This is a genomic window from Pararhizobium sp. DWP1-1-3 (assembly GCF_049896125.1).
GTDB lineage: Bacteria > Pseudomonadota > Alphaproteobacteria > Rhizobiales > Rhizobiaceae > Pararhizobium.
The window spans coordinates 274990-331268 of the sequence record NZ_JAFCTR010000002.1 but is presented as its reverse complement, the minus strand read 5'-3'; the positions used below and the strand labels follow the sequence as shown (position 1 = coordinate 331268).

Below are 56279 nucleotides of genomic sequence, written 5' to 3'. Positions count from 1 at the left end.
AGGGCGGCAGTCTTGGCGCGGATGACGGACAGATAGTCGTCCTCCGTCGTTTCCATGTTCTTGGCGACGGACAGCTGCAGCACCTCGCCTTCGGCGATGACGGACGCGGCGGTGGACAGCACGTCGAGTGCATCCAGCGAGCCGACATCGACCATCATGCGGAATGCCTGGCCAAGCAGGAAGTCACCGACGAGAACGCTGGCCTGGTTGCCCCAGATCATCCGTGCCGTCGATTTGCCGCGCCGCAGATCGCTTTCGTCGACCACGTCGTCATGCAGAAGGGTGGCCGTGTGCATGAACTCGACTGCGGTCGCGAGCTTGACATGGGCGTCGCCGGTAAAGCCGAACATGGCGGCCGAGGCCAGCGTCAGCATCGGGCGCAGGCGCTTGCCGCCGGAAGAGATCAGGTGGTTGGCCACCTCCGGGATCATCTGGACGTCGGATCCCGCCTTGGACAGGATCAGCTGATTAACGCGCTCCATGTCCGCCTTCGTCAGATCGACGAGCGGCTTGACCGATGCCTGTTTGTTTTTGCTGTCTTCCAGCGGTATCACTACGCCCAACACAAGGGACTCCTGTTCAAATTCCAGTTCGGACAATAGAAAGGGGGGCTTGTGGCGGCAAGAGGCGAATTGTCCCGCTTGCTCAAATAAGGCAGGAAAACGACCCGGAATGAAGGAATTGATCCGTACCAACGACGTCGTCGTGCTCTCGTTTGCCGAAAGTCTGATGAAGGATGCCGGCATCGGCTGCTTCATCGCCGATCAGGGCATGAGCATCCTTGAAGGTTCGCTCGGCCTGTTGCCCCGGCGTTTTCTGGTCGATGAGGACGATGCCGAGGAGGCACGGCAGGTCTTGATCGATGCCGGACTCGAGGCGGAATTGCGAGATTAAGCGCAATCATGTCACTCGCGTCCAGTCACCCCCCTCTGTCAGCTTTGCTGACATCTCCCCCTCAAGGGGGGAGATCATTCTTTTCCCGCAGCAATCTGGAAATCAGGCAGGGTGAGGCGGGCTTGAGGTTTTTTGCGATCTCCCCCTTTGAGGGGGAGATGTCCCGGAGGGACAGAGGGGGGTATTGCTACCAAGAATGCAAACGTCTCCGGATGCTTCCCCTATGACCACCGAAACCATCGACAGCTTTCACCGCGGTCAATTTCAGGTGATCCAGCCGCTGGGGCAGGGACACCGCTCCGGCATGGATGCGATGCTGTTGGCCTCGCTGGTCGCTTCGGCAAGGCCCTGTCGTGTCGCCGATCTCGGTGCCGGTGCCGGTGCAGCCGGCTTTGCCGTTGCCTCGCGGCTGGACAATGCCGAAGTGCTACTGGTCGAGCGGTCGCCGTTGATGGCGGATTTTGCCCGGCGAAGCCTGGCACTTGCGGAAAACGCCCGTTTTGGCAGCCGGATATCCGTTCTCGAAGCCGACGTATCGCTGACCGGCCGGGCAAGGGTTGCAGCCGGTCTTGCCGACAACAGTTTCGATCACGTCATCATGAACCCACCCTTCAACGATGCGTCGGACCGCAAGACGCCGGATGCATTGAAGGCTGAGGCGCATGCGATGACCGATGGCCTGTTCGACACCTGGATCAAGATGGCCTGCTCTATAGCACGGCCCGGCGGACAACTGTCTTTGATCGCGCGGCCGGAATCGATCGCCGAGATCATCTCCGCCTGCGGCCGCCGTTTCGGCGGCATCGAGATCACGCCCGTGCACCCGCGCGCCGGTGAAAATGCCGTTCGCATCCTGGTCACGGCGATCAAGCAGAGCCGCGCGCGGCTGACGCTGCGGGCGCCACTGATCGTGCATGAGGCAGAGACGCACAAGTTTGCCGCCGTTGTCGATGACATGAACAACGGCCGTACCGCCTATCACCGCAATCGATGATTTTCATCATGTGCCATTGTGTTTGCCGCGCCAATGCATACATGCCAACACGCATAATGATTGCCAAATGCGTACAATGAATGCAGGGAGTTCAGATGGCCGGACTGTTCAGGAAACTGTTGCCGAAGCGTTTTCGCAAGGACGGCGTGACGATCCCGGTCGTCCGGCTGCATGGTGCGATCATGGCGGGCGGCAGCCAGTTTCGCCCGGCACTCAATCTGGCGACGATCGCGCCGGTGCTTGAAAAAGCCTTTTCGATGAAGGACGCACCGGCCGTTGCCATCTCGATCAATTCTCCCGGCGGCTCGCCCGTCCAGTCGCGGCTGATCTATCAGCGCATCCGCGATCTGGCGGAGGACAAGAAGAAGCGCGTCATCATCTTCGTCGAGGATGTGGCGGCTTCCGGCGGCTATATGATCGCGCTGGCCGGCGACGAGATCATTGCCGACCCGACCTCGATCGTCGGTTCCATCGGCGTCGTGTCCGGCGGTTTCGGTTTTCCGGAACTGTTGAAGAAGATCGGCGTAGAGCGTCGTGTCTATACCGCCGGCTCCAACAAGGTGATGCTTGATCCGTTCCAGCCGGAAAAGGAGAAGGATATCGAGTTCCTCAAGGGGCTGCAGCTCGAAATCCACGACATCTTCATCGGCATGGTCAAGGCGCGGCGCGGTCATCTTTTGGCCGATACGCCCGACATTTTCTCAGGCCTGTTCTGGACCGGCAAACGTGGACAGGAGCTCGGACTGGTCGATAGCCTTGGCGACATGCGCGGCGAGCTGAAGAAGCGGTTTGGCGCAAAGACCCAGCTGCAACTGGTCTCCGCCTCGCGCGGCCTGTTCGGCCGCCGCCAGCCCGGTGCGGCGCTGGCAAGCGGCATGGCCGAGCGTTTTGCGGTCTCCGCCGTTTCCGGCCTTGCCGAGGTTGCGGAAGAAAAGGCATTATGGGGCCGCTTCGGGCTTTGATAGTCTGACGGAAACGGGGGAGGGCGCATGCCGCAACTGATTATACTGCTGGTGTTTGCAGCCATCGCCTGGGTGGGCTACCGCAAATTCGTGGCCGACGCCGAAAAACTGAGCCGGCGCCAGCAGGAAACCCGCCGCCAGCAGGAAACCGGCACGCAAGGCACGCTGGTCAAGGACCCGGTGACGGGGGAGTATCGGCTGAAGAAGCCGGAGTGATGACGACTGACATTGCTCTTGGAAAAGATTGAAAAATCCCAGCTCAAACTTCCGGCTGGCCGGGTCTTCGATCGTGATGTGGCCAATATCCGAGACACTGGCGCGGTTAAGCCCGTTCCTTCACCCGAGATTCCCAATCTGCCCCGCCATAGCTGACACAAATAACGTAGGCTTCGCGGCGATCGTCAGAGACCGTGAAACACACGACTGCCTTGCCTGCCGCTGGGATGATGCGGAGCCCCGGATAAATTTCGTTGCGGACCGTGCCGACATGCGGGAAGTCACGCAGCGAAAGCAATGTGGCTTCGATATCGTTGATCTTCTTCTCGGCGACATCATATCCCGCGTATTCGCCGATAAAAATGGTCATCGTGGAAAGGTCGTCACGGACAAGCGGGTGGCGAACAACCTTGTAGCGCATTCCGCCGCTCAGCCCCTTTTTGCCCGGATAAGGGCGCGTATGTCATCGAACATGGTGTCGCCCTCCAGTGGTATCCACTGATCTTTCGGCAGTTCCATCCGCCTGCGGATCTCGTCCGCCATTCCCGCCAACGGATCGGCAGCAACGGTATCATTCTGCATCATCTGCTCGATCCCCGCCTGGATGACGCTGGAGACGGACGGATAGAAGCCATCCGCCACCATTTTTTCCGCAAATTCCCGGTGGGTTTCGTCCAGTTCAATCGCGATCTTGACGGTCATGTGCCGATCCCTTGTTTCAAGGCCAGCCTATCATAAACGGCGAATTGTCCGCAACGAGACAAGGGTATGCACGGTGCTCCTTCTGTTTCGCCAGCCGGGCACGCCCCTTGACCCTCCTCGCCCATCATGGCACCAGACAGCCAGATACCTTCAACCTGGACTGATGCCATGACCGCCGCCGCTCTCCCGGACCATATGAACCCCAAGCGCTCCTTTCAGGCGCTGATCCTGACGCTGCACGCCTACTGGGCAGACAAGGGATGCGCGGTTCTGCAGCCCTATGACATGGAAGTCGGCGCCGGTACCTTCCATCCGGCAACGACATTGCGGGCGCTTGGCCCCAAACCCTGGCGGGCAGCTTATGTGCAGCCATCACGCCGCCCGTCCGATGGGCGTTACGGCGAAAACCCCAACCGGTTGCAGCATTACTACCAGTACCAGGTCATCCTGAAGCCCAATCCGCCGAACCTGCAGGAGCTGTATCTCGGTTCGCTGGCGGCCATCGGCCTCGATCCGCTGTTGCACGACATCCGCTTCGTCGAAGACGACTGGGCAAGCCCGACGCTGGGCGCCTGGGGTCTCGGCTGGGAATGCTGGTGTGACGGCATGGAAGTCTCGCAGTTCACCTATTTCCAGCAGGTCTGCGGCATCGAATGCTCGCCTGTCTCGGGCGAACTCACCTATGGTCTCGAACGTCTCGCCATGTATGTCCAGGGTGTCGACAATGTCTACGACCTGAACTTCAACGGCCGCGAGGGAGACGAGAAGATCAGCTATGGCGATGTCTTCCTGCAGGCGGAACAGGAATATTCCCGGCACAATTTCGAATATGCCAACACGGCGATGCTGCAGCAGCATTTCGTCGATGCCGAGAAGGAGTGCATGGCGCTTCTGGCAGCCGGAGCACCCGATACCGGCGCCAATGCGATCCTGCACAAATGTGTCTTCCCTGCCTATGACCAGTGCATCAAGGCCAGCCACCTCTTCAACCTGCTGGATGCCCGCGGCGTGATCTCCGTGACGGAAAGAGCGAGCTATATCCAGCGCGTTCGCACGCTGGCGACGGCCTGCGGCGAGGCCTTCCTGCTGACGGACGCCGGCGGCATCAATCTGGCAAAAGACGCTGCCTAACCGTTGACCACAGCACCAGGCTCACCCGGGCCTCTGCACAAAAGCGCGGGCATGGGGTGCAATCTGTCAGAGCGCAGCGGCCTCCTTGACACCTGTAATCATCGAACTGCAGTAAAAATACAATCATTGGATGATTTTTGCCGGAGCTCTCCTTATGGGGGTGTAATCAATTCCCTCAGTGCATCGTGTTGTTCAGTAAGCGTTTAAGGAGTTTGTTCTAAGCTTTGTCGAGTGATTGAGTTCAGGACGCGCAATGGACGACGAGGATATTCTACCCCCGGAAGTTTTGGCTTCGATGTTGATGCGAATGTTCGAGTTCGCACCGATCGCGATGGCGATTACCACCAGTGATACGAAGACGTCGAGCTACGCCAAGGTCAACGACGCCTATCTCAAGCTGACGGGTTTGAAATGGGAAAATATCCGCGGCAGGAAGCTGACGTCGGATGGCGCCGCGATCGATAACCCGGCCCGCGATCGCCGCCACCGGCTGCTGGCGGAAGTGGGGTCCTACGAGCTTGAAGAGGTCGATCTCGTCTATGCCGACGGCACGATCATCCCGACGCTGATCTCGGCGCAGCGAACCCTTGTCGATGGCGTCTCCTTCGATGTCGAAGTCATCGTCGACGTATCGGCGCGTGTCAGGCAGCAGCGCGAAATCGAGAACGCCTTGCGGGCATCGGCACGCACCGACGCCCTGTCGGGTCTTCCCAACCGGGCCTGTTTCGACGAGGTGATTGTCGAAGCCGTGGCGCGCAGCATGTTGAACGACCGCAAGCTGGCGCTGGCCTTCATCGACCTCAACGGCTTCAAGATGGTCAACGATACGTTGGGGCATGCCGCCGGAGACGAGGTCTTGAGAACCATCGCCAGCCGCCTGCGCGAAAGCTTTCGCGCCACCGATTTCATCGCCAGAATTGGCGGCGACGAATTCGTCGTCCTGCTCGATATCGACCTGAAACTGGCGGCCGACGTGCAGCAAAATGTCCAGGACGCGATGGAGCGGGTTTTCAAGCCGATCGCCATAGAGGGCAAAGTGACCTATACCGGTGCTGCCGTCGGCGTTACCTTCCTGCAGCCGGACGATACCGTCGCATCCTTCGTCCGCCGGGCAGACGAATACATGTATATCGCCAAGACCAGCGAACAGCGCGTCGCCGTCGTCTGTTTCGGGCAGATCCTGGAAGAAGTCCTTTCCCCGGAAGACTCGGTGGAATGGGGAAAATTAGGCCGCTCCTAAAAGGGAAGTACAAAAGCTTTGGCGCTCTTATGCGCGTACATGTCGGCGAATACGGCTAAACGTCTGGCGCAGAAAACAATACTCAAATCAGACCGCGCTCATCAGCGCCAACCTGCCATGCCGGTTTCTCGGTCGCAAACGCACCGGTCGAAAGCTGGCTGGCATAGGTCTGCAATGCACGGCGAACGCCTACTGGTTTTTCAAGAGTACCCACGCTCGTATAGGCAAAAAACAAGGCCGAAAAGGCGATGACGTTGATGAGGGCTGCGAGCGTTTTCATTGGGCGGCACTTTGCGGGTTCGACGTTGATCTGATGCCGCAACTATCGATCAAGCGCCGCCATCGCGCGGTTCCCGGCGGAACAGGCTTGTGCGGAGCAAGCGGGAAAACAGAGAGCGCGGAGCGAGCGGTTGAAATTTGTCTTTCAACGGCGGCGTTCGATCCCTAAGCTGCGGAAAAATCGAGCGCGGAAGGAACCCCGATGATTACTCTGGCCATTGCTGCGGTCGTGATCCTCTACCTGATCTTCGTCTATAACGGCCTGGTCAAGGCGCGGCAGGTGAAGGAGGAAGCCTGGTCGGGTATCGACGTGCAGCTGAAGCGCCGCGCCGATCTCATCCCCAATCTGATAGAAACCGTTAAAGGCTATGCCGCCCACGAAAAGGGCACGCTGGAAGAGGTGGTCGCACTTCGAAACAAGGCGCAGGCGCTGCCGGCAGGCGATGTCGCCGGCCGGGCAGCAGCAGAAGGCATGTTGAGCCAGGCGCTCGGCAAGCTGTTCGCCCTGGCCGAAGCCTATCCCGACCTCAAGGCCAACCAGAACTTTTCCGAGCTGCAGCAGTCGCTGGAAAGCATCGAAAGCGAAGTGCAGATGGCCCGCCGCTACTATAACGGTGCTGCGCGCGACTTGAACGTCAAGGTCGAAAGCTTCCCGTCGAATTTCATCGCAGGCCCCTTTGGTTTCACCAAGGCGGCCTTTTTCGAAATCACCAACGAGGCCGACCGCACTGTCCCGGTGGTGAAGTTTTGATCTAGCCCGGTCGGGCATTCCGTCGTAGACGGCTATCCACAATCGAGAGAGCGCACACAGCCACGGACTGGCGGTGCTGAAGGCATGAAGAGACAAGAGCATGAACGCCGCAGACCAGAAACTGACCATCCTTCCGCCCGGCCATCCGCTTGAAGGCCGCGTCAGTCCGCCCGGTTCGAAATCGATCACCAACCGGGCGCTGCTTCTGGCCGGTCTCGCCAAGGGCACCAGCCGCCTGACAGGTGCGCTGAAGAGCGACGACACTCGCTACATGGCCGATGCCCTGCGCGCCATGGGCGTGGAGATTTCCGAGCCTGACGGCACGACATTCGTCGTCACCGGAACCGGCAAGCTTCTGCCGCCGGAAAAGCCGCTTTTCCTGGGCAATGCCGGCACTGCGACGCGCTTTCTGACGGCCGCTGCGGCTCTTGTCGATGGCACCGTGATCGTTGATGGCGATCAGCATATGCGCAAGCGGCCGATTGCTCCGCTGGTGACCGCGCTGCGCTCGCTCGGCGTGGCGGTGGAAGCCGAAACCGGATGCCCACCGGTAACTGTTTCAGGCACAGGCGATTTCGCCAGGGATCACGTCACCATCGATGCCGGCCTTTCCAGCCAATATGTCTCCGCCCTGCTGATGGCCGCCGCCGGCGCTTCCCGCCCGGTCAATATCGAGCTTGCCGGTGAAGAGATCGGTGCGCGTGGTTATATTGATCTCACTGTTGCGGCGATGCGCGCCTTCGGCGCCGAAGTCACTCAGGTCAGCCCGTCGATCTGGCAGGTGGCCCCGACCGGCTACCACGCCGCCGACTATCTGATCGAGCCCGATGCCTCGGCTGCAACCTATCTTTGGGCGGCGGAAGTCTTGACCGGCGGCCGGATCGATCTGGGGGTTGTTGCAACATCCTTCTCGCAGCCGGATGCGAAAGCCTATGACGTGATCGCCACGTTCCCGCATATGCCGGCGATCATCGATGGTTCGCAGATGCAGGATGCCATTCCGACACTTGCCGTGCTTGCCGCCTTCAACGAGACACCGGTGCGTTTCGTCGGCATCGAAAACCTGCGCGTCAAGGAGTGCGACCGTGTGCGCGCTCTGTCCACCGGCCTGTCCAATATTCGCCCCGGTCTCGCCATCGAGGAGGGCGACGATCTGCTCGTTGCCTCCGATCCGGCCCTTGCCGGCCAGACGCTGCCGGCCGACATCGACACGTTCGCCGATCACCGCATTGCCATGAGCTTTGCGCTGGCCGGCCTGAAGATCAGCGGCATCACCATTCTCGACCCCGGCTGCGTCGCAAAAACCTATCCGCGCTATTGGGATGAACTTGCTTCGCTCGGCGTCGGGCTCGAGGGCGACCGGCCTTAACCGGGCGAGAAAATTACGGCCAACGCGCCGGGGAGGGATCGATCGCATGAAACGTGTTTTCGCGGCGCTGGGATGGATCCCCTTTTTCCTTGCCGTCCTGTTGTCCACGGCAGGACTTGCGCGGGCCGAGGAGATTTTTACCGCCTATCGCTCGGTCATCGACGTCGCCGAGAGCGGCGTGCTCGGTGTCACCGAAACGATCACCGCCAATGTCGAGGGAAACCGCATCAGGCGCGGCATCTACCGTGATTTTCCGCTGACGGTGACCGATGCAAACGGCCGTGTCGTCAAGGTCGATTTCAAGCTGATTTCCGTCGAGCGGGATGGTGCGCAGGAGCCCTATCGCACCGAAAGCATCAGCGGCGGCATCCGCATCTATACCGGCGACAAGGATGTATTCTTGGCCGACGGCGAACATACCTTTCAGTTCACCTACGAGACCGCCCGCCAGATCCGCTTCTTTCCCGATCATGACGAGCTCTATTGGAATGTCACCGGCAACGAATGGGCATTTCCGATCGAGGAGGCGTCCGCGACGGTTACCTTGCCTGCCGGCGTGAAAGCCGAAGCGTTGGATGTCTTTACCGGCAGCCAGGGCGCGACCGGCAAGAACGCCGGCGCGCTTGAGGATGGCGACCGGCTGGTCTTCACCACGACGCGCCGTCTCGAGGCCCACGAAGGGCTGACCATCGCCGTCAAGATGCCGAAGGGCAGCATCGACCCGCCATCGGTAGCACAGGAAAGGACCTGGTGGTTTTACGATCATCTGCCGCCGATTCTGGCCATCGCGGGCTTCGTGATCGCCGCGCTGTATTATTCGCGCATGTGGCTGAAGGTCGGCCGCGATCCGGCCCGCGGCGTCATCGTGCCGCGCTGGGATGCGCCGGACGGGATCTCCCCGGCACTGGTCAACTATATCGACAATAGGGGGTTTTCCGGACAGGGCTGGACGGCGCTCTCCGCCGCAGCCCTCAATCTCGCGGTCGAAGGCTATGTCGTGCTGAAGGACTTCAAGAACTCGCTGGTCATCACCCGCACGGACAAGCCAAAGCCGCCTTCGCTGCCGACCGGCGAGGCGGCCGTGCTCGCGGCGGTGCAGCGCAATGGCGGCGAGCTGACGATCGACAAGGACAATGGCCCGGCAGTGCAGAAGGCCGGGGCAGATTTCCGCACGGCCATGGAAAAGGAACATCGCAACAAATACTACCATGCCAACACGGCCTATGTGGTCGGGGGCATCGCGATCTCGGCGCTGTTTCTGCTCGCCATCTTCATCTTCGGCCTTCTCGACGGTGCGACCGTGGCACTGGTGATCGTGCCGGTGTTTGCCTCTGTGGTCATCTCGGTGTTTTCGGTCGCCATCGGCAAGGCTTTCAATAAGCGCGGCAGCCTGTTTGCGCGCATCGGCTTACTGATCGTCGCCGCCCTTCTGACCTTTTTTGTCGTCGCGTCCGCGCTCAGCGTTTTGGCGGTTGTCATCAGCATGGCGCTGGAGGCGCATCAGGTGCCGCTTTTGATCGGCGTCGGCGGCATCGTGCTGGTCAACATGCTGTTCTTCCATCTGATGGGCGCGCCGACGCCGATCGGCTCGAAGATGATGGATGGCATCGATGGCCTGCGGCAATATCTGACGCTCGCCGAAAAAGAGCGGATGAACATGGCCGGCGCACCGGAGATGTCGCCGCAGCATTTCGAAAAGCTCCTGCCCTATGCGGTGGCGCTGGGCGTCGAAAAACCCTGGTCGGAAACGTTCGACCGCTGGCTCCTGGCCGCAGCCGCAGGGGCTGCCGCCTACCAGCCGGCCTGGTACAGCGGCAATAATTTCGCCGCCGGCTCCTTCGGTGATCGCATGGGCGGGTTCGCAGGCTCGATGGCCAGCACCATGTCCTCTTCGCTACCGCCACCACCCAGCTCCTCATCCTCCGGCTTTTCCACCGGCGGCGGCTTTTCGGGCGGCGGCGGAGGTGGTGGCGGCGGAGGCGGGTGGTAGCTCTTTTATCTCCTCAAACTGTAATGATTGTATCATGTAGTGATACTTGACGGCGTGAGCGCAATGTATCATCATATGATACGGCTCTGGAGATGAGAGGTGATCCGTTCCTTCAAGGGAAAACTGTCTCCGTCCGTTGCAGACGGCAGCGTGAAAAAGGGTTTTCCGGTCGATCTCATTCGCCGGGCGCAGCAATTGCTGGTTCTGTTGAATGCGGCGTCCGACGTGAAGGATTTGCGCTCGCCGCCGGGCAATCGATTGGAGAAATTGTCGGGAGATCGGGAAGGTCAGTATTCGATCCGCATCAACCAACAGTGGCGTATCTGTTTCCGATGGTCAAACGGCGGCGCCGATGACGTGGAAATCGCCGATTACCATTGAGCAAGGACTGATCAGATGAGTGATATCGGCCTGCCGGCCATCCATCCTGGTGAAATTCTGAAAGATCTCTATCTTGACCCGCTGGAAATGAGCGCCGGAACGCTTGCCAAGCAGTTGAATGTTCCAAGAACCCGCATCGAACGCATCGTCACGGGCAAAACCGGGGTAACTTCGGACACCGCCCTGCGCCTTGCGAGATTCTTCGATACCACGCCGGAACTCTGGATGAATCTGCAGGTAAGTTATGATCTCAAGATCGAAGCAGAACGCAAACGCGCCGAGATTGAACGAATCCCGGTTCGCGATGCCGCCTGAGCACTGACTTTTCCGCCATTGAATGGATGACTTTTGCCGCCGGGCTTGCTAAATCCCCCGCAGTCAATCGATCCCTTAGAAAAGCATCCATTCCATGCCCGATCTTCTGCTTGAACTCCGCTCCGAGGAAATCCCGGCCCGTATGCAGCGCAAGGCTGCCGGTGATCTGAAGAAGCTGTTGACCGATGCGCTGGTCGAGGCGGGGCTGACCTATGAGGGGGCGCGGGAATACTGGACGCCGCGCCGGCTGACGCTCGATATTCGCGGCCTCAACACCCGTTCCGCCGATGTGCGTGAAGACCGCAAGGGGCCGCGCACCGATGCCAATGAAAAGGCGATCGAAGGCTTTTTGCGCGGCGCCGGTCTCACCTCGATCGATCAGGCGCATGTGCATAGCGATCCGAAGAAGGGCGACTTCTACGTCGCCCATATCGTCAAGCCCGGCCGTCCTGCAGAAGAGATCATCGCCGAGGTGATGCCCGGCATCATCCGCAATTTCCCTTGGGGCAATCCGATGCGCTCGGGCGCTGCGTCGGCGAAGCCCGGCGCGCTGCGCTGGGTGCGGCCGTTGCAGTCGATCGTCTGCCTGTTCGGCCCGGAACACGAGGAAACCCGCGTCATCCCGTTTACGGTCGGTGATATCACCGCATCGAACATCACCTATGGACACCGCTTCCACGCGCCGGAAGCCATCACCGTGCGCCGCTTTGCCGATTACATCGAGAAGCTCGAAAAGGCCAAGGTCATTCTCGATGCCGAGCGCCGCAAGCAGATCATCGCCGCCGACGCTGCCAATATCGCCTTTGCCAATGGCCTCGAACTGGTCGAGGACGAAGGTCTGCTCGAGGAAGTCTGCGGCCTCGTCGAATGGCCACAGGTGCTGATGGGCTCGTTCGAGGAAGACTATCTGGCCATCCCGTCGGAAATCATCCGGCTGACCATCAAGACCAACCAAAAGTGTTTCGTCACCCGCCGGCCGGGCGAGGAGACCCTGTCGAACAAGTTCATCCTCGTTGCCAATATCGAGGCGAAGGACGGCGGCAAGGAAATCGTCCACGGCAACGGCAAGGTCGTTCGGGCGCGTCTCTCGGATGCGAAGCACTTCTGGACCCGCGATCAGGGCAACCTGCCGGACCTCGAAACGCTCGAAGCCTCTGCTGCAAAATTCGATCTCGACCTGAAAAAGCCGCTCGACCAGCGCATGGCCAAGCTCGACGCGCTGAACGTCACTTTCCATGCCAAGCTCGGCACGCAGGGCGAACGCGTCCAGCGCATCCGCACCCTGGCCACCGAACTGGCCAAGGTCACCGGTGCCGACCCGACGCTGGTTGACCGCGCGGTGGTGCTCGCAAAAGCCGACCTGCGCACCGAAGCCGTCGGCGAATTCCCCGAGCTTCAGGGCATCATGGGCCGCAAATATGCCAGTTTGCAGGGCGAAGACGCCTCCGTCGCCGCCGCGATCGAAGACCACTGGAAGCCGCAGGGACCGTCCGATCGTCTGCCTGCCGATGCTGTTGGCCTTACTTTGGCGCTGGCCGACAAGCTGGATACGCTGGTGGGCTTCTGGGCCATCGATGAGAAGCCAACGGGTTCGAAGGATCCGTACGCGCTGAGGCGCGCCGCTTTGGGTGTTGTACGGATTCTGTTGGAGCGGAAGGTGCGGGTTCCGATTGCCAGTGTAGTTGAGAAGCACATACTAAATTACCTGAAGTTCGACCTTGAGCGCACAGCTGGTACGTCAAAGGAAGAGGCATATGCATTGGAATTTCCGACTGGCAACGCGAGCGGTTCCTTCAGTAAGGAAATACTCTCTATCCCGTTCGGCGATGTGGACGATTTGCCAAAAACTTCTGTGCAAATTCAGGCAGAGAAGATCGCTTACGACCTCCTCTCGTTCTTCCAAGACCGTCTCAAAGTCTACCTCCGCGATCTCGGCGCCCGCCACGACCTGATCGATGCGGTTCTGGTTGCGCCCCCCTCATCCGGCCCTGCGGGCCACCTTCTCCCCGCTGGGGAGAAGGTGGAGCAAGGGGCAGCGGCAGAGACCTCTTCTCCCCAGCGGGGAGAAGGTGCCCGAAGGGCGGATGAGGGGGGCGCAGCCAATGACGATCTGCTGATGGTCGCCCGCCGTGTCGAAGCGCTGACCGCCTTCGTCACCTCGGAAGAGGGCCTCAACCTGCTGGCCGGCACCAAGCGCGCCACGCAGCTTCTGGCCGCCGAGGAAAAGAAGGGTACGCAGGTCGCAGCAACCGTCGATCCGGCGCTCCTCAAGCTCGATGCCGAAAAGGCGCTTTATGCCGCCGTGACGCAGGCCTCCACCGAGGCAAGTGCCGCCATCGCCGGCGAAGATTTCCGCTCGGCCATGGAAGCCCTGTCGAAACTGCGCGGCCCGGTCGATCAGTTCTTCGCCGATGTCCTCGTCAATGACGAAGACCCGGCCATCCGCGCCAACCGCCTCGCTTTGCTCGGCCTGATCCGTGCGGCAACAGGAACGGTTGCGGACTTCTCGAAGATTTCGGGCTGATGCAACGCTTGTCAATGGTGGCGTATATGTTACCATTGACATATGAAGATCCTTGAATATCTGGATCAGACGGGCAGAAGTCCTTTTGCTGAATGGTTCGGGTCGATCGAAGCGAGAGCCGCCTCGAAAGCGACGATTGCCTTGGCGCGCGTCTCGTCCGGCAATCTGTCCAACGTCAAGGGCGTTGGACACGGTTTGCTCGAATATTGCCTCGACTACGGGCCTGGCTACCGCATCTATTTCGGCCGGGATGGCGAGGAGATCATCATTCTGCTCGCCGGTGGTACAAAAAAGCGGCAGCAAAACGACATCGATACCGCACAGGAGCGCTGGCGTGACTACAAGCGCCGCAAAGGAAGCTGATATGCCATTGACGCGGGACTTCAAGACGACGGTTCAGGCGCGCGCCAGCACTGATGCGAGCTTCAGGGCGGCACTGCTGTCGGATGCTGTCGAGCTTCTGCTGTCGGGTGATGTGGAAACCGGTAAGGCGGTTCTGCGGGATTTCATCAACGCCACCGTGGGCTTCGAACGCCTCGCTGAAAAGGTGGGAACGCCCGCCAAAAGCCTGATGCGGATGTTCGGACCGAAGGGAAATCCGCGCGCGGAAAACCTGTTCCATGTGATCAGACAGCTTCAGGAAGAAACCGGCGTTCACCTCGCCGTCGCTGCGGCGTAACGCCAAAACTCATGACCGAAAAAATCCTCGTCAGCGCCTGTCTCATGGGCCATGCCGTCCGTTATGACGGGCAGGCCAGGCCGCTTGTGCATCCGGTCCTTGATCGTTGGCGCGAAGAGGGGCGGCTGGTGACGATCTGTCCGGAAATGTCGGCCGGCATGCCGGTGCCGCGTCTGCCGGCGGAAATCGCGAAGGGGAAGGCGGGCGCCGACGTCCTGTCCGGGGCGGCACGCGTGCTGGAAAGCCAGGGCGGCGATGTCACGGATGGGTTTCGCCAGGCGGCCGAGAATGCGCTGGCGCTGGCCCGCGAAACCGGCTGCGCTTACGCGTTGCTGATCGATGGCAGCCCGTCCTGCGGTTCCGGCTTCATCTATGACGGCAGTTTCACCGGCCGCCGTCTGGCCGGGGAGGGCGTCACCGCAGCTCTGCTGCGCGCAAACGGCATCCGCGTCTTCTCCGGCAAGGAGATCGAAACGCTGGCGGTGCTCATCGACGGGTGCTGATGGCTGACCGGCCTGCGTCTCAAGCCGTGCCGTTATAGTCGACAGCCAGAACAGTGACGCCGAGAAAGACCGTCCAGGCGATCACGAAAACCGCAAGCGAGATGGCAGCGGACGGGAGGATCGCTCTTCCGAGCTGTCTCCTGAAGAAGAAGAAATTCGACCCGAGCAGCCACAGCTGGGCCAGGACGAAGATGCCGAGATAAACGGGTTTTTCGGTGTGCTGGAAGAGAACGAATGTCGAGGACGTCGCGAGCGTAAACGGCGCGCAGATGTAGCATTGCTGGTTGAAGGGGATCTGCAGCGATTTCCGGGTCACTTGGCCGGGGGTGGCCAGATCGTAGATCAGCGCAGCGACGATCGGGAAGATCGAGTAGACCAGCATCCGGAAGAACAGCAGGTTGACCAAGGACGCCGAAATATATTGCTCTGCCTGGGTACTGTTCATCGCCGCGAGCTCGTCCTTGTGGACCGGCGCGATATAGGCGGCGATCACGATCGACAGGAACAGGAAGATGGCTGGTTTCATTCCGCTTTCGAAGGAGACCGCCTCGTCGCGCACGGTCTCGTGCCGGGCATATTCCATCATCGCGTTGGGCTGGAAGATCACCCGGAACAGCGTGTAGGGATAAAAGATCAGCCACATCAGCAGCTCGAAGATGAACTTCTCGATGGACTTCGCGATGTTGAAGACGTCCATGATATCCCTGATCGCTCGCCGGGTTGCGGGGGTATTTTGTGCTGTGTGTGCTGCCAAATCTGATGATGTTGCAGGCGCCGCTGTCAAGGGCCGCCGCCGGGGAGCTTCAGTCCCACACAAAAAATTGCGCCCCTGCTTCTCTCAGGGGCGCAATCTTTCGCCTGGAGGGCGAATGCCCGGTCAGCCTTTTATGTGCGGCTGGTTGGGGCAGGGACAGGGAGTTCAGTGTCAATTTAGCCGAAGTTGGAAATTTTTAAGATCAACTTCTTGTGAACGGCTGTCTTGCGGCGTGACTGCGGCTGGTCCGGCCATCGATGCAAGGTCGAGAGAGCTGGTTTTGGCCGCCATATCGACAATTTCAACCGTAGCCTTTGCCTCGGCTTCCACCGGCGGCGCGTCCCCTGTTGCAGCCTTGGCCAGATCGAACGAGGCCGGAGTATCGGCCTGCGCCTGCCTGATGTCTTCGTCCGACGCCTTGCTGATGAAGACGACCGGCGAGCCGCCAAGCCAGGCTTCCGTGCGCACCAGTTTCATCTCGCCGTTTATCGTCTTCAGTTCGACCCGTTCCGTCCCGGGCGCGACGTCCGGAACGATATAGCCGGTCTTCTTCTTGACCACCAAAGGCGGGCACTGGCCGCAGGAAAGCTGCGAGATGCTGCTGTTGACCTTTTCCCCGGAAATGACGTTTTCAAGCGAAGACGCACCGGCTGTGCTGGCCGCAGCCAGGCTGGCGAACGTGAACAAAAGGGCGCGCATCGGCTTTCTCCTCTAAGATCGATACAGCGCCGCGCATGACGCGCAAAGGTCGCTGTAGCACTTATCCAGAAGAGGAAAATATCTGTTCTCCGTTACGTTCCCGTCAGGAGAATTGGTAAAAATTGAATGAGTTTCCCAGTTGGCCGAGCTCTTGCGCCGGTCAGGCCTTTTCGCGCTCGACCGCCTGCCAGCCGATATCGCGGCGGCAAAAGCCGTTGTCCCATTCCACAAGGTCAAGCGCCGCATAGGCGCTGTCCTTGGCCGCGCCGACGGTGCTGCCCATTGCGGTGACGTTGAGCACCCGGCCGCCGGTTGCCACCAGTTGCCCGTCCTTCAGCGCTGTTCCGGCATGAAACACCTTGGTCCCGGCGTCCCCCTGCGGGATGTTCCCAATAGGTGTGTCCTTCGCGTAGGCACCCGGATAGCCCTTGGACGCCATTACCACGGTCAAGGCCGCCTCGTCGCGCCATTCGGCGGTAACCGAGGCGAGCGTCCCGGTGGCTGCAGCATGGAGCAGCGGCAGCAGGTCGCTTTTCAGCCGCATCATCAGTACCTGGCATTCCGGATCGCCGAAGCGGACATTGTATTCGATCAGTTCCGGGCCTTTGGCAGTGATCATCAGGCCGGCGAACAACACGCCGGTGAACGGGTGGCCGCTATCGGCCATGCCGGATATCGTCGGCTCGATGATCTCGCGCATCGTGCGCTCGACCATCTCAGGCGTCATCACCGGTGCTGGCGAATAGGCACCCATGCCGCCGGTATTCGGGCCGGTATCGCCATCGCCGACGCGCTTGTGGTCCTGCGCCGAGGCGAGAGCGAGAGCGGTCCTGCCGTCGCAAAGGCAAAAGAAGCTCGCTTCCTCGCCGTCAAGGAAGGCTTCGACCACCACTTCTGCACCGGCCGCGCCGAACGTGCCGGAAAAGCAGCTGTCGACCGCCTCAAGCGCTTCGTCCAGCCTCATGGCAACGGTCACGCCTTTGCCTGCGGCAAGGCCGTCGGCCTTGATGACGATCGGCGCGCCCTGTTCACGGATATAGGCTTTTGCCGGTTCGGCCGATGTGAAGCGCTGATATGCACCGGTCGGGATGTTGTATTTGGCGCAGATGTCCTTGGTAAAACCCTTGGAGCCTTCAAGCTGGGCGGCGGCGGCCGAAGGGCCGAAAACCGCAATACCGGCGTTGCGCAACGTGTCGGCAAGACCGGCGACCAGCGGCGCTTCAGGGCCGACGACGACGAAATCGATCGCTTGCTTGCGGCAGAAGGCAAGAACGGCGGCATCGTCTGCCGTATCGATATCGGCGATGATCGCCTCTTCGGCGATGCCGGGATTGCCGGGCGCGGCATAGAGGGCCGCCAAGTGTGGCGATTGCGCCAGTTTCCATGCCAGCGCATGCTCGCGCCCGCCCGACCCGATCAACAGAACTTTCATCGCCTACTCCCGCAATCCGCAGTGTTGAGGTGCGGTTAAGGCGAGGGGGCTTCAAGGTCAAGGCAAAATCGGCACAACGGCTGCGATACAGGCGCTACAGCAGGCCAGAGGGTCCGGATTGGCGGCGGTGTTCATCGAACGGCAGGCGGTCGTCTGAAAGGCCGGCAATTCTCACGGTCTGTTTCAACGCCCAGATGCTGAGTTCGGTCAGCGCCTGCGGCTTGCTGATGAGATAACCCTGGAAATAGTCGCAGCCGGCCGCAGTCAGCATGGCCAGCTTCTCGCAGGTATCGACGCCTTCGCCGACCACCGACATGTTTTGCGCATGGCAAAGTGCGATCATCGCCTTCAAGGCCGGTAACGATGCCTCGTTGGCCAGGTTCTGCACCATGGCCCGGTCGAGCTTGATGGTATCGGCGGTATATTCGATGATCTGCTGCACGGAGGTATAACCGGCGCCGAAATCGTCGATGGAGATACGGAAACCGCGTTGGCGCAGGGTCTCGATGTTGCGGCGCAGCTGGTCGCCAAGCTTGACGGCATAGGTTTCCGTCAGTTCGATCTCGATGGTGCGCGGATCGAGGCCGTGCCGGGCCACGCAGTCGGAGAAATAATCGCTGATCGATTTGGAGTGCAGTTCCGCCGACGAGATGTTGATCGCAAGAATGGCGTCCGGCCCGAACAGCTGCTTCAGACGGTTGTGTTCCGACATCGCCCGGTTGATCACCCACCAGTCGATTTTGGTGAACAGGCCGGTGCTTTCGGCGATCGGCACGAACTCATCGGGCGTGATGTTGCCGAGCGTCGGCGACAACCAGCGCAACAGCGCTTCGCAGCCGATCACCTTGCCACCGGTATCGACGATCGGCATGTAGACGAGATGAAACTGCTCGTCGGGATCGACCAGCCGCAATTCCTCCTGGATATGGCGGATGCGGTCGCGTTTGTCCTGCAGCGCCCGCGAAAAGCGCGAGGAGCGGTTCTTGCCGTTGGTCTTTGCCTGGTACATCGCCGCATCGGCATTGGAGATCAGTTCGGCAAGGTTTGTGGCATCCGTCGGGCAGATGGCGACGCCGATGCTGGCCGTCACCGGATAATATTTGCCGCGGACTTCGAAACCATTGGAAAACAGCGCCAGGATTGCGGCGCACATTTCCCTGATCGTGCCGTCACCGGGCTTTGATTGCACCAGAACCGCAAATTCGTCACCGGACAGGCGGGCAAAAAGAGCCCGCGCCATCCGCCGCCGGGCAGTGATCCCGCTGATTTCTGCGGCGATCCGCAGCGCCAGCGTCTTCAGCAGGTCGTCGCCGACCTCATGTCCATATTTGTCGTTGACGAACTTGAAGTGGTCGATGTCGATGAACAGCAGGCTGCAATGGCCGGCCTGCGTTGTGACCGTTTCGATGACCTCGGCGGCGAGCATGTTGAAATGGGCGCGGTTGCTGATGCCGGTCAGCGTATCGGTCCAGGACGTCTGCTGCACCAGCTTCAACGCGCGCTGCGATTGATCGTGCAATTGCTTGATATTACCGGTCAGCCGGCCGATTTCCCCCTCGGCACCGGTTTGCCTGATGTCTTCGTTCTCGCCGCTCATCACCGCCGTCACTTGACGGTCGAGAACCGAGATCGGGTTGGTGATGAACCGGCGGATCAGCGCGATCATCAGGCCGACGGAGACGAAGCTCATCACCAGCGCGCCAAAAATCAGCAGCAGTTTCAACTGCCCCATATTGCCGGAACCGTGGGACGGCGGGACCGTCAGCGTTACAAACAACGAGGGCGCCATGCGAACGGATGCGGTCAGGTCGCCGGGTGCAGGCGTCTGAGGCGCGGTCTCGAACGTGATCTCGGTTTCATACTCGTGCTGCAGCGTGCGCTGCATGCTCAGGAACTGCGTCGGCTCGATCGCCACCTGCACCAGAAGCGCATCGGCTTTTCCGCTCGGCAGCGGGCGGCTGAAGGTGACGGGGTCGATGAACTCCGAGTAGACGATCAACTGGCGTGCGCCGGCGTCGTGGAGAAAACTCCAATCCCGCAGCTGGCTGCCGCCGGCAAGCCGGCTTGCCAGCGCAAATTGCGGCGCACCGATCTCGGCGAACGGATCATCGCTGTTTTCGAAATAGTAACCCTGGGTCAGGTCGGGATTGAGAATGGCGAAGGAGATGAATTTCTTCGGATCATCAGACAGCGAACGCACACTCTGCTGCAACCGCAGGCCGAGCGCATTGTTGCGGTAGGCCTCGTCCGGTTCAGAGACGAACAGGCGAACGGCGTTGCCTTCCAGGATGGAATAGAGAAAGCTTCTGCTCTGGCTGACCTCGTTGCGAAACAGCGCGGCCATATGGTCGAGCTGTTGTGAAAGCCGTGTCCGCTCGAGTGCCAGAACGGACCGTCCCTGGACAAAATAGACCGAGAGGGCGGCCAGCAGGTAGCCTGCCAGAACGACCGGAAAGATCAGGAAGAATGCGCGTTTGCCAAGTGTCACTGGAAATTTGCCATCGAGCTGATGATGCGCCGGCGAGTCTGGATCGACTGGATCGATAGTTCCTTCTGGTACTGGCTCTTGGCCAGGATGTCGGCGGGCGGATATATTTCCTGGTTGGACCGCATTTCGGCCGGGATCAGTTCGAGCGCCTTTTCGCTGGCGGTCGGCATGGTCAGGGCCACGGCGTTATCTGCAGCACTTTGCGGCGAGCCGATGAAGTCAACCAATTGCAGCGCAAGCGCCTTGCGGGGCGAGGCGGCGGTGACCGCCATGCAGTCGAGCCAGGAGAGGGTGCCCTCCTTCGGCACCGCGTAGCGCCAGATTCCCGGCGTGCCGGCCTTGTCGTTGAGCACGTGCTGATCGCCGCTATAGGCCAGCGCCATATAGATATTCTTGCCGTTTTCAGAGCTTTGGATCGAAGTGATCACGTAATCGTAAGTGAGAACGAAGGGTGCCTGCTTCTTCATGACCTCGAACGCGGCTTTCAGCGTCTCGCTGTCATTGGCATTGATGGATTTGCCCAGCATGGCCAGCGGCGCGACGAATGCCTCGTTGTGATCGTCATACATGGCGATATGTTTTGCCAGGACCGGATCCGGCGACATCAGGTCGTACCACGAGGTCGGTGTGGTCTTGACCATGTCGGACCGGTAGACGATGCCCATCGTGCCCCAGAGGTAGGGCATGGCGTAGCCGGCGCACCGGGATTTCCACTCGGGCTTGTAGTCTTTCATCGAGGTGACGTTCTTGTCCGACAACGGCTCCAGCATGCCGCGCTTGCCAAACAGGTCTGCCCCATTCTCGCCGATGACGGCAATGTCGATATTGCTGCCGGGATCCGAAAGCACTTCGTCGCGTGCATCGCCGCTGTCGTAATAGATTTGGTGCACGTCAACGCCGGTCTTCTCGGTCCATCGATCAAGAATCTTCTGATCGATATAGGATTCCCAGATCAACAGGTTCAGCGTTTCCGCATGCGCAGGCGCCGGCGCGATCGATACGCCGAGCGCAGTGGAAGCGGCAATTAACGTATTGCGCATCGAATTCACCCCGATAGTCCCCGGGCAGAACCTTAACGCTCAATGCTTGATGAATACTTACAATAGAATGCGGGGGTTGCAATTGGGTTGAGATGCCACTGACCCAATCCCTTGTGGTCGAAAGGCTTTTCGCCGCTGCGGAATTGAGGGGCTTATCCGCCCCTCAACAAACCGTCGCGTCTTACCGGTGGCCCGGAAGCTTCGGCAGCAGCACCGTCAGCAGGCCCAGCAACGGCAGGTAGGAGCAGACCCTGTAGACGAACTCGATACCGTTGCGATCGGCAAAGACGCCGAGGACCGCAGCGCCGATGCCGCCGAAACCGAAGGCAAAACCGAAGAACATGCCGGCAATCAGGCCGACGCGGCCAGGCACCAGTTCCTGCGCGAACACCACGATGGCCGAGAACGCCGACGAGAAGATGAAGCCGATGATAACGACCAGTGCCGCCGTCCAGAACAGGTTGGCATAGGGCAGCAGCAGCGCGAAGGGAATGACGCCGAGGATCGAGAACCAGATGACGAAGCGGGCGCCGAAACGGTCGCCGATCGGTCCGCCGAAGATCACGCCTGCAGCCGATGCGCCGAGGAACAGGAACAGCAGCATCTGGGCTTGCTGGACGCCGACGCCGAACTTCTCGATGGTGAAGAAGGTGAAGTAGCTGGACAGGCTGGAAAGATAGGCGTTTTTCGTCGCCGTCAGGATGACGAGAACGATCAGCGTCCAGATCACCTGGTTGCGCGGCAGCGGTAAGGCGCGGCTGACGGTCTTGCGGCCGGCCGAGCTACGGCGATGACGGGTATACCAGACACTGACCCAGGACAGGACCATGAAACCGGCCAGGGCAATGACGGAGAACCAGCTCAGGCTTCCCTGGCCCTGCGGAATGACGATGAAGGCAGCCAGCAACGGGCCGATTGCCGTGCCGGTATTGCCGCCGACCTGGAACAGCGACTGGGCAAGGCCATGGCGCCCGCCGGAGGCAAGCCGTGCGACGCGCGATGCTTCGGGATGGAAGATCGCCGAACCGATGCCGATCAGGCAGGCGCCGATGACCAGCACATAGAATTGGTGGGCATTGGCAAGCGTGATCAGGCCGGCGCAGGTCGACAGCATCGCAGCCGGCAGCGAAAACGGCATCGGCCAGCGGTCGGTGACGACGCCGACTGCGGGCTGCAGCAGGGAGGCGGTAACCTGGAATGCGAAGGTCAAAAGGCCGATCTGTACGAAATCGAGCGCGTAGTTCTCCTTCAGCAGCGGATAAAGCGAGGTCAGCAGCGACTGCATGATGTCGTTCAGCATGTGGCAGAAGCTGACCGCCACGATGACGGAGACCGCTGTCTTTTCCGGGCTGATGCCTGTGGGGGATGTAATGCTCGCCATGCTGTCTTCCTCGCCGGACGGAGATTGTAACCACGAATATGTGCTGTCTCTACATCGCTTGAGTATGGCCTGCTTTTGTGCTCTGGTCGCATTCTTTCGAGAGTGGGCCAAATGCAGAAATACGACATGAAATCGGGGGATCCTGCAGCCGATGATGTCCATCGTGAGAACCTTTTATGGATCGACCTGAACGATGATCCGATCACGGCGCTCGGCCGCCAGTATCTGGCCGGCTCTCGCGGGCTGCCGCACAGCCATACCAAGACGCAGCTTTGGTGTGCCCGCCGGGGTGTCGTGCTGGTCAATACCGCCGGTGGGCGCTGGATGATCCCGCCCGGTCATGGCCTGCTCATTCCTGCCGGTCTCGAACATTTCAGCGAGATGATCAGCGATGTCGAAATGCACTCCATCTACGCCGATCCCTCGGTGATATCCGCCGCTCAGCCCCGCGTTCTGGCAGTGACGCCGCTGGCATCCAGCCTGATGGAAGAATTGGTACTTGCGGAGGATAAGCCGCTGACGCCGCGCCGCAACCGGCTGATCATCGAGCTTTTGCTGGATGAAATCAGCCTATTGCCGGAGCGGCCGCTCGGCCTGCCATTTCCCAGTGACGCACGGCTTGGCCGGCTGTGCCGGCATTTCCTGAAGTCACCCGACGCCAATGCCGGCATCGACCAATGGGCGAGTGGTCTTGGAATGAGCCGCCGCTCCTTCACCCGGCTGTTTCGTGCCGAAACCGGCGTCAGTTTCGTCACCTGGCGCCAGCAGGCCTGCATTTTCGCCTCGCTGCCGGGGCTGGCCGAAGGCGAACCGGTGACCAATGTCGCGCTCGATGCCGGTTATGAAAACATCGCCGCCTTCACCACGATGTTCCGGCGGATGCTGGGGAGTTCACCCAGCACCTACCTGAAATCGCGCACGCTGACGTGACATCGGCTATGGCAAAATGGCGACTAAACGGGAGCGATTGTACTGCATATGGAAAATAAACGCTGAAATCGGTTGGTTAACGCGATGGTAGTGAGGCAAAGCCTATAAGCCGCTGAACGAAGCGTTTTGTGTCTGGAGTTGCGACGTGTTCCACCGATCCTTGTTTGCCCTTTCCGCAGGGTTGTTCCTCGCCACGTCCGTCTGCGCCCAGGCGCAGGAGCGCCAGCATTTCTGGTCCGGAGACTGGTACCTGAAAGTCGGCGCGACCGGCTTTATCGGACCGAAATACGACGGCTCGTCCGATCGCCTTTTCCAGGCTGCGCCGCTGATTTCGCTTGGCCGGGCCGGCAGCACGGTGCGGTTTTCCTCGCGCAACGACAATCCGGCTTTCGCCTTCGTCGACAAGGGCGCCTTTCGCGCCGGTGTCGTCGGCAAGCTGATCTTCGAACGCGATGACGATACCTCGTCCGATCTCAAGGGGCTCGATCCCGTCCGCTTCGGCGGCGAACTCGGCGGTTTTGCCGAGGTCTATCCGACCGACTGGCTGCGCGTCCGCGCCGAGTTGCGCCAGGGCATCCGCAGCCATCACGGTCTCGTTGCCGATGTCGCTGCCGACGGGTTCGTCGATGTCAGCGATAATGTGCGTATCTCGGCCGGTCCACGCCTGTCGGCGGCCACCAGCGACTATTTTGATGCCTATTACGGCGTCAACTCTTCGGAATCGGCAAAGTCGGGCTATTCGACATATAGCCCTTCGGGGGGCCTGAACTCCATTGGAGCGGGCGCTGCCATCACCTGGCAGGCAACCGAAAAGCTCGAAACCAGCGCCTTTGCCGAATATAAACGGCTGATGGGCCCGGCGGCGGATTCGAGCATCGTCAACGAGGGCGGTAGCCGCAACCAGTTCCTGGTCGGTCTCTCGGCCACCTACCGTTTCGATTTCACACTGGAATAGCCGCCGGCTTTGCCGGCAGGCGGCCTGTCGGCTTGACCGGCGGCCGCCGGCGCTGCAAACAAACGGCATGAACACACGTCCTGCCGATTCCGGGCGCGTCCAAGATGCGCCGTCCAACAACTGGGTCTACCGCGTGCTGCCAAGGCCGCTCTGGCCCTATGCGCAGCTTGCCCGCTGGGACAGGCCGATCGGCTGGCAGCTGCTGATGTGGCCCTGCTTCTGGTCTGCAGCGCTGGCGGCCAATACGGCGGCGGCGCTGGGCACGTTTTCGCCCGGCCGTTTCGTCCTGCACCTGATCCTGTTTTTTATCGGCGCTGTCGCCATGCGCGGCGCCGGCTGCACCTACAACGATATTGTCGATCATGATATCGACATGGAAGTGGCGCGTACCCGCTCGCGGCCTTTGCCGTCCGGGCGCGTCACCCGGTTGCAGGCCAAGATCTTCATGGTGCTGCAGGCGCTCGCCGGTCTGATCGTGCTGCTGCAGTTCAATGGTTTTTCCATTTTCCTCGGCGTTTTCTCTCTGGTCTTCGTCGCCGTCTATCCTTTCGCCAAGCGTTTCACCGACTGGCCGCAGTTCTTCCTCGGCCTTGCCTTTTCCTGGGGCGCGATCATGGGCTGGTCGGCGGAATTCGGAACGATCGGATGGGCATCGGTCGTGCTATATGCCGCAGCCATCGCCTGGACGGTCGGTTATGACACGATCTACGCCTATCAGGACAGGGAGGACGACGAACTGATCGGCGTGCGCTCGACCGCGCGGCGGTTCGGCGAACGCCCGCGCCCGTGGCTCTTTGCTCTTTATGGGCTGACGACCCTGCTGCTGTTCGTTTCGTTTGCGCTCGCGGGTGCAGGGCTGCTGGCCTATATCGGCCTGTTGATTGCAGCCGTCCTGCTGTTTTACCAGATTCTCGTGCTCGATATTCACGATGCCAAGCAATGCATGGTTTTGTTCAGGTTCAACCATGTTGTTGGAATGATCGTCTTTGCCGGCCTTTGCGCCGCGCTGCTGGTTCGGCTGGCATGAAAAAGCCCTCCGGTTGGCCGGAGGGCAGGGGTCGCGTCAGGAAATATTCACCGGGCAGCGCTTGCAGCGCCAAGGGAGCTGGGCTTTAAAGCCTCAAGCCCAGCTCAATTCCTTGTTCCGGTTCTTCTTCGTCCGGGCAAAGCGGGTGGAAAAGGCGGCAATCGCCGCGAAGATGAATGTGCGCATGATTTGTCTCCTTCTCGTTGCGGCAATGTGCCGTCTGCCTGTGGCATCAAAAAGGCGCTTCCAAGGTTTTCCAAAGGCTCGATAAGGGTCTGAAAAGAAAAACAAAAAACCGGCTGCAGGGACAGCCGGTCTTTTGCACTGGAGGAGGCTTGGAGATTGTGTCGAAAATCAGTTGCGGGCGATGATTTCCCGGCCGTCGATCTTCAAGTTGACGCCCAGGCTGCCGGTTGCGCGGCGCATCAGGAAGCGCGGGCGGCGGTCGTTGAACAGCGAATGGCGGCGGCGCGGCTTGATATCGCGGGTCCGGACTTCGCCAAGATGATCTTCCAACGGGCGGGCGACGCCGTCGGCTTCGACCATCAGCATCGGGATCCGGTAGGCTTCCGACCATGTGCGCCAATCGGCGGCAATGTCGGCAAGATCGTGGGCAACCAGAAGCGGGATGCAGAGATCCGGGTCATCATGATGCAGTTCAAGCGTCACGGTCACTTCTCCGTCTCCGTGGTCTATGGCGCGGGCGGCCACCCCTTTGAAGGCGCGGGCCGGCAGCGCGATCGACAGCGGCAAGCCGCTGGACGGCAAAACCTTGCGCAGCACCGCTCCACGTTCGTCCAGGCTTATGGTGACATTGCTGGACTGTCCGTGCAAGGTGTAGCTTGCCTGCTGGGGAAAGCGTTTCGGATCCATGCGTAGTGTGGTTTCAACCCAAGCCGGTTGTGAAAGTGTCTTCAGCATTTCAATCGCCCTTGTTTTCCTTGAGAGCCGGTTCCCGGTCTTCTCGTCGGGACTTTTCGTCCTCTGTGGGCCAAGGATAGGCGGGCCGGGTTTGAGACCACTTAAAAATCGCAGTTAAAAAACTTTGCATTTCCTGATGGTTAGCAAAGGCCAACGCAGCAGGGTTTCTGAAATCTGAAGAAAATCGGCCGCATTTTTCCGACCCGCCGATCCCGTGCCTCCGGGTTGAGGAAAAGCCACGCACAAGCATGACCAGCGATTGTAGTGCGGATCATGGCCGCACTGCGCGGCATTGCGTCCATCCGGACGTCTTAGCGTCGAGCAATTTCAGGCGATCGGCAGAGCGGCAATGGTTTCCACATATATCGACTACAATCTCCTCACGCGCGACATGAAGACGAGCCTTCAGCGCACGTCGCAGCAGACGCTGGTCGCCCGCGAAACCGAGTATTACAAGGCCAATATCGGCAAAGTCACTTCGATCGAAGAGTTCCTCGGCGACTACCGGCTCTATGCCTATGCCATGAAGGCGCATGGCCTGGAAGACATGACTTATGCCAAGGCCTTCATGCGCAAGGTGCTGGAGAGCGACCTCAACGACGACAGCAGCTACGCCAATATGCTGACGGACGAGCGCTATGGAAATTTCGCCAGGGCGTTCAGCTTTTCCCAGTCGACAGAGGTGGTCCAAAGTGATGCACAGGAGGACGCGTTGATCGGCCTCTATACCCGGTCTGTCGCCAACGTCGATTCCAAGATGGCGCAGGAGACGCGCTACTACGACACAATGATGGACAAAATCACCAACGTGGATCAGTTCCTGCAAAACGATAGGTTACGATCCTATACGTTCCGGGTGTTCGGCGTTGACGAGAAATATTTCAATTATGAGCAGGTGCGCGGCGCGCTGGTCAGCGATCCCAGCGATCCGAACAGCTACTACAACAAAAACTTTGCACCCGCGCTGGCGGCCGCAGAGGCGACCAAGGCTTCATCGACCCAGGCGCTTTCCGCCCTGACGAGCCGGGGCCTGTCGCAGGCACGCATAACCAAGATCGACGCCCTGCTGGCGCTGCCCGAGACACCGGAAGCAGACAAGGTGACGTTGCAGGCCGAAAAAACGACCCTGCAGAACAACATTACCACGATCAATACCGCTTTCCCGGAAATGACCGGCAATATCGATGCCTATGCCGGCGTCGAGGCCGAAATCGCCGGTTTGAAAACGCAGATGGCTCAGCCGGATATCACCGAGGCAGAACGGGCCGCGTTTCAGGCGCAGATCGAGCAGCGCCAGACTGCGCTCAAGACCATGAAAGGCACCAGCTTCTATTCTGCCGATTTGAATGCCAAGGTTGCAGAGAGTTCCTCGACGATCGCGCGGCTCGCCGTCTTCAAGGATCTGGCCTTGATGTACGATTTCGCAGCCGATGGTTCGGTGCCATCTGGCGGAACGGCGCAGGCGGCAGACAGCCGTAAGGCGACTATGGAAGTGTATGCCTACAAGGCACCGCGCGCCACGACATCGGTCGCCCTGCTGCACAAGTCCTATTACGAGGACAAGATCGGAACCATTACCACGGTTGCACAGATCAAGGGTGACAGCCGGCTCTATTCCTACATCCTCACAGCCTTCGGCCTGCCGTCCAGCTCGACGGTAGCGACGCTCGAAAGCATTCTGACCAGCGATCCGAACGACCCGACGAGCTTCGTCAACACCAAGGGGGGCGAGTACAACGCCAATTATAAGGAATTGAGGGCGGCGTTCAATTTCAAGGCCGACGGTACGCTTGCAGCCGGCGATAAACCGCAGACGGCGGCGCAAACCAAGGTGACGTCCGATTACTACATGGTCCGCTACAACGACGCCGACGAAGCCGCCGACCAGACCCTGATCAATTCCTTCAAGAACCTGATGAAGGTCGTCTCCAATGTCGACGACCTGCTCTCCGATGCCAAGATCATGAAACTGGCACTGACCGCCGTCGGCCTCGAAAACGAGGGCGACACGGTGCGCAAGATGAAGAAGGTGCTGACCAGCGATCTCACCGATCCGAAGAGCTATGTCTATACGCTGAAGGACGACCGCTATCTTCAGCTGGCGAAGGCGTTCAATTTCAATGCGGACGGGTCGGCCGGCATTCCGATGCTGGCGCAGGCCGAATCCGAAATTCTCAACACCGCCAAATCCTATGTCATCGAAAAGAGCCGCTTTGCCACGGACGATGACAAAACCAAGGCGACCGCCGAAGCGAAATATTACAGCGCCGAAGTCGAAAAGATCAAATCGCTCGACGATCTCCTGTCCAACCGGCGCCTGGTCGATTTCGTGCTAGTCGCCGCGAAGCTGGACCCGGAAACGGTGACGACGGACTACCTCCGCAAAATGTTCGAATCCGATGTCAACGATCCGGACAGCTTCATCAACACGGAGCCGAACACGACGATCTACAAGGAGCTGGTCGCCTCCTACAATTTCGACAGCAAGGGCAATCTGGCCCGGCCGGAAATCGGCATACAGACCAAGCGCGGGCTGCTGGAGACCGAGGATCTCTACCTCAACCAGACGCTTGAGCAGCAAAAGGGCGAGGACAATGCCGGCGTGCGGCTTGCGCTCTATTTCCGGCGTCAGGCGACAGGCGTCAACACCGCCTATGATCTCCTGGCCGACGGCGCGCTGATGCAAGTCATCCGGACGGCGTTCAGCATCCCCGACGGGATGTCGAGCGCCGATGTCGATATCCAATATGCCTATATCAACCGCGTGCTCGATGTGAAGGATCTGCAGGATCCGGAAAAACTGGAAAAGCTGCTGCGTCGCTTCACCGCACTCTACGATGTCGAGAACAATGTCGATGTGTCCGGCGCCCAATTGATCCTGTCGGGCGGCGGCGGCGGCATCAGTGCCGACACGTTGTTCAGCCTGTCGCAATTGCGCATGGGTGGCTACTGACCTTCTGCTCGTCAGGCCTTGAGGACCTTGCCGGGGTTCATGATCCCGGCCGGGTCGAAGGCATGCTTGATGCGCTGCATCAGGTCGATCTCGATCGGCGCGCGGACTTCGGCAAGTTCGTCGCGCTTCAGCTGGCCGATGCCATGCTCGGCGGAGATCGAACCGTTGTATTTCAGGACGATGCCATGGACGATGGCGTTCATCTCGCGCCAGCGGCCTATGAACTGATCCTTGTCGGCACCGACCGGCTGCGAAATATTGTAGTGAATATTGCCGTCGCCCATGTGCCCGAACGAGCAGATGCGGGCGCCTGGAATGGCTTTCATTACCGCAGCGTCGGCCTCCGCCATGAACGCCGGAATGTTGGAGACCGGCACGGATACGTCGTGCTTGATCGATCCACCTTCGGGCTTTTGCGCCGGCGACATGCTTTCGCGCATGTGCCAGAGGCTCTTGCGCTGCGCCTCGCTCGCGGCAACGACGGCATTCTCGACGAGGCCGCTGGAGATTTCGGTTTCGAGCAGCGCTGACATCATCCGTTCCGCACTTTCGGCCGAATCCGAGGTCGAGATGTCGATCAGCGCGTACCAGGCATGCACGGTGTCCATCGGATCGCGCACGCCGGGAATGTGTTTTGCGGTGAATTCGACGCCGAGGCGCGGCATCAGTTCGAAACCGGTCAGGGCCGTGCCGCAGAGGCTGGAGGCCTTGTCGAACAGGCTGAGCGCATCATCGACGCTCTTCAGGCCGGCAAAAGCGACCTGATGGCCGCGCGGCCGCGGAAACAGTTTCAGCACCGCGCCGGTGATGATCCCGAGCGTGCCTTCGGCGCCGATGAACAGGTCGCGCAGGTCGTAGCCGGTATTGTCCTTCTTCAGCCGCCGCAGCCCGTCCCAGACCTCGCCGGTCGGCAGAACGACTTCGAGGCCGAGGCAGAGTTGCCGCATGTTGCCATAAGCCAGAACCGCAGTCCCACCGGCATTGGTGGAGAGATTGCCGCCGATCCGGCAGGATCCTTCCGAGCCGAGCGACAACGGAAACAGCCGGTCATGCGCTTCCGCCGCCTTCTGGATATCGGCGAGAATGCAGCCGGCATCGGCGACGATGACATTGCCGACCGGATCGATATCGCGGATGCGGTTCAGCCGCTGCAACGACAGGACGATATCGGCGGCCCCGGTGCGCGGGATCTGTCCCGCCACATGGCCGGTATTGCCACCCTGCGGCACGATCGCGACGCCGGTTTCGCTGGCAAGCTTGAGGATCTGCGAGATTTCCTGAACGCTGCCGGGCCTCAGCACCAGCGGCGCATTGCCCTTGTAGAGGCCGCGGGATTCAATGAGATAAGGCGCGATGTCGGCCTGATCCGTCAGTGCATTCCCGTTGCCGACAATGGCAGCGAAGCGGGCAATGAGATCGGCAGAGGGCAGGGCGTTGGTCATAGGGTCATTCCCGTGGGGCAGCAGCCCGTTCGATCCGGTCGAGGATTGCCTCGCCAAGCCCCTCATTGGGGATGACGCCGAAGGCAATGGTTTGGGCGCCGGAGGCATCGGCCCGTTTCATGAAGGCAAACAGATTGGCAGCGGCTTCGCGCAGGTTTTCGGACGGGCTGAGATCCAAAACGACGACGGCGTTTTCCTCGCCCGGCAAGGGCTTGCCGCCGAACCGTATCAGCGCTTCCCCGGCTTTCACATCCGTTGCGTTCAGCCGCACGGCAGCGCCCGGCGCATAATGGGAAGCCAGCATGCCCGGCGCTTCGATTGCAGCTCCGGCTGTGTCCGGTCTCGCGACCCTCCTGCCGGCCAGCGCCTCGATATCGGCGACGTCCAGACCGCCTGGACGCAGCAGCCGGATTTCATCGCCCTCGACCTTGACGATGGTCGATTCCAGGCCGATTTCCGCAGCGCCGGCATCAAGGATCAGTGCCAGTTTGTCGCCGAGATCGGCTTCGACATGGGCGGCGCTGGTCGGACTGATCTTGCCGGAAGTATTGGCGCTGGGCGCTGCCAGGGGGCTGCCAAAGCGCTTGATGACCTCCCGTGAAAAACCGTCCGGCATGCGGATGCCCAGCGTATCGAGGCCGGCGGAGGCGAGCGGATGGACGCTGCTGTCCGGCTTGATCGGCAGGATCAGCGTCAGCGGTCCCGGCCAGAAGGCTTCGGCCAGCTTCCGCGATAGGGGATCGAAGGCGACATGGGCTTCCGCCATGGCAAAATCGGCGACATGGCAGATCAGCGGATTGAAGCGCGGACGGCCTTTCATTTCATAGATTCGGCTGATCGCGTCCGGATTGGTGGCGTCGGCCGCCAGCCCGTAGACCGTCTCTGTCGGAATCGCCACAGGCAGGCCTTCGCCAAGCGTTTCGCAGGCGGCCGCCAAGGCGCGGTCCGGCTCGGTCCGTGTGTCTATGATCAGCGCCATCAAACTTCCAAACGTCAATGCGCCAGTCCTTAAAAACCCAGGCAGGCGCTCCGGCGTTTCCTTTACAGGGCGAAGCTGGACGTTGCCAAGCGCATTCGCTGGCGATGTGAAGGCTGGCGCCGATTGTGCCTTTTCGCGACAGCCGGAATTCGGGTTTCTTAAAATGCGACAGGTCCGGTTAGCAGCGGGGAAAGTTGCCCATGCTAGCTGTCGGATTCTGCACTCAGCCGGAGCCCTTATGGCCAACAAGAAATCCATGCCGAACGACCTTGCGCTGCGCATCGCCACCGCCATGCATCAGATGGGCATCGATGCCATCCCAAGGAATTACGAACTCGTCTACGAGGCTTATGGCGGGGCCAATCCGGACCTGGTTCGCGAGTTCATCGCGCTCGGCAAGTACAAGTCGCAAACGGCGCTCGATGAACTGGGCCGCAAATATCTGCCGCATCACCACGAGGCGAGCGTGCTGGCGCGATCGACGACGATCGTGCGCGACGAGATGAGCAATTTCATGAACCTCCTGTCGCGCGAAAAAGACCAGCTTGATGATTATGGCAAGCTGATCAGCGAGGCGACAAAGGCGCTGGTGGTGTCCGGTGACGCGAGCCAGGCGGCGCTTGCCAATTCCATCCAGGCGCTGAAGCGGGCCACCGAGCGGCAGGTGTCGCACAATGCCGAAATGGAGCAGAGCGTCACGGCGCAATCGACCGTCATTGCCGGCGTCCAGAAGGATCTTGCCGACTTCGAAGCGCGGAAATTTTCGGATGCAGTCACCGGGCTTGCCAATCGCCGCGCCTTCAACAAGGCGCTGGCCAAGGTCTATGCCGATCCGGATCTGCCGCTTGCCTGCGGCATCGCCATCGCCGAACCCGATACCAGCCGCCGCCTATCGGGAGAGCAGGCGGCGGCATTGGCCGAGCCGCTGGCCCGGCATATCGGCGGCATCATCCAGCAGGCGTTTCCGTCAAGCGAACTCGTCGCCCGTTTCGACGGCACCCGTTTCGGTTTTCTGGTCAATGCGGGCGAGGAGCGGGAGGTGGTGCGGCTTGTGGCGCTGTTGCGCTCGGCCTTGCGCGGCACGCATTTCACACATCCGAAAACCGGGCGCGATCTCGGCTGCGTGACGCTTTCGGTGGGCATCTGCATGTCGGATGATGCCAGCAACGCCTTCGATCTTGTCGGTACGGCGGAAAAGGCGCTTGCCAGGGCGCAGGGCAAGGGCGGCGACCAGACCATCGTTCATGGCGCCGAAGGCGAGCAGCCGCCCGGGCGCGATTGGCTGATCTACAAGCAGTGATCAGAGGCTGCCGATGATCTTGCGAAGCTGTTCGTTGCGGGCGCCAAGCAGAAGCACGTTCTTCAGGGCTTCCTTGGGGTCGCGGGTGCGAAACAACAGCCCGTTGTCATGCACCGCGCGATTGACCGTCAGCTTGCCGGCCTCGGCGTCCATCTCGGTTGCCACAGCGAAATACATCCGTGCATAGCCGAGCTTGATCTTTTCGAAAAAATGCTGGTCGTCGCCGATATCGGAAAAGAAATTGGCAATGTAGAACGACCAGCGGACGTCCTCGAACTTGGCAAATTTCGTCCGTGCGGCCGTCACATGGCAGTAACCGAGATGCGGGCTATCGGCGAGCGTGCGGTGGAAAAGCAGTCTGGGAAACCGGATCGACCGGTGGAAGCCGTTGATCCGCTCATGCGTCGCGGTACCGGCCGCTTCGAGCTTCTTGCCGGTGCGGGTGGCGACTTCCTGATGGGTCAGATAGCGTTTTTCTGTGGCACTCCATTCCTGCTGGTGCCGGTTGATCCGCCCTGTGCGCAGGAATTCGGTATAGATCGCCGCCTTCGGCGATGGAGCCGGCTTCTTGACTGCGGCGGCATCGAAATATCTCAAGTTTGACATCGGCCTGTACCAGAATGCGCGGAATGCAGACAAAGCACTCCGGGGCGTAATCGCTCACGAGATGAAGCTAACGTGTTATGGTTAATGCAGTCTTTCCAGGCATCAACCTTTTGCCGCGCAGTATGCACATGGCGGCGCCAGCACTGGTGCCGCGCGATGTCGCAAAGAGGCCGCTTCGCAGCCGATTGCCGAAGCGTTGCGCGGAAAACCGGCCTTTTGCTGAAAATTCAGCAGATCACGTTGTTTATGCTTATAAAATAGCCACATGGGCCGTGGCTGCATGCAATCTCTTCCGTGTCGTCTTTCTGGAATCGGATGTCGTAAACTGGCGGCTGTTTTTCCGGGCGTGCGGATTAGATGAAGACACTCAAGGTGCCGTCTTTATAGGGAAGGGCGGAGAATTGGGAAGCCGGTCGAAATCCGGCGCTGCCCCCGCAACGGTGGTGGAGCGAAACCTCGGCAAAAGGCCACTGGAGAAATCCGGGAAGGCGCCGGGATCGTCCGCAAGGACAGCTCCAGAGCCCGGAAACCAGCCTTGTGATGAAATTGATATCTGGGTTGCGGCGGGCAGCCGGAAGGAGAACCACTGTAGCCACGCGCTCTCCCGGCGCGCCGGCGGTTCCTTTCCTGTCTGCTGCAACGTTCAAAAAGTTGGCGAGCACAAGGAAATGACCATGGATCTCCGCAGCGAAGTCCTCCGCACATTGAAGAACCGGCGCGGCACGCACAGTCTTGAGCAGGCCTTCTACACCGATCCCGATCTCTACCGGCTCGATATGGAGGAAATCTGGTACAAGGACTGGCTGTTCATCGGTCATGACTGCGAAATCCCGAAATCCGGCAATTATTTCACCGTGCAGGTCGGCGAGTATCCGGTCGTCATCGTCCGCGATCGCACAGGCACCGTGCGGGCGCTGCACAATTCCTGCCGCCATCGCGGCTCGCGCGTCTGCGCCGGTGCCAAGGGCTCGTCCGCCAAGCTTGTCTGTCCCTATCACCAGTGGACTTACGAGCTGGATGGCAAGCTTTTGTTCGCCCGCCAGATGGGCGAGGATTTCGACAAGAACCAGCATGGCCTGAAACCGATCCATTGCGAAACCATCGGCGGCTATATCTTCATTTGCTTGGCCGAAGAGGCGATGGATTTCCAGCCGGTGCGCGACATGGTCTCGTCCTATGTGACACCGCACAATCTGAAAGACACCAAGGTCGCGTTTGAAAGCACGATCATCGAGAAGGGCAACTGGAAGCTCGTCTGGGAAAACAACCGGGAATGCTATCACTGCGCCGCCAACCACCCGGAGCTTTGCCGCACCTATCCGGAAGCCCCGACGGCAACCGGCGTGCAGGGCGCCAAGGACGATCCGGTCATCGCCGCCCATTGGGCACATTGCGAAGCCTCCGGCCTGCCGAGCGAGTTCAAGATCGATCACAAGGGCCAGTTCCGCGTCGCCCGCATGCCGCTGATCGAGGGCGCTGAAAGCTACACCATGTCCGGCAAGCGCGCCGTCAAGCGCCAGCTGTCCGATGATGTCAGCCAGAACCATATCGGCACGCTGTTGCTGTTCCACTATCCGAGCACCTGGAACCATGTGCTGGCCGATCACGCCATCACCTTTCGCGTCCTGCCGCTTGGGCCCGAACTCACCCAGGTCACCACCAAATGGCTGGTGCACAAGGATGCCGTCGAGGGCGTCGATTACAGCATCGACGAGCTGACGCATGTCTGGACCGAGACCAACGACCAGGACCGCCAGATCGTCGAGGAAAACGCCTTCGGCATCCGCTCGCCCGCCTATCAGCCCGGTCCCTATTCGCCGGAGCATGAAGGCGGCGTGATGCAGTTCGTCGAATGGTACACCAACTTCCTGGCGGACCGCCTGCAGGGCAGCTCCATCTCCACCCCTCTGGTTCGGGTCGCCTGACATGACGATTGCCTCATCCTTCCGGCACTTTGACGAGTTGCAGCCGTTCAACGACCGGCAGCAGCTCCTGGAATGCATCTCCGTCACCGCCGAAGGGCCGGACGTGATGACGTTCGGCTTCAAGGCCGACAAGGACAGCTGGTTCCGCTATCTGCCGGGCCAGTTCGTCACGCTCGAGCTGCCGGTTAAGGCGGACGATCCGGTGATGCGCACCTACACCCTGTCCTCGACGCCGTCGCGGCCGTTTTCGGTCGCCGTCACCGTCAAGGCGCAGGCGTCGAGCATCGGCACGCGCTGGATGTTCGAAACCCTCAAGCCGGGCATGAAGCTGAAGGCCTTCGGACCGCTCGGCGACTTCTCCTTCGTGCGTCATCCCGGCGAAAAATACCTGTTCATCTCGGCCGGGTCCGGCATCACGCCGATGATGTCGATGACCCGCTGGATGGCCGATTGCGCCCCGCAGACGGACGTCTCTTTTCTGTCCTGCGCCCGCCAGCCGGATGATCTCTTGTTCCGTGACGAGCTGGAGAACATTTCCCGCAATATGCCGAACCTCAATCTCGGCTTCATCGTCGAGACCCATGCGCCGCGCCACAGCTGGCACGGGCTGCGTGGCCGTATCGAGACCTCCAAACTCGCCTTGCTGGCACCGGATTTCCGCGAACGCACCGTGTTTTGCTGCGGCCCGGAGCCGTTCATGCGCGGCGTCAAATCGATGCTGGAAAGCGTCGGCTTCGACATGAACCGCTACCACGAGGAGAGCTTTCAGCCGGCCAATGCGCCGGATCCGGCAGAGCTTGCCATTCGCGCCGGGGCAGGCGAAGCGGATGCGGCAGCCGTCTCCACCGTCACTTTTACCATGGCCGGCAAGGACGCCAAGTGTCAGCCCGGCCAGACCATCCTGCAGACGGCGCGCTTGGCCGGCGTGCGCATCGGTGCTGCCTGCGAGGGTGGTTTGTGCGGGACCTGCCGGGTGATGAAGATTTCCGGAGAAGTCGAGATGAACCACAATGGCGGTATTCTGGACGACGAAATCGACGAAGGCTACATTTTGGCATGCTGTTCACGGCCGATCGGCGACGTACAGATCGAGGCATAACGCCCGTTGTGCGGGACAACCTAGCGAGAAAATATGTCGTTTACTGTGAGAACCTGCCCGGCCTCGCCGCCTGCAGGCGGCAGCCTTGAAAAACCATCATAGGGTGTTTCGCGGTGGCAAGCTTCGCGTAAGTTGCGGGGCCTAGCCTCAAGGGGCAATCGATACGGGGCGTGACATATGCGAACCAAAGATCTGACCTATGAGCTTCTCCAGGCCTCGAAGATGAGCGCCGAACGCAGCGACAAGAAGATGCTTGTGTTCCTGATCGAGATGGCACTGCTGGAAGCGGAACTATCCATGCCGCCGGCCATCGATATCAAGCGCACCCACCCGGTCCATATTCCCCAGATACCCCGATCGGGAAAATCGCGTATCGACGTCGGAAATACATGAAACTGGCCGGATTGCTACAATCGCGGTTCTACGATTCCGGAACGGCCGGGCTTGCTACCGCCGTCGAGCGGCAGGCTGCAAACACGTCGAGCGCCGGATTGTAGACCTTGGTGACGACGTTCATCATCCCCAGCACGGTGTGGAACAGGTTGTCGTGCGAGGTCGGCGCATCCGCATAGGTCTGAAGGCATCTGCGGTTGAGGCCCGTCAGCTGGGCATACCGGTCGGAAAACCAGGCGATGAAGGGCACATGCGTCTGCTCCGCAGGGGCAAACATGTACGGCGCGCCATGCAGGAACAATCCGTTCTCGCCGAGCGATTCGCCATGATCCGACATGTAGATCATCGCCCCATCGACGCTGTCCTGGTGTTTCTTCAGAAGCTTGATCACCTCGGCGAGGTTATGGTCGGTATAGAGGATCGAATTGTCATAGGCGTTGACGATCTCCTCGCGCGAGCAATCGGAGAGCTGGGGCGTGCGGCAGTCGGGCGTGAAGCGCCGGAATTCTTCCGGATACCGCTGATAATAGGCCGGACCGTGACTGCCGAGCTGGTGCAGCACGATGACGGTATTCCTGGTGATGCCGCCAAGCTTTTCATCGAGCTTGCTCAGGAAAATGTCGTCCAGGCAGCCGTCATCCCTGCAGAGCGGGCTGTTTTTCTGTTTGGTCAGGCTGGCAAAGCTGATGAGGTCGGCGATACCCTTGCTGCCGGTATTGTTGTCCCACCAATAGCCGTCAACGCCGGCGCGGCGCAAAACGTCCATCAGCGTGTCGGTGGACCGGGCCTTGCGGTCGGAATAGTCTTTTCTGCCATAGACCGAAAACATGCAGGGCAATGAGACGGCCGTCGCGGTTCCGCAGCTGGTGGTTTTGGTGAAGTTGGTGACGCCAAGGGCTTTCAGTTCCGGGTTGGTCTCCCTGTCATAGCCATTCAGCGAAAAGTTCATGGCGCGCGCAGTTTCACCGGCGACGATGATGGTGACGACGGGTTTCTTCGCTTGTGCGTAGATCGGGCCGAGCTTGGCGTCTGTGCCGAGCGGGGCGCGGACGATACCGATCTCGCGATAGGTGCTGACCCCGAGGCCAATCGCCGAGGTGATGGCCGCAAACGGCGTCAGCTTGGCCATCATGTCGCGATGTTCTCGGATATTCGAGGATATCCCCGAATAGTTCGACACGATCAGCCCGACGCACAGCGACAGGCAGAGCGAAATAACCGCGACGTTCACGAAGAACTTGCCGATGAAGGGACGATGTCTGATCCGGATCAGGCAGACCAGCGCCGATGGCAGGATGCCGTAGAGGAGGATGTGCAGGAGAAACGTGCCGGTGATCAGCGGACCGGCTTCCTGCGGTGTCGTCACCACGGCGTTGCGGATCATGTCCTTGTCGATCACCACGCCGAAGAAATCGGTATAGTAGGAGGACATCGCCCCGGCGATGAGAAGGAAGACCAGAAACGGCTTGATCAGGTACTTGACCGAGAACAGCACGACGCCAGCAATGACAAGCAGGGTGATCGCCGCGACGAACGTATAGAAGCCGAGGTGGAAGCCGCCGAACACATAGAACGCTTCGTTCCAGAATGTCAGGTTCTGGAAAAGGAGAATGAAAAAGGCGGCCGACAGGCTGAGCGGGATGCTGCCCATGACGGGCCGCTTCAGTGAGCGAAAATTCAAGGCAGGCTCCGGCAATCAGGGCAGGGAGGGTGGCGATCCCCTTTTTTGCGCTCGTCTGCTGACAGGAGGCTGAACGTTGGGGCCCGGCTGTTTCGGCTGAAAACGCCTGCAAATCCGAAGAGAAAAGTCAGGCTGAACAGCTCAGCGGCGCAGCCTGACGGGAGCGTCAGCGACGGTTCGTTAAAAAAAAGGGCGGACAGGGTCACCCCGGACGCTGCGTTTCGGCTCGTAGTGTAATGTCAGTTGCACCGCATTGGCGATGGCTAGCGAAGGCCCAGCGGAATCGATATTTTGGCGATCGATCCCGTCATGGTCATATCAATGCTTATGCCGGCGCCGGAGAAGGATTCCGCTTTGCCCGAGGCGATCAGCACAGGCTTGTCGAACGGTTTCTCCGGCAGCAGTTCGCCTTTGGCCCAGATCGCCTTCAGCGCCTTGGCATCCATGGCCGCGACATTGACGTCGATATCCGGGAGGGTTCCGGCGACGCGGTAAGGGCAGCGCTGCTTGCCGCAGTTCGGACCGGCGGAGAACTGCCAGAGCGCGTAATCGTTCCAGTTTCCCATCGGGAAGACATTGCGGATGCCGGGCTTGTAGCGGGCATACCACAGCGGTAGCCGCGACAGGATCGGGAACCGGTCGCGATTGGCAGCGATGTATCTGGCGGTGGTGTGATTGGTATAAAGTATCGGATAGCGGCCGGTGCGGGTCATGATATGGCCGGCAAAAATCGCGGCATCTTCCAGCGACATGTATTTTTCAGGATCGATGCCCTCGATGTCGAGCGCCATCAGTTCGTCGTCGCGCGGCTGGGCATAATCGAGGAAGTGATTGGCCTGGTCGACCGGATTTCCGGGCCGGGCAAGGTGGTATGCCCCCCAGAGCAGGCCGCTTGCGCGGGCGATGAGCCGGCGTGTCTGGTAGAGCTCGCGGCTGACGGCGTATTTGCGCCACATCGTCTTGCAGTGGGCCACGGTATCGCCGGCGTGATCGCCGGTACAGTCAAAACTCTCCGGCAGTCCGTCGGATGCCTTGGAGATGAACCCGGCAATGCGCTTGTCCTTCAGCATCGCGTCCCAGTCGATGATGTTGAGTTCATAGGCATCGATGACAAGCGCGTGGTCAGGTGATTTCCATGGCATCAGATCGCGTGCCGATGTGTCCGGGATCAGGCCGCCACCGGAAAGCAGCGCGACGCCGAGACAAGCGGCGAGGCGGAAAAACTTGCCCAAGCGTGTGGTCCGGCGCTTTTCCATGTCACGAGGGTGCGGAAAGATGGTTAACCGAGCATTAACACGTCTGGCGCGTATTCCGTGAACGTGTTTAGTTGCAGTGTGCCGTGGAACAAAGACCGCCGCAAATCGTTCCATCGGCACGACAATATCGTCCGATAGCAATTGATGGAGGAGCCCCAATGGGTGTTTTCAAATTAAGGGTGGCATCGCTGGCACTGTCCGCTGTGTTGCTGGCCACGTCATTTACGCCTTCGCAGGCCGTCACCCAGGTTCCCGTCCCGGTCGCGGCTGAACGGGCGAATGTCGAGCCCGTCCAATACACCCGCCGAGGCGATGGTCAGTACCGGCCGCGCTACACCAACCGGCGCGTCTATAACAATAGAAATGGCTATTATCGCCGGGGGAGCTATTCCTACTACAACGGCCATCGGGGTTATAATTACTACCGCCCCGGTTACCGCGAATATAATGGGGTGTGGTTCCCGCTTGGCGCCTTTGCGGCCGGCGCGATCATCGGCGGTGCGGTCGCCCAGCCACCGGTACGCTATGGTGGCAGCCATGTCGAATGGTGCGCCAACCGCTATCGCAGCTACCGCGCCTACGACAATACCTATCAGCCGAACAACGGCCCGCGCAGGCAGTGCAACTCGCCCTACTGATTCGACGATCTGATCAGCACAAACTCAGGCCGGGGATTTATCTCCGGCCATTTTCATGTCGTCATAGAATTCCGATCCGCTTCAGGATCGTCCAGGCGACGCCCATCGACATCATGATCAGAAAACCTGCGAGCAAGGTGCCATGAATGCCTTCGGCAAAAGGCAGGCCGCTGGTGTTCATGCCGAAAAAGCCGGTGACAAGGGTGGGCGGCAAGAGGAAAGCGGTCATCAGCGAGAGAATGTAAAGGTGGCGGTTGGTTTCCGAGGAGAGCTTGCTGTCGATCTCTTCATGCAGCAGGCGGGCGCGTTCCTGCAGCGCGAACACATCCCGGTCGACCGCTTCGAGCCTGTCCGACAGTCGTTCGGCAACGTCGATAAAGCCCTCCGGCACTTCGTCCTCCTCCGAGGTGCCGGCTCGCCGCAACAGCGCCAGCAACGTGCGCAGATGCCGGTGCAGACGAACGGCGGTTCGCCGGAGCGGTGCCAGCCGCGGCTGGTGGTTGTGTCCCGCCTCGCCATAGACATCGTCCTCGATGACGTTGAGATCTTCGGTCAGTTCCAGCACCAGGCTGATCAACGTGCGCTGGAATTCCACCACCATCATCTCGAACAGATCGATCGGCCGGGCGCAGCGGGCATTCTTCTCCACCGCCGCCTTGACCCGGTCGATGCTGCGCAGCGGATGCAGCCGCGTGGTGATGATGATCTTTTCGGTCACGGTGAAATGCAGCCAGCCGATGGTCTTCGTCTCCGCATCGAAGGTGCGTTCGAAATCGACCAGCGTGCCATAGACGATGTCGTCGGAAATGGTCACGGCGGCCTGCGTGTCATGGCTGGTCAGGGTCGACAGCGCATTCTGCGGCAATGTGGTGATGCGTTCGATCAGGGCAGGGGTGCGCGCATCGCTGAGCGCCAGATGCAGCCAGACCCAGCCGTCGCCTTCCAGCAGCGCATCGATGGACGAATCGGCAGCGATCCGCACGCAACGGCTTTCGCCCGGCAGGAAGCGATAGGCCCAGACGAGCCCCGGTATTTCGGTCGAGATCAGATTCATGCGGCATTGTCCCGGGAGAGGCCAGACTTCGCTGTATGCGGGTTTCATGACAGTTTTGTTACAGGCCTGGCCGCCAGCCGTGATAACTGCCACGGATCGAATATTGACGTTTACGTAAAAATCAATAATTTCGGCACCAACGAACACGCCATTGCTGGACGGATGAGCGGCAATGTTGTCAGGTGATTGCAGGAGGAGACGACGATGTACAAGGCACCGGTTGAGGAAATTCTGTTCACGCTGAAGCATGTGGCCGGGCTCGGTGAAGATCTTGCCGCCGGCATTTTCGGCGATCTCGATGAGGATCTGGTCGATGCGATCGTCGGTGAAGCGGGCCGCTTTGCCACGGAGGAAGTCGCACCGCTGGCCGATATCGGCGACCGGCAGGGATCGAAGCTCGTCGATGGCAAGGTGCAGATTCCGGAAGGCTGGGCCGATCTCTATCGCAACTGGGCGGCCGGCGGCTGGAACAGCCTGACGGCGCCGGAGGAATTCGGCGGCCAGGCGCTGCCGCATATGCTGCATATCGCCGCCATGGAATTCTGGAATGCCGGCTCGATGGCCTTTGCGCTGGCGCCGATGCTGACCATGGGCGCTGTCGATGCGCTGGAAAAGCACGGCTCCCCAGCCCTGAAATCAACCTTCCTCGCCAAAATGATTTCCGGCGAATGGACCGGGACGATGAACCTGACGGAACCGCATGCCGGCTCCGATCTCGGCGTCTTGAAGACCCGCGCCGAGCGCCGCGACGATGGCACCTACCGGATTTTCGGCCAGAAGATCTTCATCACCTGGGGCGACCACGAGGTCACCGGTAATATCGTTCATCTGGTGCTGGCGCGGATTGCCGGTGCGCCGGAAGGAACGCGCGGCATCTCGTTGTTCCTGGTGCCGAAATTCCTTGTCAACGCCGACGGTTCGCTCGGGGCCCGCAACGATCTGTTCTGCCATTCGCTCGAACACAAGCTCGGCATCCATGCTTCGCCGACCTGCACCATGGTCTATGGCGACGGCCGGTTCGGCGATGAGAAGGGCGCCGTCGGCTATCTTGTCGGCGAGGAGAACAAGGGCCTCAACTGCATGTTCACGATGATGAACAATGCCCGCCTCGCCGTCGGCATACAGGGCGTGGCGATGGCCGATGCCGCCACCCAGCATGCGCTCAACTATGCCCGCGAACGCACGCAGGGCAAGGCACCGGGCTGGAAGGGCACGGGCATGAGCCCGATCATCGAGCACCCGGACATCGCCCGCACGCTGCTGACCATGAAGGCGCTGACCCAGGGCGCCCGCGCCATCGCGCTGACCTGCGCCCGTGCCGTCGACCGGGCGCATGTGTCGCAAGGCGACGAGGCCCGCCACTGGCAGGAGCGCTCCAGTCTTTTGACGCCGATCGCCAAATCCTTCGGCACCGACGTCGGTGTCGACGCCGCCTCGATGGGCATCCAGGTCCATGGCGGCATGGGCTTCATCGAGGAGACCGGTGCCGCGCGCTATCTGCGCGACGCCCGGATTGCACCGATCTATGAAGGCACCAACGGTATCCAGGCGATCGATCTCGTCACCCGCAAGCTGCCTCTGTCCGACGGCGGCCATGTGCGCGGCTTCATCGCCGAATTGAAGGCCGTGGCCGAAGAGGTCGGTTCATCCAACCTTGCCGATTTCGGCGAAACCGGCAGCCGGCTCGACGATGCGATCGCCGATTTGGAAGAAACCACCGAATGGCTTCTGGCTCGGTTGGCCGAAGGCAAGTCCGCAGATGCCCTTGCCGGTGCGACCGCCTATCAGCGGCTGTTCGGCCTGACCCTGACGGGCGTCTATCTCGCCAAGGGCGGGTTGGCGGATGTGGGTGATGGCGGCCGCGATGTCCGCATCGCGCTTTGCCGTTTCGCCGCCGAAAACCTGTTGGCCGAAACGGCGGCGCTGAAGACCGGCATTGTCACCGGCGCGGCAAGCCTTGCCGGCGCCCGGATCGCACTTGCTTGATGGACCACTTGCTTGATTGAACACTGGCCTGATCGACGCGGGCTTAAAGGAGACGACCATGACCGACGATGTTCTGATCGAGCGCCCCGAAGCCTATCCCGGCGTTCAGGTGATCCGCTTCAACCGGCCGGCCAAGAAGAATGCCATCACAAGAGCCATGTACGCCAAGATGGCCAATGCGCTGACGGTCGCCGGAACCGATGATGCCATCCGCGTCACGGCCTTTCTCGGAACCGAAGGCTGCTTTTCGGCCGGCAACGACATGGCCGATTTCATGGCCTTCGCCATGGGCGGATCGATGGGGCAGGAAGTGATCGATTTCCTCAAGGCGCTGGCGCGTGCGGCAAAGCCCATCGTTTCCGGCGTTGACGGTCTGGCGATCGGCATCGGCACGACCATCCACCTGCATTGCGACCTGACGATCGCCTCGGACCGTTCGATCTTCAAGACGCCCTTCGTCGATCTGGCATTGGTTCCTGAAGCGGCCTCCAGCCTGATCGTCCCGCGCATCGCCGGTCATCAGCGCGCCTTTGCGCTTCTGGCTGCCGGCGAACCATTTACGGCCGCTGAGGCGCAGGAGGCCGGGCTGATCTGGAAGATCGCCGGTGCCGACGCCATCGAGGAAGAGGTGCTGTCGCTGGCCGCAAGCCTGGCAAGGAAGCCCCCGGAAGCCCTGCGCATCGCCCGCGACCTCATTCGCGGCGACCGCTCCGACGTGCTCGCGCGCATCGACGAGGAGGCAAAACATTTCGCCGCGCAATTGAAAAGCGCCGAAGCCCGCGCCGCCTTCGAGGCCTTCATGCGCCGCTGATTGGCGGCCGTTTGCTTGACATGAGTTGAGAGCCTGCGGCCACACCCCCCTCTGTCGGCGACGCCGACATCTCCCCCACAAGGGGGGAGATTGGCCGTTTGCTCGGTGCGTCACTTACTTGATGGTAATAAGGGACAAGAATGATCTCCCCCTTGTGGGGGAGATGTCACGAAGTGACAGAGGGGGCCACCGGGCTCCGAAGCTGACCGTAGAATAGTCCAATCCGACCTTGCCGGAACGCCGGAGAGACCCATATAGCGTCGGGTGTGTGGAGGAATTTCGGCATTGGAGGCATGCCGCCAACCAAGGATTCGTCCATGCGGTCTCGTTTCGGTTTTTCCCTGTCCGATATTTTCAAGCAGCACCGGCGTTGGGAAAAGACCATCGCAAAGGCCGCCAAGGCGACGCGCAAGGCGCTCGCCTCCACGGCTTCGCCAAAGACATCGGCATCGAAACCGGCGGCAAAGCCCCGGCCGGCGGCAAAACCGGCTGCGGGGCTGCAGGAGGTCAAGGCGTTCGGCAGCAATCCCGGCCGCCTGCGGATGTTCCGTTATGTCCCTGCGGACCTGCCGAAAAAGTCGCCTCTCGTCGTTGTCCTGCATGGCTGCCACCAGAGTGCTGAAGCCTATGATAAGGGCAGCGGCTGGTCGATCTTGGCGCGTGAGCGCGGCTTTGCCGTCGTCTATGCCGAACAGAAGCGCTCCAACAACGGCAATCTCTGTTTCAACTGGTTTCGCCCGAGCAACGTCACGCGTGATCGCGGCGAGGTCATGTCGATCCGCCAGATGGTCGCCAAGATGGCGTCTTCGCACGGCATCGACCGCAGCCGTGTCTTCGTCACCGGCCTATCCGCAGGCGGCGCGATGGCGGCGGCCATGCTCGCAACCTATCCCGACGTCTTTCGCGGCGGCGGCGTGATCGCCGGGCTGCCCTATGGTGCCGCCCGTGACGTTCAGCGCGCGCTGTCTGCGATGAAGTCGGCGCCGGAACGTGCAGCCGGGGAATGGGGCGATCTGGTGCGGGCGGCATCGCCGGTAACGCGCGATTTCCCGGTGGTATCGATCTGGCACGGCACGAAGGATCATACGGTGTCCATGAACAATGCGGATGCGCTCGTCCAGCAATGGCTTGATGTGCACGGTCTTGACAGCGATACCTATGCGCAGAACGAAGTCGATGGCCATCTCCACCGCGTCTGGAAGGACGCGTCAGGCAAGATCGCCGTCGAACTTTACCTGATCGACGGCATGGGCCACGGGACGCCGCTGAAGCCGAGGCCGGCATCGCGGGTCAAGGCCGATACGCCCGGCCCCTACATGCTCGATGCCGGCATTTCCTCGTCCATGCATCTGGCGACCGCCTGGGGCCTGAAGAAGCGGCCGCTGCTTACCGCGCTGAAACAGGCGGCCGAATAGAGCCGTTCCAGCAAAAAGTGGGCATCGCGTCCGCCCTTGCGTAAACAAAAAAGCTGGACCGTTTTTGCGATTTTAAAGGCAGGCGGAGGTGGCCCAGGCGGAAAGCCCTTCAAGTCCTCACTTTTCCGGCAATGAAAATTTAACCCTGCCTTAAGCGGCCGCCCGTATGGTCCTGACAATCACAGGTCCGGTCTGCCGGTCTTTGTCGGGCGCATGAGGCGCGCCGTCTGCGCCTCCGTGGCATGTCATCCCATACCCGCAATCCGGAACGGTTTGGCGCGGCAACGCCGCCCGCCGGTCCCGTGCGCGGACCCGTTCGAGCCTCCGCCCGGCGCCACAGCCGGTCCGCATTAGGGAAGTCAGCCTTGAAAAGATCCAATCTCATGACGCGCATTCTTGTTGCCGCGTCCTTTGTCGTCGTTGCCGCCTTTGCCGGCTTTTCCGTCTATATCGACAGCCTCCAGCATGACGTGACGACCCGCGCCGTCGAGGAGAATATTTCCTCCTCCGGCAAGCAGGCCGCCCAGAGCGTCGCCAACTGGCTGAACGGCCGCGTCACGCTGACGGCCATGGTCGCCAATGCCGCTGGCGGTGCCACCGACCAGGCGGGCCTCCTCGGCATCATGAAAAACGATGTTCTGATCAAGGAGTTCATCAGCACCTATGTCGGTGAGGAAACCGGAAAATTCACCAACTGGCCGGTCCAGGCCATGCCGGAGACCTACGATCCGCGCAAGCGCCCTTGGTATCAGGATGTGGTCAAGGCTGATGGAACCGTATTGACCGATCCCTACATCGATGCTTCGCTTGGCGAACTGATCATCAGCGCAGCAGCGCCGGTGAAGAAGGACGGCAAGCTGGTCGGCGTTGCCGGTAGCGATTTCTCGCTGAAGACGCTGGTGTCGATGGTCAAGGACATCGATGTCGGCGGCGAGGGCTTTGCCTTCCTCGTCAACAAGTCGGGCCAGATCCTCGTGCATCCGGATGCCAAGCTGGTCACCAAGACGCTTTCCGACGCTTTCCCGGCCGAGACGCCGTCGATCGGTTCGACGATCATGCAGACCGAACTGGACGGTAAGCCGATGCTCGTCAGCTTCGTGCCGGTCGCCGGTCTTCCTTCGGTCGAATGGTATGTCGGTTTCGTCGTCGATGCCGATCTTGCCTATTCCGCCATCGGCCAGTTCCGGATCGCTGCCACCATCGCCACGCTTCTGGCGGTCGGCGTGATGATCGCCTTCCTCGCAACGCTGCTCAGCCGTCTCGTCATCCGCCCGGTCACCGATATGACCGGCGCCATGGAACGCCTGGCTGCCGGCGATCTCAAGGCTGAAATCCCCGGCCAGGAACGCCGCGACCAGATCGGCTCGATGGCCGCCGCCGTCGCTGTGTTCCGCACCAATGCCATCGAGCGTGCCCGCCTCGAAAGCGAAGCCGAGACCGGCCGTTCGCTGTCCGAGCAGGAGCGCCGCGAGCGCGAAACGCTCAAAGCCAAGGAAACCGCCGATATCCAGCAGGCGGTCGAAGCCTTGGCGACCGGCCTTGGCCGTCTTGCCGACGGCGATCTTGGCTACCGCATCTCGGTGCCGTTCGTCATGCACTTGGACCGCCTGCGTGCCGACTTCAACAATTCGGTGACCAAGCTGCACCAGACGCTGCAGGCCGTTGGCGCCAATGCCCGTGCCATCGATGCCGGCGCCACCGAAATCCGCACCGCCGCCGACGATCTTGCCCGCCGCACCGAGCAGCAGGCAGCCTCCGTCGAAGAAACGGCCGCAGCTCTCGAGCAGATCACCACGACGGTCAAGGACAGCGCCCGCCGCGCCGAAGAAGTCGGCCAACTGGTGGCCCGCACCCGCGCCGGTGCTGAAAAGTCCGGTGAAGTCGTTCGCAATGCCGTCAACGCCATGCAGGGGATCGAAAAATCCTCCGGCGAGATTTCCAACATCATCGGCGTCATCGACGACATTGCCTTCCAGACCAACCTCTTGGCGCTGAACGCAGGCGTCGAGGCTGCCCGCGCGGGTGATGCCGGCAAGGGTTTTGCCGTCGTTGCCCAGGAAGTGCGCGAACTTGCCCAGCGCTCGGCCAACGCCGCCAAGGAAATCAAGGCGCTGATCACCACCTCGGGCGATCAGGTCCGTGCCGGTGTGACGCTGGTCGGTGAAACCGGCCAGTCGCTGCAGGCGATCGTCGCGGAAGTCCAGGAGATCAACGGGCATATCGGTGCGATCGTCACCGCAACGCGCGAACAGTCAGTCGGACTGCAGGAGATCAACACGGCCGTCAACACCATGGACCAGGGCACCCAGCAGAACGCTGCCATGGTCGAGGAACAGACCGCCGCCAGCCACGGCCTCGCCTCGGAAGCCGCCGCCCTCAACGACCTGCTCGCCCAGTTCAACATCGGCGACACCCAGTCGTCGGCGCCGGCTGCAAGGCAGAGCAACTACGCCCGCCGCGCCGCCTGATAACATCAGCCTCGCATCCCAAACACCCGCGCCGGATCTCCGGCGCGGGTGTTTTCGTTTCCATCGCTCGTCCCGATGGGGGTTGCATATAGTTTAGCATTAAACTATATAGTTCTTCATTAAACCAAATGGAGCATGGCATGGCAGCGACACGGCGGATGTTTATGGGCATCGTTGCAGGCGGTGTGGTACTGGCGGCAACCGCTGGCGCTCTTTGGGTTTCCACCCGCGATCCTGTCTCGGCAAGAAGGCCATGGCAGGATGCCGGCCGCCGGGACGCCGATCTCCGGCGCCGGATATTGTCCTTCGCGATCCTGGCGCCCAACCCGCACAACCGGCAGCCCTGGCTTGCCGATCTCGCGGAAAACGAAATCACGCTCTATTGCCAGGCTGATCGCCGCCTGCCGCAGACCGATCCGCACGACCGGCAGATCACCATCGGCCTTGGCTGCTTCCTCGAACTGTTGGCACAAGCGGCGGCCGAGGAGGGATACAGGGCGGACATCGTGCTGTTTCCAAAGGGAGAGCCGCAACCACGGCTGGATGACCGGCCGGTCGCCGATATCCGGCTCGTTCAGGACGCGACGATCGGCGCTGATCCGCTTTTTGCGCATGTCCTGTCGCGCCGCTCGAACAAGGAGCCCTATGATCTTGCCCGGCCGGTCGAGGCGGACAAACTTGCCGAAATTGCCGCCGCCGCCCGCATCTCTGCCATTGGCCGTACCAACGATCCCGCCCGCGTCGAGACGCTGCGACAGCGCGCCTGGCAGGCCTATTTCACGGAGATCACCACGCCGCACACATTGAAGGAGAGCATCGACCTCATCCGCGTCGGCCGCGCCGAGATCGAGGCCAATCCAGACGGTATCGATCTGTCCGGCCCGTTCATCGAGGGATTGTCGATGGCCGGTCTGTTGTCGCGCGATGCCATGCTCGACCAGACGTCATCGACGTTCCAGCAGCAGATTCCGATCCTCAAAGAGCCGGTCGATACGGCAATGGCTTTCCTTTGGTTGAAGACCGCAGGCAATAGCCGCGCCGACCAGATCGCCGCCGGGCGCGATTATATCCGCCTCAATCTCGCCGCCACGGCGGCGGGCGTCTCGATGCACCCATTCAGCCAGGCGCTGCAGGAGTTTACCGAAATGCGCCCGCACTTTCTCGCCATGCGTGAAGCGCTTGCGGTCGAAGAGAATGAAACGCTTCAAATGTTCGTTCGTCTCGGCTACGGTCCGGCTATTGAGGGCGCACCCCGCTGGCCCTTGGACACCCGGATCAGGAGCGCATGACGGCGAGCGAAAACGACCTGCAAACGCTGTTCCGGTTCCTCAACGAAGTCGGCATCGTCGCGCAATTGTCAGCCAATGCGTTCGAGAAGGTCATGCCGGAGGGCATGACCTTGCCGCAATTCGTCGTGCTCAATCATCTGGTCCGGCTGGGGGATGGGCGCACGCCTTTGTCGATCGCGCAGGCGATGCAGGTGACCAAGGGTGCGATGACCAATACGCTCGGCCATCTCGAGGGCAAGCAGTTCATCGCCATCGCCCCCGATCCGCATGACGGCCGCTCGAAGCGGGTTTCGCTGACGGCGGAGGGCAGGGCTGCCCGGGATGCTGCAATCGAGGCTCTTGGGCCGGAATTGCGCGGCATTGCCGGTGAAATCGCAATGCCGGGGATTACTGCAGCGCTTCCGGCCGTCGAAAGCCTGCGCAAGGTGCTGGATACGCGACGCAATCCGAAGACCTGAAGCCTCCGGATCGGCCGGCTGAAAATTCACTTCTCCAGCGTCGCGACGACTTCCACATGCGACGACCACAGAAACTGGTCGATCGGGGTGACCGAAGTGATCCGGTAACCGGCGTCGACGAGGATGCGCAGGTCGCGTACCAAAGTCACCGGATTGCAGGACACCGCGACGATCTTCTTGACGCCGGAGCGGACCATTTCCCTGGTCTGGACTTCGGCACCGGCGCGCGGAGGGTCGAAGACGATGGCGTCATAGACCTTCAGTTCCGAAGCCATCATCGGCCGGCGGAAGAGATCGCGTTTCTCGACGGTGACTGGCTTCAGGCCTTGCGTGTTGCGCGCGGCAAAATCCAGCGCCTTCAGCGGCTTGTCTTCGCTTTCCACGGCATGCACGCGCGCCTTGCGGGCGATGCGCAGCGAGAAGGTGCCCGACCCTGCAAAGAGGTCGATGACGCGCTTGGCCTTGCCGAGATGCGCCATCACCAGTTCGGCCATCGCCTCCTCGCCAGGCTTCGTTGCCTGCGCGAAGCTGCCGGGCGGCGGCGAAACGGAGACGCCGCCGAAATCGATCACCGGTTTGATCGGTTCGACCAGGATTTCGCCGTTGAGGCTGAGACGGGCAACGCTTTTCTGGCTAAGAACGGTTTCGACCGCCATCCGCCGCTGCCGGTCGTCCATCGCCTTGATGCCCTCGAACGAGAGATCGAGGCCGGACAGTGTTTCCAGCACGGTGATGCGGAACGGTTCGGCATTGACCGCCATGGCGTTGGCGACCGTGCGGATGATTGCAAGCCGCGACACGATGCCGGGGCTTGCGATGGGACATTCCGATATGGCGACGATGTGATGGGTTTCGGGCTGGTTATAGCCGAGCAGCAGCTCTTTCTCGGTCCGCCGCGCGGTAAACACCGTGCGCCGGCGCTCGCCGGGATGGGCAAGCACGAGGGGGCCTACGTCGGCCTGCAACGCCTTTGATTTCAGGGCATCGAGAACCAGCTGCCGCTTGAAACCCTGGTAAAGGCTGTCGCTGGCATGCTGCAGGCTGCAGCCGCCGCAGGTGCCGTTCTCGCCGTCCGGTCCGAAATGCCGGCATTTCGGCGCGACCCGCTCGGGCGAGACGTCGGTCATCGACATGACCGTGCCCTTGTCCTTGTTGACCGCCAAAGCGACTGTTTCGCCAGGCAGCGTGAAGGGCACATAGACCGGGCCGTACGGGCCACGGGTGATGCCGTCACCGGATTGGCCGATCTTCTCGATGGTCAGCGTCTCGGTGCTCATTCGCCTTCGTCCTCAGCGGCATCGTCGTCCGAGGCATCGTTTTCATCCAGCGGCTTGTGGCCGGCCAGCAGATATTCCTCGTTGCCGTCACCGCCTGCGATCGGCGAGGGGATGAGGCCGAGGCTTGTCCAGCCCATGTCCTCAACAAGCCAGCGTTCCAGTTCGGCCGCCACCGCAGGCGCAGTTGAAGGATCTTTCAGCAGGCCCGCCTTGCTGATCGCCTCGCGGCCGGCTTCGAACTGCGGCTTGACGAGAAGAATGCAATGGGCGCCGGGCTCGGCAAGATCCAGGGCCGGCGGCAGCGCCAGTTTCAGCGAAATGAACGAGACGTCGGACACGATGAAGGAAATCGAGCGGCCATCAAGATTGTCCTCGTCCAGCACGCGGGCATTCAGACCCTCGATATTGGTAACGCGCGGATCGGCCTCCAAGCGCGGATGGAACTGGCCGTGGCCGACATCGACGGAAATGACATGGGCAGCACCATTGTGCAGCAGGATTTCGGTGAAACCGCCGGTCGAGGCGCCGATATCCAGACAGTCCAGTCCTTCGGGCGACAGCTTGAAATGCTCGAGGCCCGCCTTCAGTTTCAGCGCCGCGCGCGAAACATAGGGCTGGACGGGATCGTCGATGGCGATCGTCACATCCTCGGGAAAGGTCGAGCTTGCCTTGGTGACGACTTTGCCGTTGACGGTGACGGTGCCACGCTGGATCGCATCGCGGGCGCGCGAACGGCTGGCGACAAGCCCCAGGTTCAAAAGCAGCTGGTCGAGGCGGACGGAGGTTTTTGGTTCGTTTGACATGGGTTCTCATGGCGCGTCAGGCCCGGGATGGCAAGGGCCATGCGGCCGGGCGCGTTCAAATAGTGCCGAAACAGGCTCATGGCTGTCCTGATCCTGCAGCGAAGGCCGAATAAGCGAGCGCCGCGCGAAGGCTCAGCCGAAATGGCCGATTGCTAAAATTGTATCGGCAGCATCAGGCGGGAAAGGAACGGTTTTGCTCCAGGACGGGCTGGATGGCGCATGCCGCGACGGTGGCAACCTTGGAAACCAGAGATGAACGGCGAGCGGGAGAACATCCGTGGTCTGATGAGCTTATAACGGTCGGCCAACCCTGCATGTGCCGCGTGGAATTGGCAGAGTTGATGAACGCCGACAGCTTCAGCCGGCGACGCTGGAGCCGATCTGCTGCTTCTGGCCGAGCGTCTTGAACACCGTCGAAACGATGCCGGCGCGGTCGAGGCCCGCCTTGGCATACATCGCCTCGGGCTTGGCCTGTTCCATCCAGATATCCGGCAGAACCAGCGGCCGGATTTTCAAGCCGTTGTCGAGCAGGCCCTCATGGGCAAGGAATTGCAGCACATGGCTTCCGAAGCCGCCGACAGCACCCTCTTCGATGGTGATCAGCACCTCGTGATGCTTGGCCAGCTGGCGGATCAGGTCGTGGTCGAGCGGCTTGGCAAAACGGGCATCGACGACCGTCGTCGAAAGCCCCGCGGCATCGAGATCTTCGGCAGCGAGCAGGCAATCGGCCAGCCTCGTGCCGAACGACAACAGCGCCACCTTCGAGCCCTGTTTCATCACCCGGCCCTTACCGATTTCAAGAATCTGGCCGCGCTCCGGCATCTCCACGCCGACACCTTCGCCGCGCGGATAGCGGAACGAAATCGGGCCCTGGTCATAGGCCGCCGCAGTGCGCACCATGTGCTTCAGTTCCGCCTCGTCGGCCGCTGCCATGACGACGAAGCCAGGCAGGGTGGCAAGATAGGTGGTGTCGAACGAACCGGCATGCGTCGGGCCGTCGGCACCGACGAAACCGGCCCGGTCGATCGGGAAGCGCACCGGCAATCCCTGGATTGCCACGTCGTGCACCACCTGGTCGTAACCGCGCTGCAGGAAGGTCGAATAGAGCGCGCAGAACGGCTTGTAGCCTTCAGACGCCAGACCGGCTGCAAAGGTTACCGCATGTTGCTCGGCAATGCCGACATCGAAGCAGCGCGACGGGTGGGCCAGCGCGAACTTGTCGAGCCCGGTGCCGGACGGCATGGCGGCGGTGACGGCGACGATCTTGTCGTCATAGCCGGCTTCCTGCGTCAGTGCTTCGGCAAAGACGGACGTATAGGCCGGCGCATTCGGCTTGGCTTTCGCCTGTGCCCCGGTGATGACGTCGAACGTGTTGACGCCGTGATACTTGTCGGCCGCCGCTTCCGCCGGCGGATAGCCCTTGCCCTTCTGCGTCACCACATGGATCAGCACCGGGCCCTTGGAATTGTCGCGCACATTGCGCAGCACCGGCAACAGATGCTCGAAGGAATGACCGTCGATCGGGCCGATATGGTAAAAGCCCATCTCCTCGAACAGCGTGCCGCCGGTGACATAGCCGCGCGCATGTTCGACGGCGCGGGTGATCGCCCGGTCGACCGTCTTGCCAAGATAGGCGGTCAGTTTCTTGCCGAGATCGCGAAAGCCCATATAGGTGCGGCCGGAGGCGAGACGGGCGAGATAAGCGCTCATCGCGCCGGTTGGCCGCGCGATCGACATGTCGTTGTCGTTGAGGATGACGATCAGCCGCGCATCGAGCGCGCCGGCATTGTTGAGCGCCTCATAGGCCATGCCGGCCGACATGGCGCCATCGCCGATGACGGAAATGACGTTGCGGTTTTCGCCGGAGAGATCGGCCGCTACCGCCATGCCGAGGCCGGCGGAAATAGAGGTCGAGGAATGAGCGGCACCGAAGGGATCGTATTCGCTTTCGGCGCGGCGGGTGAAGCCGGACAGGCCGTCTTCCTGGCGCAGCGTGCGGATGCGGTCGCGGCGGCCGGTGAGAATCTTGTGCGGATAACATTGATGGCCGACGTCGAAGATCAATCGGTCATGCGGGGTGTTGAAGACCTTGTGGATGGCGATGGTCAGTTCGACGACGCCGAGACCGGCACCCAGATGCCCGCCGGTGCGCGACACCGCGTCTATCATCTCGGTGCGCAGTTCGGCTGCCAGTTGCGGCAAGTCCTTGTCGTCGATCCTCTTCAAATCGTCGGGATAAACAACCTGATCGAGAAGGGGGGTCGCCGGCATTGGATGGACTGGCAATTGTGTCACGCTAAGGCCTTCGTTCTCGCGGCTTCAAGGGAGCCGCGATGTCTGGTGTTGGTGTCCGCTGGGAGCCGCGTCTTTAAACAGTTTCGTTATGGATTGCAAAAACCGGTTTTCTTGCGGCACAGTTGCGAGTTTAACCAATATTACCGTTCCGGCAAAGGGATAAACTCTTCCTCGTCGCCCGGAACGATGTCGAAACGGCCGGTTCGCCATTCCTCCTTGGCCTGCTCGATCCGTTCCTTGGATGACGAAACGAAGTTCCACCAGATATGCCGGGCCGAGCCAAGGGCGGCTCCGCCGAACAGCATGATATGACAGCCCAGTGGGCCGGCGGTGACGGTGATCGGGTCGCCCGCCCGGAAAATCAGCAGTTGATTGCCGGCAAAATGATCGCCTGCGATGATCGCCTCGCCCTCAAGGATGTAAAGCGCCCGTTCTTCCCATTCGGCTGGAAACGGCGCGCTCTTGCCAGGATCGATCCTCAGATCGACATAGATCGTATCTGAAAACACCGAGACCGGCGATTTCATGCCCTCAAACTGGCCGATGACGACCCGGCCTTCCAGCCCGTCCACGGTGAAGGAGGGCAGGTCGCGCTTTTCCGTATGAGCAAAGATCGGGTCGATCTCCTCATATTGATCGGGCAGCGCCAGCCAGGTCTGAAGTCCGGAGATCGATTGCGGTTTGCCGCGCAGGTTCTCCGGCGACCGTTCCGAATGCACGATGCCGCGCCCCGCCGTCATCAGGTTGAGATCGCCGGGCGAGATGACCATTTCGGTGCCGAGACTGTCGCGATGCTTGATCTCGCCGTCGAACAGATAGGTGACGGTCGAAAGCCCGATATGCGGATGCGGCCGCACGTCCAGTGCCTGCCCGGCCTTGAGCAGTGCTGGCCCCATCCGGTCAAAGAAGATGAACGGCCCGACCAGCCGCCGCTTGACCGACGGCAGCGCCCGGCGCACCTGCAGATTGCCGATATCGCTGGTGCGCGGAATGATCAGATGCTCGATCGCATCGCACGCCGGCGCATCACCGGCCTCGGGGTCGTTTCCGGGAAAGAAGGACATGGGGGGATCCTCGTCGGTTCAAATCGAGACTAAGGTAGGCTCGCAGCAACAAAACTACCAGTGTCCTTTCCCCAATTTATGGCGCTTGACGCCATATGGCGTCACATGACATATTTTAAGTGATGAAAGCGACACTGATCATTCGTGATCGCCTGATTTTTCAGGATGGTGCGATCCTTGAGGTCAAGGTTTGGCGCGTGCCGGCATCCGTTCCGCCAGCGTCCCACTTTCTCAAATATTCTCTGTTTTACGGCCGCCCGGGCGAGAGAATTGTTGGATATGACAATGAACGCGGCAAGGGCGATCATCGCCATTATGGCGACCGCGAAGAAGAGTACGGATTTGTCTCCATTGAAAAGCTGCTGGCCGATTTCCGGCTGGATGTCGAGAAAGTAAGAGGAGAGCGAATATGAGCAAGGATGTTCAGCTTCATATTGGCGGTTCTTTTGACGATTTGGAAAAAAGGGTCGCCGACGCATGGCATCGCGCTGAAAAGGGCGAAGCTGTTTCCGAGGACCATCTGACCTTCG

General features: G+C 60.8%; 52 protein-coding genes, 2 pseudogenes and 1 riboswitch (2 of these 55 only partly in view). Of the genes and pseudogenes, 33 read left to right on the top strand and 21 right to left on the bottom strand.

Features of this window, described 5'->3' with window-relative positions:
- Positions 1–563, bottom strand: partial view of a polyprenyl synthetase family protein gene (locus tag ACP7BS_RS06200; protein WP_426237462.1) — the 5' portion only. Its footprint begins 454 nt before the window's first position; only the first 563 of its 1017 coding nucleotides appear in the window; its start codon is at positions 561–563; its stop codon lies beyond the left edge, outside the window.
- A 109-nt stretch (positions 564–672) separates the two neighbouring features.
- Between ACP7BS_RS06200 and ACP7BS_RS06195 the strand changes: the two genes are divergently transcribed.
- The 4 genes from ACP7BS_RS06195 to ACP7BS_RS06180 all read left to right on the top strand — a co-directional run bounded on the left by ACP7BS_RS06195 (position 673) and on the right by ACP7BS_RS06180 (position 3066).
- Positions 673–894: a DUF2007 domain-containing protein gene (locus tag ACP7BS_RS06195; protein WP_426236976.1), complete on the top strand. Its 222-nt coding sequence runs from the start codon at positions 673–675 to the stop codon at positions 892–894.
- A 223-nt stretch (positions 895–1117) separates the two neighbouring features.
- Positions 1118–1888: a tRNA1(Val) (adenine(37)-N6)-methyltransferase gene (locus ACP7BS_RS06190; RefSeq protein WP_426236974.1), complete on the top strand. Its 771-nt coding sequence runs from the start codon at positions 1118–1120 to the stop codon at positions 1886–1888.
- A 95-nt stretch (positions 1889–1983) separates the two neighbouring features.
- On the top strand, positions 1984–2850 hold the full coding sequence (locus ACP7BS_RS06185; RefSeq protein WP_426236972.1) for a S49 family peptidase: 867 nt from the start codon (positions 1984–1986) through the stop codon (positions 2848–2850).
- Between the two features lie 27 nt (positions 2851–2877).
- Positions 2878–3066, top strand: coding sequence for a hypothetical protein (locus tag ACP7BS_RS06180; protein ID WP_426228906.1), 189 nt, complete (start codon positions 2878–2880; stop codon positions 3064–3066).
- Positions 3067–3172: 106 nt separating this feature from the next.
- Here ACP7BS_RS06180 and ACP7BS_RS06175 read toward each other — a convergent pair whose 3' ends face one another.
- Together ACP7BS_RS06175 and ACP7BS_RS06170 are read right to left on the bottom strand one after the other, a co-directional pair.
- Positions 3173–3487, bottom strand: a complete 315-nt coding sequence (locus tag ACP7BS_RS06175) for a type II toxin-antitoxin system RelE/ParE family toxin (protein WP_426236970.1) — start codon at positions 3485–3487, stop codon at positions 3173–3175.
- A gap of 8 nt (positions 3488–3495) precedes the next feature.
- The gene (locus tag ACP7BS_RS06170; protein ID WP_426236968.1) at positions 3496–3768 is read right to left on the bottom strand and encodes a hypothetical protein; all 273 of its coding nucleotides are present in this window, start codon (positions 3766–3768) and stop codon (positions 3496–3498) included.
- 168 nt (positions 3769–3936) lie between these two features.
- Between ACP7BS_RS06170 and ACP7BS_RS06165 the strand changes: the two genes are divergently transcribed.
- Both ACP7BS_RS06165 and ACP7BS_RS06160 read left to right on the top strand, forming a co-directional pair.
- Positions 3937–4899 carry a glycine--tRNA ligase subunit alpha gene (locus ACP7BS_RS06165; RefSeq protein ID WP_426236966.1) on the top strand — a complete coding sequence of 321 codons (963 nt, stop codon included), beginning with the start codon at positions 3937–3939 and terminating at the stop codon, positions 4897–4899.
- A 253-nt stretch (positions 4900–5152) separates the two neighbouring features.
- Positions 5153–6139 carry a GGDEF domain-containing protein gene (locus ACP7BS_RS06160; RefSeq protein ID WP_426228902.1) on the top strand — a complete coding sequence of 329 codons (987 nt, stop codon included), beginning with the start codon at positions 5153–5155 and terminating at the stop codon, positions 6137–6139.
- Between the two features lie 82 nt (positions 6140–6221).
- Here ACP7BS_RS06160 and ACP7BS_RS06155 read toward each other — a convergent pair whose 3' ends face one another.
- Positions 6222–6419 (bottom strand): hypothetical protein, encoded by a 198-nt coding sequence (locus ACP7BS_RS06155; protein ID WP_426236964.1) that lies wholly within the window; start codon positions 6417–6419, stop codon positions 6222–6224.
- 201 nt (positions 6420–6620) lie between these two features.
- Here ACP7BS_RS06155 and ACP7BS_RS06150 point away from each other — a divergent pair, with 201 nt between their 5' ends.
- The 10 genes and pseudogenes from ACP7BS_RS06150 (at position 6621) to ACP7BS_RS06105 (ending at position 14930) form a co-directional block, all read left to right on the top strand.
- Positions 6621–7169, top strand: a complete 549-nt coding sequence (locus tag ACP7BS_RS06150; protein ID WP_426236963.1) for a LemA family protein — start codon at positions 6621–6623, stop codon at positions 7167–7169.
- 100 nt (positions 7170–7269) lie between these two features.
- A complete protein-coding gene (locus ACP7BS_RS06145) occupies positions 7270–8538 on the top strand; it encodes a 3-phosphoshikimate 1-carboxyvinyltransferase (protein ID WP_426236962.1) in 1269 nt (422 codons plus the stop codon).
- A gap of 46 nt (positions 8539–8584) precedes the next feature.
- Positions 8585–10528, top strand: coding sequence for a DUF2207 domain-containing protein (locus ACP7BS_RS06140; RefSeq protein WP_426236960.1), 1944 nt, complete (start codon positions 8585–8587; stop codon positions 10526–10528).
- Between the two features lie 99 nt (positions 10529–10627).
- Positions 10628–10909 carry a type II toxin-antitoxin system RelE/ParE family toxin gene (locus ACP7BS_RS06135; RefSeq protein ID WP_426125136.1) on the top strand — a complete coding sequence of 94 codons (282 nt, stop codon included), beginning with the start codon at positions 10628–10630 and terminating at the stop codon, positions 10907–10909.
- Between the two features lie 15 nt (positions 10910–10924).
- Positions 10925–11224, top strand: a complete 300-nt coding sequence (locus ACP7BS_RS06130; protein ID WP_426236958.1) for a HigA family addiction module antitoxin — start codon at positions 10925–10927, stop codon at positions 11222–11224.
- Positions 11225–11318: 94 nt separating this feature from the next.
- Positions 11319–13133 (top strand): annotated as a pseudogene (gene glyS, locus ACP7BS_RS06125) (glycine--tRNA ligase subunit beta); the annotation flags it as partial.
- 195 nt (positions 13134–13328) lie between these two features.
- Positions 13329–13748: pseudogene (locus ACP7BS_RS06120) on the top strand (DALR anticodon-binding domain-containing protein); the annotation flags it as partial.
- Between the two features lie 42 nt (positions 13749–13790).
- Positions 13791–14111: a type II toxin-antitoxin system RelE/ParE family toxin gene (locus ACP7BS_RS06115; RefSeq protein WP_426236956.1), complete on the top strand. Its 321-nt coding sequence runs from the start codon at positions 13791–13793 to the stop codon at positions 14109–14111.
- A 1-nt stretch (position 14112) separates the two neighbouring features.
- Positions 14113–14427 carry a DNA-binding protein gene (locus ACP7BS_RS06110; RefSeq protein ID WP_426236954.1) on the top strand — a complete coding sequence of 105 codons (315 nt, stop codon included), beginning with the start codon at positions 14113–14115 and terminating at the stop codon, positions 14425–14427.
- Between the two features lie 11 nt (positions 14428–14438).
- Entirely contained in the window at positions 14439–14930 is a 492-nt protein-coding gene (locus ACP7BS_RS06105; RefSeq protein WP_426236952.1) for a DUF523 domain-containing protein, read from the top strand.
- A 19-nt stretch (positions 14931–14949) separates the two neighbouring features.
- Here ACP7BS_RS06105 and ACP7BS_RS06100 read toward each other — a convergent pair whose 3' ends face one another.
- The 6 genes from ACP7BS_RS06100 to ACP7BS_RS06075 form a co-directional block, all read right to left on the bottom strand.
- On the bottom strand, positions 14950–15627 hold the full coding sequence (locus ACP7BS_RS06100) for a hypothetical protein (RefSeq protein WP_426236950.1): 678 nt from the start codon (positions 15625–15627) through the stop codon (positions 14950–14952).
- A 228-nt stretch (positions 15628–15855) separates the two neighbouring features.
- Positions 15856–16383, bottom strand: a complete 528-nt coding sequence (locus ACP7BS_RS06095; protein WP_426236948.1) for a plant virulence effector HPE1-like domain-containing protein — start codon at positions 16381–16383, stop codon at positions 15856–15858.
- A gap of 160 nt (positions 16384–16543) precedes the next feature.
- Positions 16544–17815, bottom strand: a complete 1272-nt coding sequence (gene purD, locus ACP7BS_RS06090; protein WP_426236946.1) for a phosphoribosylamine--glycine ligase — start codon at positions 17813–17815, stop codon at positions 16544–16546.
- A 94-nt stretch (positions 17816–17909) separates the two neighbouring features.
- Positions 17910–20303: a putative bifunctional diguanylate cyclase/phosphodiesterase gene (locus ACP7BS_RS06085; RefSeq protein WP_426236944.1), complete on the bottom strand. Its 2394-nt coding sequence runs from the start codon at positions 20301–20303 to the stop codon at positions 17910–17912.
- The gene (locus ACP7BS_RS06080) at positions 20300–21343 is read right to left on the bottom strand and encodes a polyamine ABC transporter substrate-binding protein (protein ID WP_426236942.1); all 1044 of its coding nucleotides are present in this window, start codon (positions 21341–21343) and stop codon (positions 20300–20302) included. The genes ACP7BS_RS06085 and ACP7BS_RS06080 overlap by 4 nt, the downstream gene beginning before the upstream one ends.
- 181 nt (positions 21344–21524) lie before the next feature.
- Positions 21525–22724 (bottom strand): MFS transporter, encoded by a 1200-nt coding sequence (locus ACP7BS_RS06075; protein ID WP_426236940.1) that lies wholly within the window; start codon positions 22722–22724, stop codon positions 21525–21527.
- Between the two features lie 126 nt (positions 22725–22850).
- Between ACP7BS_RS06075 and ACP7BS_RS06070 the strand changes: the two genes are divergently transcribed.
- The 3 genes from ACP7BS_RS06070 (at position 22851) to ubiA (ending at position 25636) form a co-directional block, all read left to right on the top strand.
- A complete protein-coding gene (locus ACP7BS_RS06070; RefSeq protein ID WP_426236938.1) occupies positions 22851–23654 on the top strand; it encodes an AraC family transcriptional regulator in 804 nt (267 codons plus the stop codon).
- A gap of 181 nt (positions 23655–23835) precedes the next feature.
- On the top strand, positions 23836–24609 hold the full coding sequence (locus tag ACP7BS_RS06065; RefSeq protein WP_426237460.1) for a MipA/OmpV family protein: 774 nt from the start codon (positions 23836–23838) through the stop codon (positions 24607–24609).
- Between the two features lie 67 nt (positions 24610–24676).
- A complete protein-coding gene (gene ubiA / locus ACP7BS_RS06060; RefSeq protein ID WP_426236936.1) occupies positions 24677–25636 on the top strand; it encodes a 4-hydroxybenzoate octaprenyltransferase in 960 nt (319 codons plus the stop codon).
- A 354-nt stretch (positions 25637–25990) separates the two neighbouring features.
- Here ubiA and ACP7BS_RS06055 read toward each other — a convergent pair whose 3' ends face one another.
- Positions 25991–26557, bottom strand: a complete 567-nt coding sequence (locus ACP7BS_RS06055; RefSeq protein ID WP_426228884.1) for a DUF6101 family protein — start codon at positions 26555–26557, stop codon at positions 25991–25993.
- A 349-nt stretch (positions 26558–26906) separates the two neighbouring features.
- On the opposite strand from ACP7BS_RS06055, the gene ACP7BS_RS06050 reads away from it, so the two are divergent.
- Positions 26907–29510 carry a DUF1217 domain-containing protein gene (locus ACP7BS_RS06050; RefSeq protein WP_426236934.1) on the top strand — a complete coding sequence of 868 codons (2604 nt, stop codon included), beginning with the start codon at positions 26907–26909 and terminating at the stop codon, positions 29508–29510.
- A gap of 11 nt (positions 29511–29521) precedes the next feature.
- On the opposite strand, the gene ACP7BS_RS06045 is transcribed toward ACP7BS_RS06050, so the two are convergent.
- Together ACP7BS_RS06045 and ACP7BS_RS06040 are read right to left on the bottom strand one after the other, a co-directional pair.
- Complete coding sequence (locus tag ACP7BS_RS06045; protein WP_426236932.1) at positions 29522–30952, bottom strand: FAD-binding oxidoreductase; 1431 nt, start codon at positions 30950–30952, stop codon at positions 29522–29524.
- Positions 30953–30956: 4 nt separating this feature from the next.
- Positions 30957–31931, bottom strand: a complete 975-nt coding sequence (locus ACP7BS_RS06040; protein ID WP_426236930.1) for an L-threonylcarbamoyladenylate synthase — start codon at positions 31929–31931, stop codon at positions 30957–30959.
- Between the two features lie 238 nt (positions 31932–32169).
- Between ACP7BS_RS06040 and ACP7BS_RS06035 the strand changes: the two genes are divergently transcribed.
- The gene (locus tag ACP7BS_RS06035; protein ID WP_426236928.1) at positions 32170–33231 is read left to right on the top strand and encodes a diguanylate cyclase domain-containing protein; all 1062 of its coding nucleotides are present in this window, start codon (positions 32170–32172) and stop codon (positions 33229–33231) included.
- Here ACP7BS_RS06035 and ACP7BS_RS06030 read toward each other — a convergent pair whose 3' ends face one another.
- Positions 33232–33837: a DUF6656 family protein gene (locus tag ACP7BS_RS06030; RefSeq protein ID WP_426236926.1), complete on the bottom strand. Its 606-nt coding sequence runs from the start codon at positions 33835–33837 to the stop codon at positions 33232–33234. It abuts the gene before it with no gap.
- Between the two features lie 353 nt (positions 33838–34190).
- A riboswitch (cobalamin riboswitch) is annotated at positions 34191–34389 on the top strand.
- Between the two features lie 122 nt (positions 34390–34511).
- Here ACP7BS_RS06030 and ACP7BS_RS06025 point away from each other — a divergent pair.
- The 3 genes from ACP7BS_RS06025 to ACP7BS_RS06015 all read left to right on the top strand — a co-directional run bounded on the left by ACP7BS_RS06025 (position 34512) and on the right by ACP7BS_RS06015 (position 37254).
- Entirely contained in the window at positions 34512–35762 is a 1251-nt protein-coding gene (locus ACP7BS_RS06025; protein WP_426236924.1) for an aromatic ring-hydroxylating oxygenase subunit alpha, read from the top strand.
- A 1-nt stretch (position 35763) separates the two neighbouring features.
- Positions 35764–36861: a 2Fe-2S iron-sulfur cluster-binding protein gene (locus ACP7BS_RS06020; RefSeq protein WP_426228878.1), complete on the top strand. Its 1098-nt coding sequence runs from the start codon at positions 35764–35766 to the stop codon at positions 36859–36861.
- A 177-nt stretch (positions 36862–37038) separates the two neighbouring features.
- Entirely contained in the window at positions 37039–37254 is a 216-nt protein-coding gene (locus ACP7BS_RS06015) for a hypothetical protein (protein ID WP_426236922.1), read from the top strand.
- A 28-nt stretch (positions 37255–37282) separates the two neighbouring features.
- Here the strand turns inward: ACP7BS_RS06015 and ACP7BS_RS06010 are convergent, their stop codons facing one another.
- Together ACP7BS_RS06010 and ACP7BS_RS06005 are read right to left on the bottom strand one after the other, a co-directional pair.
- Positions 37283–38905 carry a phosphoethanolamine transferase gene (locus tag ACP7BS_RS06010; protein WP_426237458.1) on the bottom strand — a complete coding sequence of 541 codons (1623 nt, stop codon included), beginning with the start codon at positions 38903–38905 and terminating at the stop codon, positions 37283–37285.
- Between the two features lie 293 nt (positions 38906–39198).
- The gene (locus tag ACP7BS_RS06005; RefSeq protein WP_426236920.1) at positions 39199–40191 is read right to left on the bottom strand and encodes a glycoside hydrolase family 25 protein; all 993 of its coding nucleotides are present in this window, start codon (positions 40189–40191) and stop codon (positions 39199–39201) included.
- Positions 40192–40349: 158 nt separating this feature from the next.
- Between ACP7BS_RS06005 and ACP7BS_RS06000 the strand changes: the two genes are divergently transcribed.
- Positions 40350–40829 (top strand): BA14K family protein, encoded by a 480-nt coding sequence (locus ACP7BS_RS06000; protein ID WP_426236918.1) that lies wholly within the window; start codon positions 40350–40352, stop codon positions 40827–40829.
- A 61-nt stretch (positions 40830–40890) separates the two neighbouring features.
- On the opposite strand, the gene ACP7BS_RS05995 is transcribed toward ACP7BS_RS06000, so the two are convergent.
- Positions 40891–41883: a transporter gene (locus ACP7BS_RS05995; protein WP_426228874.1), complete on the bottom strand. Its 993-nt coding sequence runs from the start codon at positions 41881–41883 to the stop codon at positions 40891–40893.
- A gap of 204 nt (positions 41884–42087) precedes the next feature.
- Between ACP7BS_RS05995 and ACP7BS_RS05990 the strand changes: the two genes are divergently transcribed.
- From ACP7BS_RS05990 to ACP7BS_RS05965, 6 genes are all read left to right on the top strand, one after another.
- Positions 42088–43869, top strand: a complete 1782-nt coding sequence (locus tag ACP7BS_RS05990) for an acyl-CoA dehydrogenase (protein WP_426236916.1) — start codon at positions 42088–42090, stop codon at positions 43867–43869.
- A 58-nt stretch (positions 43870–43927) separates the two neighbouring features.
- Positions 43928–44680: a crotonase/enoyl-CoA hydratase family protein gene (locus ACP7BS_RS05985; protein WP_426236914.1), complete on the top strand. Its 753-nt coding sequence runs from the start codon at positions 43928–43930 to the stop codon at positions 44678–44680.
- A 317-nt stretch (positions 44681–44997) separates the two neighbouring features.
- Positions 44998–46095 (top strand): extracellular catalytic domain type 1 short-chain-length polyhydroxyalkanoate depolymerase, encoded by a 1098-nt coding sequence (locus ACP7BS_RS05980; protein WP_426236913.1) that lies wholly within the window; start codon positions 44998–45000, stop codon positions 46093–46095.
- A 383-nt stretch (positions 46096–46478) separates the two neighbouring features.
- The gene (locus ACP7BS_RS05975) at positions 46479–48563 is read left to right on the top strand and encodes a methyl-accepting chemotaxis protein (protein WP_426236911.1); all 2085 of its coding nucleotides are present in this window, start codon (positions 46479–46481) and stop codon (positions 48561–48563) included.
- Positions 48564–48703: 140 nt separating this feature from the next.
- The gene (locus ACP7BS_RS05970; protein WP_426236909.1) at positions 48704–49852 is read left to right on the top strand and encodes an Acg family FMN-binding oxidoreductase; all 1149 of its coding nucleotides are present in this window, start codon (positions 48704–48706) and stop codon (positions 49850–49852) included.
- Entirely contained in the window at positions 49849–50310 is a 462-nt protein-coding gene (locus ACP7BS_RS05965; protein ID WP_426236908.1) for a MarR family winged helix-turn-helix transcriptional regulator, read from the top strand. The genes ACP7BS_RS05970 and ACP7BS_RS05965 overlap by 4 nt, the downstream gene beginning before the upstream one ends.
- Before the next feature lie 26 nt (positions 50311–50336).
- On the opposite strand, the gene ACP7BS_RS05960 is transcribed toward ACP7BS_RS05965, so the two are convergent.
- From ACP7BS_RS05960 to ACP7BS_RS05945, 4 genes are all read right to left on the bottom strand, one after another.
- Entirely contained in the window at positions 50337–51587 is a 1251-nt protein-coding gene (locus ACP7BS_RS05960; RefSeq protein ID WP_426236906.1) for a class I SAM-dependent RNA methyltransferase, read from the bottom strand.
- Entirely contained in the window at positions 51584–52390 is an 807-nt protein-coding gene (locus ACP7BS_RS05955) for a TlyA family RNA methyltransferase (RefSeq protein WP_426236904.1), read from the bottom strand. The genes ACP7BS_RS05960 and ACP7BS_RS05955 overlap by 4 nt, the downstream gene beginning before the upstream one ends.
- 357 nt (positions 52391–52747) lie before the next feature.
- Complete coding sequence (gene dxs, locus ACP7BS_RS05950; RefSeq protein WP_426229424.1) at positions 52748–54661, bottom strand: 1-deoxy-D-xylulose-5-phosphate synthase; 1914 nt, start codon at positions 54659–54661, stop codon at positions 52748–52750.
- A gap of 164 nt (positions 54662–54825) precedes the next feature.
- Complete coding sequence (locus tag ACP7BS_RS05945; RefSeq protein ID WP_426236903.1) at positions 54826–55749, bottom strand: pirin family protein; 924 nt, start codon at positions 55747–55749, stop codon at positions 54826–54828.
- 122 nt (positions 55750–55871) lie between these two features.
- On the opposite strand from ACP7BS_RS05945, the gene ACP7BS_RS05940 reads away from it, so the two are divergent.
- Both ACP7BS_RS05940 and ACP7BS_RS05935 read left to right on the top strand, forming a co-directional pair.
- Positions 55872–56162, top strand: a complete 291-nt coding sequence (locus ACP7BS_RS05940; protein WP_426236901.1) for a toxin-antitoxin system TumE family protein — start codon at positions 55872–55874, stop codon at positions 56160–56162.
- A protein-coding gene (locus ACP7BS_RS05935) for a hypothetical protein (RefSeq protein WP_426236899.1) crosses the window boundary here: on the top strand, positions 56159–56279 show its 5' portion. Its footprint extends 230 nt past the window's final position; the window shows 121 of its 351 coding nt (coding positions 1–121); the start codon lies at positions 56159–56161; its stop codon lies off the right edge, out of view. The genes ACP7BS_RS05940 and ACP7BS_RS05935 overlap by 4 nt, the downstream gene beginning before the upstream one ends.

What these genes read in the sequence shown, in the direction of transcription:
- ubiA (WP_426236936.1), top strand. Translation starts at nt 24,677, where the DNA reads ATGAACACACGTCCTGCCGATTCCGGGCGCGTCCAAGATGCGCCGTCC.
- ACP7BS_RS06045 (WP_426236932.1), bottom strand. Translation starts at nt 30,952, where the DNA reads ATGACCAACGCCCTGCCCTCTGCCGATCTCATTGCCCGCTTCGCTGCC.
- ACP7BS_RS06055 (WP_426228884.1), bottom strand. Translation starts at nt 26,557, where the DNA reads ATGCTGAAGACACTTTCACAACCGGCTTGGGTTGAAACCACACTACGC.
- ACP7BS_RS05965 (WP_426236908.1), top strand. Translation starts at nt 49,849, where the DNA reads ATGACGGCGAGCGAAAACGACCTGCAAACGCTGTTCCGGTTCCTCAAC.
- ACP7BS_RS05970 (WP_426236909.1), top strand. Translation starts at nt 48,704, where the DNA reads ATGGCAGCGACACGGCGGATGTTTATGGGCATCGTTGCAGGCGGTGTG.
- ACP7BS_RS06070 (WP_426236938.1), top strand. Translation starts at nt 22,851, where the DNA reads ATGAAATCGGGGGATCCTGCAGCCGATGATGTCCATCGTGAGAACCTT.
- ACP7BS_RS06155 (WP_426236964.1), bottom strand. Translation starts at nt 6,419, where the DNA reads ATGAAAACGCTCGCAGCCCTCATCAACGTCATCGCCTTTTCGGCCTTG.
- ACP7BS_RS06195 (WP_426236976.1), top strand. Translation starts at nt 673, where the DNA reads ATGAAGGAATTGATCCGTACCAACGACGTCGTCGTGCTCTCGTTTGCC.
- ACP7BS_RS06145 (WP_426236962.1), top strand. Translation starts at nt 7,270, where the DNA reads ATGAACGCCGCAGACCAGAAACTGACCATCCTTCCGCCCGGCCATCCG.
- ACP7BS_RS05980 (WP_426236913.1), top strand. Translation starts at nt 44,998, where the DNA reads ATGCGGTCTCGTTTCGGTTTTTCCCTGTCCGATATTTTCAAGCAGCAC.
- ACP7BS_RS06160 (WP_426228902.1), top strand. Translation starts at nt 5,153, where the DNA reads ATGGACGACGAGGATATTCTACCCCCGGAAGTTTTGGCTTCGATGTTG.
- ACP7BS_RS06170 (WP_426236968.1), bottom strand. Translation starts at nt 3,768, where the DNA reads ATGACCGTCAAGATCGCGATTGAACTGGACGAAACCCACCGGGAATTT.
- ACP7BS_RS06150 (WP_426236963.1), top strand. Translation starts at nt 6,621, where the DNA reads ATGATTACTCTGGCCATTGCTGCGGTCGTGATCCTCTACCTGATCTTC.
- ACP7BS_RS06175 (WP_426236970.1), bottom strand. Translation starts at nt 3,487, where the DNA reads ATGCGCTACAAGGTTGTTCGCCACCCGCTTGTCCGTGACGACCTTTCC.
- ACP7BS_RS06015 (WP_426236922.1), top strand. Translation starts at nt 37,039, where the DNA reads ATGCGAACCAAAGATCTGACCTATGAGCTTCTCCAGGCCTCGAAGATG.
- ACP7BS_RS06080 (WP_426236942.1), bottom strand. Translation starts at nt 21,343, where the DNA reads ATGCGCAATACGTTAATTGCCGCTTCCACTGCGCTCGGCGTATCGATC.
- ACP7BS_RS06020 (WP_426228878.1), top strand. Translation starts at nt 35,764, where the DNA reads ATGACGATTGCCTCATCCTTCCGGCACTTTGACGAGTTGCAGCCGTTC.
- ACP7BS_RS06115 (WP_426236956.1), top strand. Translation starts at nt 13,791, where the DNA reads ATGAAGATCCTTGAATATCTGGATCAGACGGGCAGAAGTCCTTTTGCT.
- ACP7BS_RS06025 (WP_426236924.1), top strand. Translation starts at nt 34,512, where the DNA reads ATGGATCTCCGCAGCGAAGTCCTCCGCACATTGAAGAACCGGCGCGGC.
- ACP7BS_RS06130 (WP_426236958.1), top strand. Translation starts at nt 10,925, where the DNA reads ATGAGTGATATCGGCCTGCCGGCCATCCATCCTGGTGAAATTCTGAAA.
- ACP7BS_RS06030 (WP_426236926.1), bottom strand. Translation starts at nt 33,837, where the DNA reads ATGTCAAACTTGAGATATTTCGATGCCGCCGCAGTCAAGAAGCCGGCT.
- ACP7BS_RS06140 (WP_426236960.1), top strand. Translation starts at nt 8,585, where the DNA reads ATGAAACGTGTTTTCGCGGCGCTGGGATGGATCCCCTTTTTCCTTGCC.
- ACP7BS_RS05955 (WP_426236904.1), bottom strand. Translation starts at nt 52,390, where the DNA reads ATGTCAAACGAACCAAAAACCTCCGTCCGCCTCGACCAGCTGCTTTTG.
- purD (WP_426236946.1), bottom strand. Translation starts at nt 17,815, where the DNA reads ATGAAAGTTCTGTTGATCGGGTCGGGCGGGCGCGAGCATGCGCTGGCA.
- ACP7BS_RS05940 (WP_426236901.1), top strand. Translation starts at nt 55,872, where the DNA reads ATGAAAGCGACACTGATCATTCGTGATCGCCTGATTTTTCAGGATGGT.
- ACP7BS_RS05985 (WP_426236914.1), top strand. Translation starts at nt 43,928, where the DNA reads ATGACCGACGATGTTCTGATCGAGCGCCCCGAAGCCTATCCCGGCGTT.
- ACP7BS_RS06190 (WP_426236974.1), top strand. Translation starts at nt 1,118, where the DNA reads ATGACCACCGAAACCATCGACAGCTTTCACCGCGGTCAATTTCAGGTG.
- ACP7BS_RS06040 (WP_426236930.1), bottom strand. Translation starts at nt 31,931, where the DNA reads ATGGCGCTGATCATAGACACACGGACCGAGCCGGACCGCGCCTTGGCG.
- ACP7BS_RS06000 (WP_426236918.1), top strand. Translation starts at nt 40,350, where the DNA reads ATGGGTGTTTTCAAATTAAGGGTGGCATCGCTGGCACTGTCCGCTGTG.
- dxs (WP_426229424.1), bottom strand. Translation starts at nt 54,661, where the DNA reads ATGCCGGCGACCCCCCTTCTCGATCAGGTTGTTTATCCCGACGATTTG.
- ACP7BS_RS06075 (WP_426236940.1), bottom strand. Translation starts at nt 22,724, where the DNA reads ATGGCGAGCATTACATCCCCCACAGGCATCAGCCCGGAAAAGACAGCG.
- ACP7BS_RS06100 (WP_426236950.1), bottom strand. Translation starts at nt 15,627, where the DNA reads ATGGACGTCTTCAACATCGCGAAGTCCATCGAGAAGTTCATCTTCGAG.
- ACP7BS_RS06185 (WP_426236972.1), top strand. Translation starts at nt 1,984, where the DNA reads ATGGCCGGACTGTTCAGGAAACTGTTGCCGAAGCGTTTTCGCAAGGAC.
- ACP7BS_RS05995 (WP_426228874.1), bottom strand. Translation starts at nt 41,883, where the DNA reads ATGAATCTGATCTCGACCGAAATACCGGGGCTCGTCTGGGCCTATCGC.
- ACP7BS_RS05975 (WP_426236911.1), top strand. Translation starts at nt 46,479, where the DNA reads ATGACGCGCATTCTTGTTGCCGCGTCCTTTGTCGTCGTTGCCGCCTTT.
- ACP7BS_RS05945 (WP_426236903.1), bottom strand. Translation starts at nt 55,749, where the DNA reads ATGTCCTTCTTTCCCGGAAACGACCCCGAGGCCGGTGATGCGCCGGCG.
- ACP7BS_RS06005 (WP_426236920.1), bottom strand. Translation starts at nt 40,191, where the DNA reads ATGGAAAAGCGCCGGACCACACGCTTGGGCAAGTTTTTCCGCCTCGCC.
- ACP7BS_RS06035 (WP_426236928.1), top strand. Translation starts at nt 32,170, where the DNA reads ATGGCCAACAAGAAATCCATGCCGAACGACCTTGCGCTGCGCATCGCC.
- ACP7BS_RS06050 (WP_426236934.1), top strand. Translation starts at nt 26,907, where the DNA reads ATGGTTTCCACATATATCGACTACAATCTCCTCACGCGCGACATGAAG.
- ACP7BS_RS06165 (WP_426236966.1), top strand. Translation starts at nt 3,937, where the DNA reads ATGACCGCCGCCGCTCTCCCGGACCATATGAACCCCAAGCGCTCCTTT.
- ACP7BS_RS06105 (WP_426236952.1), top strand. Translation starts at nt 14,439, where the DNA reads ATGACCGAAAAAATCCTCGTCAGCGCCTGTCTCATGGGCCATGCCGTC.
- ACP7BS_RS06010 (WP_426237458.1), bottom strand. Translation starts at nt 38,905, where the DNA reads ATGGGCAGCATCCCGCTCAGCCTGTCGGCCGCCTTTTTCATTCTCCTT.
- ACP7BS_RS06095 (WP_426236948.1), bottom strand. Translation starts at nt 16,383, where the DNA reads ATGCGCGCCCTTTTGTTCACGTTCGCCAGCCTGGCTGCGGCCAGCACA.
- ACP7BS_RS06110 (WP_426236954.1), top strand. Translation starts at nt 14,113, where the DNA reads ATGCCATTGACGCGGGACTTCAAGACGACGGTTCAGGCGCGCGCCAGC.
- ACP7BS_RS05960 (WP_426236906.1), bottom strand. Translation starts at nt 51,587, where the DNA reads ATGAGCACCGAGACGCTGACCATCGAGAAGATCGGCCAATCCGGTGAC.
- ACP7BS_RS06180 (WP_426228906.1), top strand. Translation starts at nt 2,878, where the DNA reads ATGCCGCAACTGATTATACTGCTGGTGTTTGCAGCCATCGCCTGGGTG.
- ACP7BS_RS05990 (WP_426236916.1), top strand. Translation starts at nt 42,088, where the DNA reads ATGTACAAGGCACCGGTTGAGGAAATTCTGTTCACGCTGAAGCATGTG.